This window comes from Asticcacaulis sp. EMRT-3, from assembly GCF_030027245.1.
In the GTDB taxonomy this organism is placed as follows: Bacteria; Pseudomonadota; Alphaproteobacteria; order Caulobacterales; family Caulobacteraceae; genus Asticcacaulis.
In genome coordinates, this window is sequence record NZ_JASERT010000001.1 from 2,802,439 (window position 1) to 2,855,210 (window position 52,772).

The window sequence follows — 52,772 nt, forward strand, 5'->3', positions numbered from 1 at the left end:
ATTTATCTCCCCCTTTCATTTTTCGCCTCCCCGCCTATGTTGTGTTCATGACCCGTTCTGCTGACATTCCCGGCGTTTCCGACAATTCAGGCGCCTTCGTGGCCGATTTCACGGTCGATTCGCCGGCCTTGTGGGTGCCGCACCGGCCCAAGCGACCGGAAAAGTCCGAAGGCGGCCGCCGCTTCCGCCTCGCCGCGCCCTATGAACCGGCCGGCGACCAGCCGACGGCCATTGCCGACCTGCTGGCCGGGATCGAAGCGCGCGAACACGATCAGGTGCTGCTCGGCGTCACCGGTTCGGGCAAGACCTTCACGATGGCCAAGATCATCGAGCAGACCCAGCGCCCGGCCCTGATCCTGGCGCATAACAAGACCCTGGCCGCCCAGCTCTATTCCGAGTTCAAGGCCTTTTTTCCCGACAATGCGGTCGAATATTTCGTCTCCTATTACGACTATTACCAGCCCGAAGCCTATGTGCCGCGCACCGACACCTTCATCGAGAAGGATTCTTCGATCAATGAGCAGATCGACCGGATGCGCCATTCGGCGACGCGCGCCGTGCTGGAACGTGACGATGTGATCATCGTTGCCTCGGTATCGTGCATCTACGGCATCGGCTCGGTTGAAACCTATACGGCCATGACCTTCGAGCTGAAGGTGGGCCAGACGATCGATGAGGGCCAGTTGCGCGCCGATCTGGTGGCCCTGCAATATAAGCGTAATGATCAGGCCTTTGAGCGCGGCACCTTTCGGCGGCGCGGCGATGTCATCGAAATCTTCCCGGCCCACTATGAAGACCGCGCCTGGCGCATCCATATGTTCGGCGACGAGATCGAGGCCATTCAGGAATTTGATCCGCTGACCGGCAAGAAGACCGCCGATTTGCAGGATCTGAAAGTCTATGCCGCCAGCCACTATGTGACGCCGCGCCCGACGCTCAATCAGGCGGTCAGCCGCATCAAGGTCGAGCTGAAACAGAGATTAGCCCAGCTTCACGCCGAGGGGAAACTTTTGGAGGCGCAGAGGCTGGACCAGCGCACCACCTTCGATCTGGAAATGATGGAGGCCACCGGCGCCTGCGCTGGCATCGAGAACTACTCGCGCTATCTGACCGGGCGCGGGCCGGGCGAGCCGCCGCCGACCTTTTTTGAATATCTGCCGGAAAACGCCCTCCTGTTCGTCGATGAAAGCCATGTCTCGGTGTCGCAGATCGGCGGCATGTATCGCGGCGACTTTGCGCGCAAATCGGTGCTGGCCGAATATGGCTTCCGCCTGCCGTCATGCCTCGATAACCGCCCGCTCAAATTCGAGGAATGGGACGCCATGCGCCCGCAATCCATCTATGTGTCGGCCACGCCCGGCAAGTGGGAGATGGAACGCACCCAGGGCGTCTTTGCCGAACAGGTGATCCGCCCCACCGGCCTGATCGATCCGCCGGTTGAGATCCGCCCGGTGCACAAGGACGGCTTCAGCCAGGTCGATGATGTCATCGCCGAGGTGCGCCAGGTGGCGAAGATGGGCTATCGCTCGCTCGTCACCGTGCTGACCAAGAAGATGGCCGAGAACCTGACCGACTATATGCACGAGCAGGGGGTGCGGGTACGTTATATGCACTCCGACATCGATACGCTGGAGCGCATCGAGATCATCCGCGACCTGCGGCTGGGCGCTTTCGACGTGCTGATCGGCATCAATCTGCTGCGCGAAGGCCTCGATATTCCCGAATGCGCCTTCGTGGCCATACTCGACGCCGACAAGGAAGGCTTCCTGCGTTCGGAAACCTCGCTGATCCAGACCATCGGCCGCGCCGCGCGTAATGTCGATGGCCGGGTCATCCTCTATGCCGACCGTATGACCGGTTCGATGGAGCGCGCCCTGGCCGAAACGGGCCGCCGCCGCGACAAGCAGATGGCCTATAATGCCGAACACGGCATCACGCCGGAATCGGTCAAGCGCGGCATCAGCGACATTCTCGACAGTCCGTACGAAAAGGGCGACCGGGTGCAGGTGCCGATGGGTGTGGCCGAAAAAGACGCCAGGCCCTTCCTCGGCTCCAATTTCCAGACGACGCTCAAGGACTTGCAGGCGCGGATGCGTGAGGCCGCCAGCAATCTCGAATTTGAAGAAGCGGCGCGCCTGCGTGACGAGGTCAAACGGCTGAAAACGCTCGATCTCGAATTCGCCCGTGACATGCTCGATTCACAAACCTGACCGGGCAGAAACGCTTATCAGGCGAAAAGTGTTATATCGGTCACACACTTGTGGGCAAAAGAGGGTATCTTGACGCAATCCCGCCACATTCCCACTGGATTTTTATCAAAAAACACGACACCCTATAGGTGCTATATGGCGCTTGCCAATGGATTGGCGAGTCTGAATAGGCTTATTTAACGCTTGTTAACCGAACGCGAGGACAATTTCCACGATAGTGGGTGTTGCGCGTGTGCACTTGGCAAACTGGGGTGTTGAAGATGCGTAGGACAAGGCTGAATGTGGTGCCGCCGTCGACCAAGAAGGTCGCGCTCGGGCAGGTGATCGGTGGCGACAAGGTGATGAGCCTGCCCACCCAGGTCGCTCATCAGCCGTCTTATGAAGACGCCGCGCCGCTCGTCGCCTCGCCCGTGCGCGAAAGCCGTACCCAGCGTGTGCGCCGTTTGCAGGAAGAAGCCCGTGCCTTGGCGCGCGAACAGATCACCGAGTTTGAAGTTCTGCTCGACGCCACCGCCAATATGGCGCTGGAAATCGCCGATGGTGGCGAGGTCTATTCGATTGGCGCGCGTGAAATCTGCCGCCGTCTGGCCGAAGAATTGCCGCGCACCCTGCAAACCCTGCAAATTATTTCCAAAAAGACCTGAACCGCGCGTTTGTGACCGGAACATCCTGAAAAGCCGATATTAACATCATAAGGCTGGACATAGGATAGTTTTGCCTTAGCCTGCCTTCCAAAATCCGCTGATCGTCTTGACGGGTACGGCCCGGCAAGGCTTTGGTAGCTGGAGCGGGAAGGGACGGCATGTCTGCTATAGCTTACCGATGGGGCATTGCGTGGCTGCTGGTCTGCGCGTCTGGCCTGTCGGGCTGCCACAAGGCGCCCGAAGCCCCGCCGCCTGCCGTGGTGGCGCCGCCGCCACCGCCACCGCTGAAACCCCTGCCGCCGCACCAGCCCGGCCTGTGGGAAACCACCCTGACCGAAACGGGCAGCGCCGACCCGCCGCAAAAGCTGCAAATCTGCATCGATGTCCGCACCGACAGGCATCTGGGCGTGCTGGGCAATGATCTGTCGGGCGATAGCTGTTCGCAGAAGGGCTACAGGCCGCAGGGCGACGGGAGCCTTGGCTTTCTGGCCGAATGCAGCGCTGCGCCGGGCGTGGTGACCGAATATTCGGGTTCGATCGACGGTGACTATACGAAAGACTATACGATGAAGGTGCGCCTGCAAACGACGGGCCCCAACCTTAATCGTGTCGCCAATTATGATATTGTCTCGCGCCGTATCGGGCCTTGCGCTGCGGATCAGAAGCCCGGTGACCTGATCAGCGACGGCGTCAAGGTCAATCTGTTCGATATTGCCGGCATGGGATCGGGCGGCAAGGCGTCATCATCGGCTGCCACGCAGGCCTCGGAGGACGGGGATTAGACCAGCCAGGCCTTCGGATTGGGGATCGGCCGGCCATAGAGCAGGTGATTGAAACCCATAATGGCGCGCCCCACCGTATAGCCCAGACAGACCAGAACCAGACCCATCATGACATAGCCGACCGTCGGGTTGGCGACATGGTGCTTTTGCACGAAGGTGTAGATGACGGCGCTTAGGATCACTGGCACGATGCTGAACCAGAAGGTGCGGATCTGGAACTGGTAATGGGTTTTGAGCCAGTCGGCGGCCTTTTCCTCGGCGACATTGGCGATCAGCAGGGCCAGGACGCCGGTGAGGCCGAAGGTCAGGACGATAAAGAACAGCAGCAGATAGTTCAGAAAGGCGGCCTGACGCGGATCGCGGGCGAAGGCTTTGAAGCTGTCGAAAAAACCTGTCTTGGCGGTCATGGCTGATTTCCGGTGGCTGGACTTTGGGGCAGCCTAGTACGGGCGCGCCATGCTGCATAGCAAAAAAAATATCGAGCTCAGGCTTCGGGCACCAGGGCGATCAGGTCGGTGACGCCGATGTCGAGATGCGCCTTGAAAGACAGCATGGCTCACTCCCGTACATAAACAACGCATACCCCGGCCTGATCGGCATCCGACAGGGCTTCGGGCTTGGCGATGGAGATTTCGACGCGCTGCACATGCGGCAGGGCCAGCAATGCGCCCGCCATATCCTCAGCCAGGGTTTCGACCAGCTTGATATGGCCGCGCGCGATGAAATCACGGGCGATTTCACCGACCTTTTCGTAATTGAGTGTGTCTTTCAGGCCGCCGATGGCGTGCAGGCTGAGATCGAAGACGGCGTCGATGACCAGCGGCTGCTGGCGGCCGTGTTCGTGATCATAAATGCCGATGGCGGCCATGACCTTCAGCCCTCTGACGAAGACGCGGCGCGTGGTGATCATAAGGTTTCCCACGCTTCGGGCGGCAACAGGTCATTGAGGCTCATATCGGCGCGGTGGCACCAGTCGCCAAGCCGGATCGGGCAGGCTTTGATGTCGGCGGGGCTTAAGATGACGCTGTTGGTCGGGGTTTCCTCGATCTCGAAACGCACGCATTCGAAATCGGGCATGTGGGCGGCCAGAATGGCGTTTAGCTTCATGTAAAGCGCGGTGGCCACGGCCTCGGTAGTCGGGTCGCCGGTGATGACCAGCAGGCGCGGCAAAAGATCGGGTTCGTGATCGCGGAAATAGCCGATCATCGGATCATCGTGGCCAAGCTGGAAGGCGTGGTCGAGGCTGTCGTCGATAAAGCGGTGCCAGTGCGCTTTCAGGCGCGCGAAGCTTTCCGCATAGTTGGCGGCGCCCCAGTCGCACGCCTTGCCCGGCCGGGCTTGCAGATCAATGCAGACAAATTCGTTATGGCCATGCGGCGTCGCGCACTTCGAGGAGCGGTCGAAGCGCAGGCGGTGGGCCATCGAAAAGCGGCGTTTGAACTGGATCAGCATGGTTGAAAACCTTTGTGGGCCTTCAACAGCAAAGCGTCGTCAAAGTCAATGTTGGAGGGCAGGCGGGTAGCATTGGAGGCGTGACTATATTCTAAAACCCCAAATGCCTTCCCCTCTCCCCTCGATGAGGGGAGAGGACGGGAGCCAAGCGTAGCGAAGGCGACCGGGTGAGGGGCATTTATGTCATGCCGACCAGCCCTCATCCGGCAAAGGTCATCCTGCTAGAAGAACGCCGCGATACACTATCAGGGCGGCGATGTTGACGCGGGTTTCACCGCGCACCTTGGCAAGTCCAGATCGACCCGCGCCGCCTCGATGCGGTCAGTATAATCAACATAGCGCACATTGGGCGTCGTCTGAGCCGTCAGGGCGGAGGCATCCCGTGCGGGTGTCTCAGGTGTGGACGTGTCTTCAGGCGCGGGCTTTGGGGCAGGCTTGGCGGCCTCGGTTTTGGCGCGGGCGGCTTCCCACCACGGCCCCAGTTGGCGGCGGCGTTTATCGCCCCATTCCAGCATATTGGCCAATTCGACGCGCGCCTTGATGGCGTCGCCCTCATGGCGGGCGCGCTCGGCGGCGAGTTTACGCGGATCGGGCGCGTGGGCTTCGGCGCGGTCGCAGCGGCTATAGAGGCGCTCGATGACGGCGGCCACGCGCACACCGCGCTCGACGCCCGGCATGTCTTCGGGATCGTCCATGGCGGTGATCTTGAGCAGCATCCGGTCGGCAAAGGCGCGCAACATTTCACGCCGCGTTTCCGGGGTCAGTGTCGCCTGCACTGTGCGGTCATCCAAAGCCATCGCCATAGGATGCACCGGGAAAGTGGGGAGGAGGATAGAATTAAGACACGGGCGGCCATTGCCGCCATGTGCTGATCAGGGCGAGCTCCCGGATTTCCTCGCTCTGGATTTCGTAAATCAGGCGGTAGTGTTCGTGGGGAATAAGTTCCCGTGTGCCCGCGATGCTGCCGGGGCGGCCTTGCTGCGGGAAGTCGAGCAGCCCCTCAGCGGCGCGCCGAAACAGGTCGTCCATGCCCAAGGCGGCGCGCGGATTATCGGCGGCGATAAATTCAAGAATATTGAGACGATCCGCCAGCGCTTTTGGCGCCCAGACCAGTTTCACCGCTCACCCAGAAGCTGGCGTCTCGCTGCCATAGCCGCTTCCACGTCTTCGTGCGCAATGCCCTGACCCGCCGCCAGCGATCCCCTTGCGGCCTCGACCTTGTGCTGGACAAACGCTTCATAGTCGCGGGCTTCGCGCTGCTGCTTGATGAAGTCGCGCATCATGTCGCGGACGACCTGCGACGCCGAGCGATGCGCCGCTTCGGCCTCGGCCTTAAACGCCGTGTGCAGGTCGGATTCGAGTTTCATGGTGAACAGGGCTTGCTTGGACATAAGGGCACTCCGGTATATAATACGTATATACGGAATGGGGCGCTCAGGCAATCAAATCGCCACGAGACATTTCAAACTTGAGGAGATGTACCAAATGCGTCTGCCATTCTGGGGCGGTCATAGTCCAGAAGCCATGTGTCAAATTGCTGATACAGTTCAGAAATCGCTTCCTTAGTGATGGAAATGATGTCCATTCCGCGATCATCATAGGCGTTCACCAGTATGCCGTTCTTTAAATCGACAAGTTTAGTTAGCACTGGCGCTTGAGGCATGACGCCGATCTCATGGGCAATCTGGTTCCAAAGGAGTATATCAGCTTGATCCCAGGTGAGGTTAACTGCACGATGGGGCCGGGTCGTGGCCTCATTATCGAATTTGTCTTCGGGCCAAATATAGTCGTTCCAAGCTAATAGATTGGGCTCAGTAGGCACGGCCATGTCCTCTATTTTTTCAAAAGCGGTCTCTTTCGTCCACCTGCTCACTTCTCTTTGCGAATCGGGATAGGCGGCAATTACCCCAACCAATTGCTCGGTTCGTAGAGCTGCGCGAGCTAGGGTGCGGGCTCGATCATAACTACTTTTGAACATTGTCACGTAGGGGCCGCCTTGGTTCAACTCGAACCTTAGCCGATACGGCGATGCCCAAAAATCGTTTTGCCATTCAGATCCTAAATATATGGTCATTATTACCTATAGGCATCAACGTTCAAAGCCTGCAACCAAAGATCGGGTCAATGAATTTAGCAAAAAAGCGCTATGCTACGGGCTTTTTTTGCGCAGATCGACGCCGATATTTCCGTCTCACAACTGTTTGAGGATTTGCTTGGCTCGTCGGTGATGGCGCAATCGGAACGCAGGCTGGTGGCCAGTCGCAACAATGGCGCAAAAGGCGGTCGGCCCAAATCGGGTGAGCGCAAATCGGCATAACAAGGGGCTCGGCTGACAGTATGCCCCTCCCACCGCTTCGCGGTCCCCCCTCCCCGTAAACGGGGCGGGAGAGGGGGGCTAACCTTGCGCAAAGAGGCTCAAAAAAAGGGGGCGCATGGGGGAAACCTGTTTCCCCCATGATTACAGATAAAACTGCGTCATGGCCTGCAAGCTGACCGGCTTGATCTTCGGCGCCATGCCCGCCGCGCCGAACTGTTCGAAGCGGTCTTCGCAGACCTGTTGCATCAGGGCATAGGCCGGCTTGAAATAGGTGCGCGGGTCGAAGACCGACGGGCTCTCCACAAAGGTCTTGCGGATACCGGCGGTGATGGCCAGACGCAGATCGGTATCAATATTGATTTTGCGCACGCCCATCTTGATCGCCTTTTGCAATTCCTCGACCGGAACGCCCCAGGTTTGCGGGATTTCGCCGCCGTTTTCGTTGATAATGTCCTGCAAATCCTGCGGCACCGAGGACGAGCCGTGCATGACCAGGTGGGTATTGGGCAGGCGCTTGTGGATCTCGGCGATGACGTGCATGGCCAGCACTTCGCCATCGGGTTTGCGCGTGAATTTGTAAGCGCCGTGCGAGGTGCCCATCGCAATGGCCAGGGCATCGACGTGGGTTTTGGCGACGAACTCAACCGCCTGTTCGGGGTCGGTCAGGAGCTGGTCGTGCGACAGAACGCCTTCGGCGCCGTGGCCGTCCTCCGCCTCGCCCATGCCGGTTTCGAGTGAGCCCAGCACGCCCAGCTCGCCTTCGACCGACACGCCGCAGGCATGGGCCATCTCGACCACCTTGCGCGTGACATCGACATTATAGTCGAAATCGGCGGGGGTCTTGGCGTCGGCCATCAACGAACCATCCATCATCACCGAGGTGAAGCCGTGCTGGATGGCCGAGGCGCAGGTGCCCAAGGAATTGCCGTGATCCTGGTGCATACAGAGCGGAATTTCGGGGTAGATTTCGGCCAGGGCATTGATGATGCGTTTCAGCATCAGGTCATTGGCATAGGCGCGCGCGCCACGCGAGGCTTGCAGGATCACAGGCGACTGCGTTTTGCGCGCCGCCTCCATGATCGCGGTGCCCTGCTCCATATTGTTGATATTGAAGGCGGGCATACCGTAGCCGTTCTCGGCGGCGTGGTCGAGCAATTGTCGTAAGCTGATACGAGCCATCGTGTTCCTCTTTCATGGTGGCCCTGTGGCGGGGCCTCAAAATCGCCGGGCGGCGTGGTCTTTTGACCTGTTGTGCCGCCGCCCGTTGTAAAATTCAATTATGTTTCCGTAACCTGTTTCAGGCTTCGAGCGCGGCGACGCCCGGCAGCACCTTGCCTTCCATCCATTCGAGGAAGGCCCCGCCAGCGGTCGAAACAAAGGTCATGTCGGCCATGACGCCGGCATGGTTGAGCGCCGCCACGGTGTCGCCACCGCCCGCAACCGCTACCAGTTTACCGGCTTTGGTTTGTGACGCAGCAAATTTCGCTGCCGCCACGGTTGCTGCATCAAAGGGTGGCAATTCGAACACACCCAAGGGGCCGTTCCAGATCAGGGTTTTGGCACCGGCCATCACCTTGCACAGTTCATCGACCGTTTTCGGGCCTGCATCGAAGATCTTGTCGGCGTCCGAAAGCGCTGCGCCAATATCCTCGGTACGGTTGGCGGCGTGGGCCTTGAAATCCTGTGCCACCACGATGTCGAGCGGCAGCAGGATGCGGCAATCGGCTTGCGCCGCCGCGGCCATGATCTCAAGGGCGGTGGCTTTCAGGTCTTTTTCGCACAAGCTCCCGCCGACATCATAACCTTGCGCATAAAGGAAGGTATTGGCCATGCCGCCGCCAATCGACAGGTAATCGAGCTTGCTGACCAGGTTTTTCAGCAGGTCGAGCTTGGTCGAAACCTTCGAGCCGCCGACAATGCCAAGCGTCGGGCGTTCAGGATTGCCCAGCGCCTTATCGAGCGCCAGAAGTTCGCGCTTCATGCTTTCGCCCGCATAGGACGGCAGCAGATGGGCGACGCCTTCGGTGGAGGCGTGGGCGCGGTGGGCGGCGGAAAAGGCGTCATTGACGTAGAGATCGCCGAGCGCGGCCAGTTGCGCGGCAAAGTCAGGATCGTTCTTTTCTTCGCCGGCATGGAAGCGGACATTTTCGAGCAGGGCCACGCCGCCCGCAGGCAGCAGTTTCAGCACATCGGCGGCGTCGGGGCCAACGCAATCGGCGGCGAAGGCGACCGTGGTGCCGAGCAGGGCCGACAGGGCGGGCGCGACGAATTTCAGGCTCATCTCCGGCACGACCTTGCCTTTCGGGCGGTCGAAATGGGCCAGTAGGGCGATTTTCGCGCCCAGAGATTGCAGCTTTTTGATCGTCGGCAGGGCCACCTTCAGGCGGGTGTCGTCGGTGATGCGACCATCCTCGACCGGCACGTTGAAATCGACGCGCACCAAAGCGGTCTTGCCGTGGAGATCGGACAGGTCGTCGAGGGTTTTGAAGGTCATGGAAGGCTCCGGCGAAGGAAAAGGACAGTCAGAAACCCCACCACCATTCGCTACGCTCATGGTCCCCCTCCCCAAACGCTTCGCGTTCAGGGAGGTATAGGGGGCTTTATGAAAAACCCCGCCAGGCATACCCGGCGGGGTCTGTTTATCAGAGGAATTTGCCAAACGCGACGGCGGTGTCGGCCATGCGGGTCGAGAAGCCCCACTCATTGTCGTACCATGACAGGATGCGCACCAGACGGCTGCCGATGACCTGGGTTTGCGGCAGGGCGAAGGTCGAGGACGCCGGTTCATGGTTGAAATCGCGCGATACCAAAGGCTCGTCCGTATAGGCCAGCACGCCCTTCATGGCGCCATCGGCGGCGGCCTTGATGGCGGCGTTGATCTCGTCCTTGGTCACGTCGCGGCCCGCATTGAAGACCAGATCGACGCAGGAGACGTTCGGCGTCGGCACGCGCACCGACGAGCCATCGAACTTGCCCTTCAGCTCCGGGATGACCAGACCGATGGCCTTGGCCGCACCGGTCGAGGTCGGGATGATGGAAAGGGCGGCGGCGCGGGCGCGATACAGATCCTTGTGCATCTGGTCGAGCGAGGGCTGGTCATTGGTATAGGAGTGGATCGTCGTCATATAGCCCGACTCGATGCCGCACAGATCGTTCAGCACCTTGGCGACAGGGGCCAGACAGTTGGTGGTGCACGAGGCGTTGGAGATGACCATATCCTGCGCGGTCAGGCTGTCGGTATTGACGCCGTACACGATGGTCTTGTCGGCGCCGTCCGAAGGGGCAGAGACGAGGACGCGCTTGGCGCCCGCTTCGAGATGGGCGGCGGCCTTGTCGCGCGCCGTGAAGATGCCCGTGCATTCAAAGGCGATGTCCACGTTCAGCGCCTTGTGCGGCAGCTCGGCAGGATTGCGGATCGCCGTCACCTTGATCGGCGCATAGGTCTTGCCATTGGCCTCGATGATCAGGCTGTCGCCGTCCACCGTCACCTTGGCGGGGAAGCGGCCGTGGATCGAATCGTAGCGCAGCAGGTGTGCATTGGTTTCCACCGGGCCCAGATCGTTGATCGCAACCACTTCGATGTCGGTACGGTTGTATTCGATGATCGAACGCAGGATGTTACGACCGATACGGCCAAAGCCGTTGATGGCGACACGTAAAGCCATGATGGACATTCCTTTTTATAAGACGCAAAGCTCAAGGACAGGCGCGCGTGGTTCTTCAAACCGAAGGCCCGTCAAGTCAAGCCCTATTTCGCGCTGCACTCCATATGATAACGCTATCATCGCAATTCCAGAGCGGGGCCTTATTTCGATGCGCTTATCTACCCCTCGCGCCACAGCGGCAGGGTAAGGCGCGCCTCCAGTCCGGCGATCTCAGAACCGGCATAGCGGTTGTGCAGGGTGAGCGCCCCGCCCTGCGCCTCGGCCAGGGCGCGGGCCACGCTGAGGCCCAGACCCGTGCCGCCCGTATCGCGGTTGCGCGAGGCTTCCAGCCGGTAAAACGGCTCGAACACGGCCTCCAGCGTCTCCGGCGGCAGGCCGGGGCCCTCATCGAGGATGTGCAGTTCGGCCATGTTGCCGCGCGTCGAAAGCGCGATGCGGCAACCGCCGGCATAACGCCCGGCATTCTCGATCAGATTGGTGAGGATGCGGCTAAGCGCAATCTGGTCGCCGCGCACCGTGACATGCGCCTCGATCAGCGGCGTTTCGATCTCGCAGATCGCGCTTAAGTCTTCGGCCAGGCTTTCGACAAGTGAAGACAAATCGAGCGGACGTAAGCTTTCGCCCAGCTTGTGGGCGCTGGTGAAACTCATGGCCGAGCGGATCAGGCCGTCCATATGGGCAATGTCCTGAGACAGCTTATCACGAATGGGCGTCGGCAGATCCTCGATCCGCAGACGCATCCGCGCCAGCGGCGTTTTCAGGTCATGGGCGATGGCCCCCATCAGCATGGTGCGGCTTTCCACCTGCTTACGGATGCGCATTTGCATGGCGTTGAGCACGAGCGCGGCCTGGCGCACTTCGCGCGGCCCCACGGCCAGAACGGGCGGCGCGTCGTCCTCGACGCTGAGCTTGGCGGCGGCTTCCGAAAAGGCGATGATCGGCCGCGACAGGCGCTGCGACAACAGATAGGCCAGCGGCAGGATGATCAGCGCCCCCAGGCCGAAACCGAACAGCAGGCGTTCCTGCCACGGCTCGATCAGGGTCTTCGGCTCGGTGATGACGCGGTAACGGCCATTGGGCAGTTTCCAGGCGGCACTGAAGGCCGGAAAGATGATATTGGCGCGCGTATCGGCGGTTATGCTCGGCCCGCCGAAATCATGCGGACGCAGACCGAAAGGCGGCAAAGGGTGATGGCCGGGGCCGTTTTGCACGGGCGGCACAGCTTGATTCAGCGGGCCTTGTTGCGGCGGGCCCTGATCCGGGCCAAACAGGCGGTCGGCAGAGCGGTGATGCTCGAAATCGCGGCGGGGCGTGAAATGCACCCAGATCGTATCGACCGGCACGGCCAGTTCCTCGGCGAGGCGCGCGCTGACAAGGGCCTGAAACGCCCAAATGCCGGTTTGATGGCCGGGATCGCGCACCACATAGTCGGGCGGAACGTCGCGGGTTTCGGCGCGCAACAGATGGCCGTTATGCAGGCGCGCCTGACCGGTTTTCAGGGCGGCGGCGGCCTCGGCCAGCGTATAGCCCGAAGGCGGCGGGGCCGGAGCCTTCAGCACCAGCAGGGTATTGATGATCAGGGCCAGGGCCAGCACGATCAGCGACAGGCCCAGCACCTGCCAGAAGATGGGCAGGGCGTTCAGGGTGTCGCGCCGAACCGGAGCGGGGGACGCAGGCGTGGTTTCGGGCATGTGCGGCGCTATTTCAGCGGCTTGAACATATAGCCGATGCCGCGGATCGTGCGGATAATGTCCTCGGCATGGTCGTCGCTCAGCTTGCGGCGCAGGCGCGAAATCTGCACATCGATGGCGCGGTCGAACGATTCGGCATTGGGGCCATGCAGGTAATCGAGGATCTGGTCGCGTGACAGGGCGCGGCCGGGGCGATCCAGAAAGACGCGCAGCAGCTCGAATTCGGCATTGGACAGGGCCACCTGCATCCCGTCGGGCCGGATCAGGGTGCGCTTGATATTGTCGAGCTGCCAGCCGAAGAAATGGCTGAGCGGCGATGTGCCGTCCTGACCGGCGTGCGCTTCGCGGCGGCGCAGCACGGCGCGGATGCGGGCCAGCAGTTCGCGCGGATGAAACGGCTTGGCCATATAGTCGTCGGCCCCCAGTTCGAGCCCGACAATGCGGTCAATCTCCTCACCGCGCGCCGACAGCATGATGACCGGCGGGCCGCCGCCTTCATTGAGGCGCTTGCACACCGACAGGCCATCCTCGCCCGGCATCATATAGTCGAGCACTACCAGTTCGATGTCGCCACGCGCCAGGATCTTGTCCATGTCGCGCGCCTGAGCGGCGGTGTGGACGGCATAGCCGTTGTTCGACAGGAACTGGCTGATCAGTTCGCGCAGGTCGGGGTCGTCATCGACGATCAGGACGCGCGGCGGACTGGCTGGGGCGGGCGTGGGGCTGGACATGAGCATGAAAGGTTCCAAGAAGGCGCAAAAGGACGCGGGCAAGGTGGCGAAACCTTACGGCCTTCTGATTGCCGGTTTGTAACATGAAAACGCAATCGCGCCCAAATGCGCTGTTTTCTGACATTGCCGGGCAACAGGCGGGCGGCAGGATGGGGGTTCCCGGCGGCGGCGGACGCCTGCAACCCCAGATGAGGAAAAACATCATGTTGAAACCTAGCCTCGCCCTTGGCAGCCTGCTGGGCAGCGCAGCGGTTCTGCTGGCCGCGCCCGCCCTGGCGCAAGACGCCGCACCCCCGCCTCCGCCTGCCGATGGCTGTCATATGCATCGTCCCAGTTTCGCCGAACTTGACACCAATCACGATGGCAAGCTCGACAAGGCCGAACTGGCCGCGCCGATGCAGAAGATGGCCGATAAGATGGCCGACAAGATGGCCGGGCGGATGTTCGACCGGCTCGACACCAATCACGACGGCAGTATCAGCGAGGCCGAATTCAATGCCGCCCGCCCGCCGCATGGGCCCAAAGGCAGGATGGGCGGCTGGCAGCACGGCTGGCGTCACCACGGCATGAAACATCAGGGTGGATGGCGGCGTGATCATGATGGCCCGCTGCCGATGGCCACGGGACATATGGGCCACGGTATGGGGCCGATGGCTTTGAAGGCACTCGATACGAATGGCGATGGCAAGATCAGCTTTGCCGAGTTTTCCGCTCGCATGAAGGCGCGCTTCGACAAGCTCGACACCAATCATGATGGCGTGCTGGAGGCCAGCGAATGGCCGCAACCGCCCGCGGATGCACCCGCTGGCCCGCCGGAAAACGGCGCTGCGCCTGCGCAAAAATAATCTGAAAAGAGGCGACGGATCGGGTCGGTAGCGGCGTTTGAAATCCCGAACGTTCTGCACGACGGCTAAGCCGTCCAGAACGGCCTGGTCTGTTGCCGACCGGTATCTCCCCGGAGCCGGTTGTAAGCAGATGAACCGTGACAGCCGCCGCTGTCACGGTTCTTTTTTGTTTAGAGCAACGAGCGTTTAATTTGACTTACAAATTGAATGCGAGATGCGGAAAAATGTAAAATGTAGAGTGGGTTGCATTCCTTTGACCGATTCAATCAGAATGCAGACCACTCTAGAGCGCCGCCTTGGCTTTCGCGGCGACGTTTTCGGCGGTGATGCCGAATTCCTTGAACAGGCGTTCCGCCGGGGCCGAGGCGCCGAAACCGGTCATGCCGACAAAGATGCCATCCTCGCCGATGAAGCGTTCCCAGCCTTCCTTGACCGCCGCTTCGACCGCGACGCGCACAGGGGCATTACCGATCACCCCGGCCTGATAGGCTGCGCTTTGCGCTGCGAACAGATCCCATGAGGGGACGGACACAACGCGGGTGGCGATGCCCTCGGCTTCGAGCAGGGTTTGCGCCGCCACGGCCACCGAAACCTCGGTGCCGGTGGCGAAGATCGTCACCTTGGCTTCCGCCGAGGCAGGCTTGATCTCATAGGCCCCTTTGGCGGCCAGGTCGCCGCCTTGCGTGCGCAGAGCGGGCACCTTCTGGCGCGACAGGACGAGCATGGACGGGCCCTTGGCTTTCAGGGCCAGCTTCCAGCATTCGGCGGCCTCGACCATATCGGCGGGGCGGAAAACGTGCAGGCCCGGCATGGCGCGATACGAGGCCAGATGCTCGACCGGCTGGTGGGTGGGGCCGTCTTCACCGACACCGATCGAATCGTGCGTCATGACGTGCACGACCTTGGCCCCCATCAGGGCCCCCAGACGGATGGCCGGACGTGAATAGTCGGAAAACACAAAGAAGGTGCCGGCGTAAGGGATCACGCCGCCGTGCAGGGCCATCCCGTTCATCGCCGCCGCCATGCCGAATTCGCGCACGCCGTAACGGACATAGCGGCCACCGTAATTTTCGATGTCGAAATCCGTCATGTCCTTCACCAGCGTATTGACCGAGCCGGTCAGGTCGGCCGAGCCGCCGATCATGGTGTCGATGGCGGGCACCAGCGTGGCCAGCGCCTTGCCGGAGCACGAGCGCGTGGCGTCGGCGGGCATGGTGGCGATGGCGTCGTTGATATGGGCGTCGAGCGCGGCAAAGGCATTGGCGGGCAGTTGGCCGCTGAGTGTGGCGGTCAGTTCCGCGCCCTGCGGATGGGCCCTGGCGGTGGCTTCCCAGGTTTTGCGCACCCGCGTGCCCTTACGGCCAGCGGCCTCCCAGGCTTTCTTGATGTCGGCAGGCACGGTGAAGGGTTCGGCGGTCCAGTTCATGGCCGCGCGCGCCGCCTTGATCTGATCGTCCATCAGATTATAGCCGTGGCCGTGCTTGTCGCCTTCCAGCGGGCCCGCGCCCTTGGACACCTTGGTCTTGCAGGCGATCATCACCGGCCTGTCCTGATTTTGCGCCCAGCGCATCGCGGCGGCGATTTTCGCATGGTCATGGCCATCGACCGCCTTGACCGCCCAGCCCGCCGCCTTGAAGCGCGCCTGCTGGTCGCCGGTTTCAGCCACCGTGGCCCAGCCGTCGATGGTGACATTGTTGTCGTCGAACAAAACGATCAGGTTGTTCAGCCTGTAGCGTCCGGCCAGAGAAATCGCCTCGTGCGATACGCCCTCCATCAGGCAGCCGTCACCGGCGATCACCCAGGTCTTGTGGTTGACGAGGGCGTCGCCGAAGCGGGCATTGAGGTGGCGTTCGGCCATCGCCATGCCGACCGCCGTGGCCAGACCCTGACCGAGCGGGCCGGTCGTGCATTCAACGCCCGCCGTGTGGCCATATTCGGGGTGGCCGGGGGTGGCGGCGCCCCACTGGCGGAAGTTTTTGATGTCGTCCATGCTGACCGATTTAAAGCCGGTCAGGTGCAACAGCGCATAGAGCAGCATCGAGCCGTGGCCTGCCGACAGCACGAAGCGGTCGCGGTCGGCCCAGTCGGGGCGCGACGGATCGTATTTGAGAAACTTCGTCCACAAGACAGTGGCGACATCGGCCATGCCCATCGGCATCCCCTGATGGCCCGATTTGGCGCGGTGGACGGCTTCCATCGACAGCACGCGAATGGCGTCGGCCATCACGGTCAGTGACGGCTTCGTTGAGGTGGCGCTTGTGGTCATGGGCGAGTCTCTATTAAAGTAAGCATATGAGAGGTGAAGTTGCCGCAGGCTTTAGCGGAACTTGCCGCACAAGTGTAGGTTTTTTCACGCCACGGGCATTCGAAATGCGGCTGGCGGGTATCGGAGGTCGATATGGAGCAGACACCCCAGGGGCATATGAACCCATCGGCAGGTGGCGGTAATCTGGCCGTGGCGGTCAATCGCCTTGACCGGGCGTTGGCGGCGCTGGAGGCGCGGGTGCGCGCCCTGCAAAGCGGGCAACCCATTCCCGAATATGAGAAAAACCACGATGACATCCGGCAGGAAGATTACCAGCGCCTGCTCGTAGAACTGGATGTGGCGCGCGCGCAAAACGCCGAAATGGCCGCCGCCGCCGAAGAGGCCTATGCGGCGCTGGGCTCTGCGGCCAGCGAAATTCGGCAACTGATGGACGAGGAGGCAGCCTGATGGGCGAGGTCACGGTCAGGGTCAATAACAAGCCTTACGTCGTCGGGTGCGCCGACGGTCAGGAAGCGCGCGTCACCGAACTGGCGCGGGTGTTCAATGAGCATGTCGAGATGGTGGTGTCCGATGTCGGGGCCATCGGCGAGGTGCGTCTGTTCCTGATGGGGGCGCTTCTGATGATCGACGAGATGCAGGAACTGCGCACCCAGTTGGCCGAGGCGCATTCGGCCACGGCGCGCATGAATGCCGGGGCGCACGAAATGGAGCGTAAGGCGGCCTTCGCCATCGCCGACGCCGCCGAGCGGCTGGAAAAGCTGCTGGCGACGTGAGGGGTTGTGTTTAAGGGTAAAGCGAGGTGAGGGCCATCTTCAGAGCCCGTTTTTCGTTATATCTAGAGCGGTTTGCATTCTGATTGAATCGGTCAAAGGCATGCAACCCGCTCTACATTTTACGTTTTTCCGCATCTCGCATTCAATTTGTAAGTCAAATTAAACGCTCGTTGCTCTAGCCTCCCCTGATTTCAGGGGAGGGTGCCCCCGAACGGGGGCGGGTGGGGTTAAATTCCGCCCGGCGGATCGACGGGAATTAACCCCCTCCGGCGCGATGCGCCACCTCCCCCTGAAATCAGGGGGAGTTTTCTAAAATCTAACCATAGAGACTGATTAAGGCTTTGCCAGCGCCGCTGCGATGGCCTGTTCGGCGAGGGGGGCCATGACCGCATAGGCTTGGTCGGTCGGGTGGATGCCGTCGCTGGTATAGTCGGCGCGCATCAGACCCTTATCGTCGCGCAAAACCGGGCCGTAATCGATCAGTTGATCATGGTGGGCGGCGCAATAGGCGGCGAGCCACGCATTGATCCGCGCCAGTTCGTCCGGGTGGCGATCCTGCAAGACCGTGGCGGCATTGGGTGTGTAATTATTGACCGGCATGATCTCGGTAAAGATCGGTTTGATGCCGTGAGCTTGCGCCAGTTCGGCCATCGCTTCATAATTGGTTTCGATCTGCTGTTCGGTTTCGACCTGAAACACGCCCTGCACATCATTGATACCGGCCAGAATCACCACCGCCGCCGGATGCAGGGCCACCACATCGGCATGGAAGCGCACCAGCATCTGTGTGGTCACCTGACCGCCAATGCCGCGATTGACATAGGGTTTGCCGGGAAAGAACTTGGCCAGATTCCAGCGGTCGGTGATCGAATCGCCCAGGAAAACCACGCGCTGTTCGTCAGGCGCAGGCGCGGGCAGGGCGGCATTTTGCGGCGCATAAAGATATTGCTCGCCGAAATCCTCCAGCATCCTGGCGGTGACCTTGGCGCGGTAAGGGCCGAGATATGGGCCGAAATCGCGCGGGGTGGCGTCCTGTCGCGGCGGCGAGGACTGGTAATCTTGCGCGTGGACAGTGGGCGCGAGCGTGGCGATGAGCAGGGACAGGATGAGGATTAACTGGCGGATCATGGTGTCTCGAAATCATTTCCCTCTCCCCTCCATGAGGGGAGAGGACGAGAGCCTGAGCGTAGCGAAGGCGATCGGGTGAGGGGCCTTAGCGCAACCGGCGGCCAGCCCCTCACCCGAGGATCGGCGGCTGCGCCTTGCGCCTCGTCCTCTCCCCATTTTCATGGGGAGAGGGGAAGGTTTTTTGATCCGTTCTATTGGCCCTTCACGTCCAGGGTTTGCTGGTCGAGATGGACGGTGACGGTCTGGGCGATGTCGGTGGCCGAGGTGGCCAGCATCACCTTGTAGTCACCGGCCTTCACCGTCCAGGTCTTGCTGGCCGAATCATAGGTGGCCAGCAGGCGCGGATCGACGCTCGCCGTCAGGGTTTGGCTTTCGCCGGGCTTCAGATCGGCCTTGGTGAAGCCGCCGAGGCGCTTGGGCGCTTCCCAGCCGGCATCGCCAACGGGCGACACATAGATCTGCGCCACTTCCTTGCCTTCGACCGCGCCGGTGTTTTTCACCGTGAAGCTGGCCTTCAGCCCCTTGCCATCGGCGGCGGCGGACAGGCCGCCGAGCGAGAAGCTGGTATAGCTGAGGCCGTGGCCGAACGGAAACAGCGGCGTCAGGCCCTTCTTGTCGAACCATTTATAGCCAACCGCCGCGCCTTCGATGTTGTAATCGGTATGGGGATGCGAATTGTCGTCGAGCTTGACATCGCCGTCCAGCACCGGGCGCGGCAATTGCGCCACGCTGGCCGGGAAGGTGGCGGGCAGATGGCCCGACGGATTGACCTCGCCGGTCAGGACGCGGGCAATCGCTTCGCCGCCGCTGGTGCCCGGATACCAGGCCTCGACCACGGCGCCAACGCTGGCGAGCCACGGCATGACGACGGGGCCGCCGGTTTCCAGCACCACGGCGGTTTTCTTATTGGCCTTGGCGACGGCGGAAATCAGCGCATCCTGACCATTGGGCAGGTTGAGATCGGGCACGTCCATGCTTTCGCCGGTCCACTGGTTGGCGAAGACGATGACCAGATCGGCACCGCGCGCCGCCTTGGCCGCCGCCTTGACATCCTTGCCGTCGAGATAGGTGACGGATGCCTGGGTGCGCGCCTCGATGCCCTTCATCGGCGAAGAGGCATAATAGGTCATCGGCCCGGGGAAGCCATCGGGGCCTTCGCCGTCAAAGCGCTTGGCGCCGACAGCATAGACCTGTGACGAGCCGCCGCCCGACAGGACGCCGAAATCGGCATGGCTGCCGATGATGACGATCTTTTTGGCGGTCTTGGCGATGGGCAGCAGGCCTTTCGTGTTCTTCAGCAGAACGATACCGGCTTCGGAATCGGCCTGGCTGATCTTGTTATCGGCGACATAGTCGATGGTGGCCGACTGGTCGCCCTTGACCGGATCATCGACCAGACCATTGGCGAACATGGCGTAGAGGATGCGTTGCGCCATGTTGTCGAGGCGGGCCTGCGGCACATAGCCGGCATTGACGGCTTCCTGCAAAGCGCCTTCGAAATAGGCCGAGCGGTCGAAGGCCCAGCCCGATTCCTGATCGAGGCCATTATTGGCGGCGGCGACGGTGGAATGGGTGGCACCCCAGTCCGACATGACATAGCCCTTGAAGCCCCAGTCGGTCTTCAGCACCTGATTGAGCAGCCAGTCGTTTTCGCAGGCATAGGCGCCGTTGACGCGATTGTAAGAGCACATGACCGCGCCGGGCTTGCCGATTTCATCGGCGATCTGGAAGGCGAGCAGGTCGGATTCGCGGGCCGCCTTGTCATCGATCTTGACATCAATGGTGAAGCGGTTGGTTTCCTGATCGTTGAAGGCGTAGTGCTTGAGTGTCGAGATGATGTGGTTCGACTGGATACCCTTGATTTCATTGCCGTCGATCACGCCGGCCAGCAGCGGGTCTTCACCGGCATATTCGAAATTACGGCCATTGCGCGGCTCGCGCAGCAAATCGACGCCACCGGCCAGTTGCACATTAAAGCCCGACAGGCGCGCTTCGTGGCCGATCATGGCGCCACCGGCAAAGGCCATGCCCGGATCCCAGGTGGCGGCGGTGCTGATGCCCGAAGGCAGGGCGGTGCGCAGGCGCGGCGTGGGTGAACGCTGGGTGGCGACGCCGACACCCGCATCGGTTTCCCACTGGGCCGGAATGCCAAGGCGCGCAATACCGGGCACATAACCGGCCGAATCGGGCAGGCCGTCTTTCGGGAATTCAAAGCGCTTGGTGCCCGCCGTGAACCACGGCGCATTGGTTGAGAAATAGCCGAAGACCAGTTGCAGCTTTTCGGCCTGGGTCATGGCCTTGACGGCAGCGTCGGCACGCGCCGAAGGGTCGAGGCTGGTATTCATCCACGGCTGGTCGGCGGGGGCCGTTGCGGTGGCGGGCGTTGCGGTGGCCTGGGCCTGGGCGGCCAGAGGCGCCATCAGCAAGGCGGAGGACAGGGTCAGGGTCAGGGCTGTGGTGCTGACGAGCTGGAGGGTGTGACGAAGGTGGGTAGTCATGCTGGGATCTCCCGGTTCAAGCTTTGGTTCTTTTTATTATTCTTTTAGCACTGGCTTTAAGCCTTATAGCCGAATTCTGCGCGGCTATAAGGGGGAAAACGCGAAAAATACCGGGTGGAACCGCCCGTGGGAGCGGTTCCGTCGTGTTGCGTGGCCCCCAATGCGCGAGGATGTCTATTTCTTCTTTTTCGTCGTATCGGCGCGCGCTGCCTGCGGATCATTGACCGGCAGATAGCTCAGATTATAGCCGGGGCCGTAATCGAGCAGGAAGACGGGGCCGAGCGCCACACTCTGCGCCGCCGAGGCTACCTGCACGCTGCCTTGCAAGGCCTGCGGCAGATAATCTTTTTGTGCGGTGCCGGTGACATAATAGAGCTTCCAGTCGGGCGTGATGGTCAGGTTTTCCGTGCCGAGGCGGGTATAGGGGGCGCTGGCCTCCTGAATCACCGCCGGGGCCGAGATGCTGGTCGCGCCCGCAGGCGGGGTGACGGCGCGCGCCCAGAAGGCCAGCAGCAGCACATCGCCGGATTTGACGGCCTGGGTGGTGGTGATGCCTGCCTGAACGTCCCACGGGTTCTGACCGGGCTGGGCGGCGCTGACCGTATAGGCCCAGCCGCCGCGCACCGTATCGTCCGGGGCGAGCTTGTGGCTTTCGCCCGTGCCAAACGAACTCCACTGATCGGCGGCGGGTTTGTTGAGGGCGTGCGCCATCAGATCCTGCGCCTGAACGACCGCCGGGGCCAGTGTCAGCGGGGCCAGAGTCAGGACGGCGGCGAGGATCAGGCTGAGTGGACGTGACATGTGACGCTCCCATTGCTTTTTGATGGTCTGTTCTGCCCAAGAATGGACGGTTGCGTCAAGTGTTAGCGGTATAGGCGCGCTTTTCGCCATCAACTTGCTAAAAAACCGGACTTCGCCCACCTTGCTGCAAAATCACGAAAGCCCGCGAATCATGAATGCTCCGTCTTCCGCCAGCGCGCCGCCTCTGGATCCTAAGGATGTGCGTTCGATCATCATCGGCCTGATGGTGGTGCTGCTGCTGGCGGCGCTGGATCAGACCATCGTATCGACCGCCCTGCCGACCATTGGCCGAGCGCTCAATGATGTGCAGCATCTGCCGTGGATGGTGACGGCCTATCTGTTGTCTTCCACCGTGGTGACACCGCTATATGGCAAGCTGGCCGATATTATCGGGCGGCGCACTACGCTTCTGATGGCGATCGGCATGTTTCTGCTGGGCTCGCTTTTGTGCAGCCTGTCGCCCAATATGTTGTTTCTGATTGCGGCGCGCGCCATTCAGGGCTTAGGCGGCGGCGGGCTGATGTCGCTGGTGCAGACGGTGATTTCGGACGTGGTGACGATCAAGGAGCGCGGCCGTATTCAGGGCATGTTCGCCGCCGTTTTTACCTCATCGAGCCTCGGCGGGCCGATCCTGGGCGGCGTACTGGCCGAGCATTTCGGCTGGCAGTCGATCTTCTGGGTCAATCTGCCGGTGGGGGTGCTGGCCCTGTGGATCGTCTATCGCGGCCTGATGAAGCTGCCGCGCTATGAACGCGCCCACAGGATCGACTGGGCGGGCGCGGGCCTGATGGCGGTGGCGGCGGTGGTGCTGATGCTGGCCATCAATACGCGCGGCGCGGCGATTATGGGCGTGCCGGTCTGGGCGGCCTATATCGTGTCGGGCGTCTTCTGGCTGCTGTTTGCCTTGCGCCTGCGCCTGGCCGCCGAGCCGCTGATCCCGACCGATATATTGAAAAACGGCATTGTGGTGCGCGCCATACTGGTGGCCACATTGAGCATGGGCACATTGATGTCGGTCGGGGCCTAGAACCCGCTTTATCTGCAACTGATTTTTCACTTAAGCGCCACCGAGGCCGGCATGGCCATGACGCCGCTGGCTCTGGGCGTGGTGGGCGGCGCCATCCTGTCGGGCCAGATGATGGCGCGCAGCAAGAGCGGAAAATACAAGGCCCTGCCGCTGGCGGGACTGGGGATTGGCGCGCTGCTCTATACGGTGCTGATCTTCATTTCCGATCACCTGACTCTGTGGAGCTATCTGGGCTGTCTGGTGGTGGCCAATGCGGCGGTCGGTTCGACCTTCCCGGTGACGACCGTGGTGGTGCAGAATATCGTCGAGCGTCACCAGATGGGCACGGCCACCGGCGTGATGAACTTCTTCCGCTCGCTGGGCGGGGCGATCCTGGTGGCGATTTTCGGGGCCATCCTGTTTGGTGAGATTTACGCCCTCCTCGGCAACAGTTTCAACGGGGCGCTGTCGGCGGATACCCTAAGCCACGTCGCCGATCCGGCGCGCATCTACAGGCCGATCTTCATCGGCGCGGCCATCGCTATGGGGGCGGCATTTCTGCTGTTGTGGTCGATGGAGGAGCGGCCTCTGGGGGCGCGCGATTTGCCGGTGGCCAAGGCGGCGGAAGAGGCGACCGATACGCTGAGCGGGGCCGATTTTCATTGAGTTTGAGGGTGGGGCAAGGAAAAAAGAATTCACCACGGAAAACACGGATCATGATCCGCTTTGCGGGTCATGACACGGATAGACAGCATCCTCGCTTTTCTTATCCGTTACATGGCCGCAGGCCATGATCCGTGTTTTCCGGGGTTGAAAAACCTGTACGCCCCAAATTTAGAAGGGCGCGCAGCCTGATGACATACCGGTCAAAACTCCGGGGTTTGCATGGCTTAACTTTCCTTTCTCTCTTGGTGAAGGGGTTTGACGGCAACAAAGCGCATGTCGTTTTGGCCAGACCCCTCCGTCACCTTCGTTGCGCTCGCTGCCACCTCCCCATGCCCAAGGAAGATTGGGGCGCAGGGAGGAGGGTGCAGGCGCTGATTTTCATTGAGTTTGAGGGTGGGGCAAGGAAAAAAGAATTCACCACGGAAAACACGGATCATGATCCGCTTTGCGGGTCATGACACGGATAGACGGCATCCTCGCTTTTCTTATCCGTGACATGGCCGCAGGCCATGATCCGTGTTTTCCGTGGTGAATTCTTTTATTTTTTCTTTCAGGAAGTTGCCGGTTTAGCTCTGCTCTTCTTGGCGGGCTTTTGGGCATTGAGGGCCACGGCCGCGAGAATCAGCGCCTTGAAGGCGGCCTCGTCGATCTCGACGCCTTCGGGCCCCAAGCCTTCAGGAATGTCGATGGCGCGGCGCACATGGCCGTCAAGGCTGGAATTGAACAGGTGGGCGGGGTCATCGAGCGCAGCGCCCTTGGCGAAGGTCAGCTTGACCACCTTTTTGTAGGATTCGCCGGTACACAGGATGCCATTATGCGACCAGACCGGCGTGCCCATCCATTTCCATTCCTCGACCACATCAGGCACGGCCTCATGAATGAGGGCGCGCATCCGGGCCAGCGCCGCGCCGCGCCAGTCATTCAGTTCGGCAATGCGCCCGGAGATGAGGTCGGAGGCTGTCGGGTCTGACATGGTCTGATCCTTAAGAGGGGTTGGTGCGCCTGAGGGTGATGGCTTTTTCCGGACAGGCCTGCACGCACAGGCCGCAGGCGCGGCAGGCTTCGGCGCGCACGGCGAAGCTCTGTTTCCAGCCATGCAGGAAGCCTTTCACCTTGGCCATCACCGGCAAGCCTGTGCGGTCTTCCGGTGGCAGGATGCCGAGGTCGAAGACATCATACGGGCAGATGACGACGCAATCGGCCTTGCCTTCGCAAGTCGTGCGATCAATCACGGGCTGAAAGGCGCCGGGGGCCTGTTTGCAGTCGGGCGTGTCCATAAGGGATGATTAACCCGCCAGCGGCAGAAAGACCAGCCACAGGGCGAAGACGCCGTAAAGCGCGGCGATGCCGGTCAGGGCGCGCGCATCGACGCGGCCACGCCGGAACATCAAAAACAGCACGATAATCGCCGCTGCCGTAATGATGCCCGCAGCCAGCAGGGCGTGATCGAAGCGCCACGGCGTAAAAAAGATGCCGAGCGCCGAAGGAATGGTGGCCTGAATCATCATCGCGCCGGAAATATTGGCCAGGGCCAGCCTTTCCTTGCCCTGACGCACCCAGATGATGGCGTTCATGGTTTCGGGCAGTTCGGTGGCCACCGGCGACAGCAGCAGCGCCACCAGATGCGGGGCCATGTGCAGGGCTTCGCCGATCTGTTCGAGCTGGGCCACAAACAGATGCGAGGCGAAGGCGATGACGAGCAGGGACAGACCGGCTTGCAGGCTGGCCCACAACAGGCTGGGGTGGCCGGGGCGGAGTTTCAGCGGTTCGAGTTCATCATCGCCTTCATCTGACTCGTCGGGGGCGGTGATCTCGCGCCAGACATAGAGGGCATAGGCGGCGAGAAACAGTACGCCCAGCCACGGCTTGAAGGCGAAGGCGACGAGGCCCAGACCCACCTTGACGACGAAAATGGCCAGAAAGGCCAGTTGATCGCGGCTGAGGCGACCATGTTCGACCTGCACCATCGCATCGCGGCGGCCCAGTTTGCGCCGGTTAAGCCATAAAGCGAGGCCGACCACGCCGTAAGCAATGGTGGCCAGCACCAGTGGCCCGCCCATCGCCGCGCCGACGCCGATGTCCTTGGCGCGGGCGGTGTGGCCGAAGACGACGGCGGTGAAGGTGACGGCGCTTTCGGGCAGGGCCGTGCCGAAGGCGGCCAGCACCGAACCCACCGCCGTCGCGCCAAAATTGAGGTGCTTGCCGCACCATTCGATGCTGTTGGTGAAATATTCGCACGCCAGATAGATGACGACGGCCGAGCCGATGAACAGAATAAGGGTCAGGAGCATATCAAAGCAGGGGCCGGGCAAGCAGATGAACCAGTGGCGCGTGCCAGCGTCTTGCCCGGCCGGGCAACCGCTACACGGCCAAAGGTCTTGCCGATTATGATCACACCAAGGCGCGTGTGGCGCCTATTATGTTGATGTGAACCCTCTGACAGCGCAGAGGCGGCTACTCCCCAATGACAATAGCGGCCTTATGGCGTGTTTTTTCGTGCAGGAAAAGGGCCATTTTTCAAAAAGCGGCGTCTTTTATGCGCTGCGGCGTTACGGTGCCTTGAGTTCGCTCCTGTGCGGGCCTATTATAGGTTCGTGGCGGGTCTTGCTGTGGCTTCCGTGGCGATCACTATTCCTTCTGACCTTAATCACTTAGAACGGGGGCTGGCTCTGATCTGGACCGTGGTCCTAGTCACCTGGCTCCCACCTGAATAGTCAGGTCTGAGAGGATTTAACCGCATCGACACGATTCTTCATGGCGCCGCCACACCCTACGATCAATCGGCATTTCGGTATTTTGATGAGCATGTCCGGCTCATACTGAGCCGGTATGTTTGTCTTCAGGAAGTAAGAACCCCACCACCACGAGCCATTCTTCATGCGGCCCAGGACGGAACGACATTCAGAAACCCCTCCGTCATCTTCGCCCTGACGGGCTCGTTGCCACCTCCCCATGCCTTTGGCACAGGGAGGAGGGATGTGCCGCCTGTCACCCTCCTCCCCATTCATGGGGAGGTGTCGAGCAAGCAAAGCGCGTCGAGACGGAGGGGCCGCTTTCTTCAGCAAGGGGCTGAATGTCGATTCGTTATGGTGAGAGGGGGGCGGGATGTGGTGTTGGGCGTCTTGAAAAACAGGATAAGAGCCGCATGAGCGATAGTGACGCCAAAAAGCTGCTTCTGCGCCATGAAATGAAACGCCGCCGCGCCGCTCTGGCCCAGGCCGATGGTCTGGCGGGTGACCGGATGGCCGAAACAGTCAGCTCAGCGCTTGAGGCATGGCCGCGCCGCGGCAGCCTGATCGCCGGCTATTATCCGATCCAGTCCGAAATCAATCCGTTTCCGCTGTTGCAGATCTTCGAGGATAAGGGTTATCGCCTGTGCCTGCCGTGCCTTGTGGCCGGGGCGGAGGGCTATGAGATGCGCTTTCGCGCCTTCCGGCTGGGTGACGATCTGGAGCAGGGCCCGTTCGACATCCACCAGCCGCACGCTGCCGCTGGCGAGGTGACGCCCGATGTGGTGCTGGTGCCGTTGCTGGCCTTTACGCGCGATGGCCACCGGCTCGGCTATGGCGGCGGTTATTACGACCGGGCGCTGGCGGCCTTGCGGGCGCAGGGCGATGTGCGTGTGTGCGGAATCGCTTTTTCGGGTCAGGAACTTGCCGATCTCCCGTTTGAAGTGCATGATCAGAAACTGGATGATATATGGACCGAACAGGGCGTGATCGAGGCGCGCGCCCAGGCCTGAGCCCCGCCGTAAGCGGGCTATAGATTTGGATGTTGAATGCGCTTTGCTTTTTTTGGTGACGTTGTGGGCCGCCCCGGCAGGGATGCGCTTGCAGAACACCTGCCGGGTTTACGCCGCCGTCTTGACCTCGAATTTGTCATTATCAACGCCGAAAACGCTTCGGCGGGCTTTGGCCTGTCGGAAAATTCGGCGCGGCAGCTCTTTGACGCCGGGGCCGATTGCCTGACCCTGGGCAACCATTCGTGGGATCAGAAAGAGGCGCTGACCTATATTGTGCGTGAGCCGCGCCTGATCCGCCCGATCAATTATCCGCCTCTGGCCGATGCGCCGGGGCGCGGGGCCAATCTGTTTGAAACCCAGTCGGGCAAGCGTATTCTGGTGATGAATGTGCTGGGTCTGGTGCATATGGCGTCGATGGATGATCCGTTCGGCGCGGTCGATCGCCAGTTGGAATCGTGTCCGCTGGGCATGATGGCCGACGCGATTGTGGTCGATATGCACGCCGAAGCCACCTCGGAAAAGATGGCGATGGGCCATTTCTGCGATGGCCGCGCCACTTTGGTAGTCGGCACCCACACCCACGTGCCGACGGGCGACGCGCAGATCCTGCCCAATGGCACGGCCTATCAGACCGATGCCGGGGCGTGTGCCGATTATGACAGCGTGATCGGCATGGACAAGGAAGAACCGCTGCGCCGTTTCACCACGCGCATCGGCAAGGAACGCTACCGTCCGGCTTCCGGGCCGGGCACGGTGTGCGGCGTCTATGTCGAAAGCGATGACCGCACGGGGCTGGCCCTGCGCATCGAGCCGATCCGCATCGGTGGCCGCCTGAAGGAAACCGTGCCGGAGGTGAGCGCGCTGGCCGCCGTCTGATAAAGGCTGAGGGGGCGTGACAAACCGGGTTTCACACGCTAGAAACCGCCATCATTTGAAGTACACGGGCGCACCAAACCGGGCGCGCTGCGTTAAGAGGATTTCATGGCCGGCCACAGTAAATTCAAGAACATCATGCACAAGAAGGGGCGCGCCGATTCGGTGCGTTCCAAGCTTTTCTCCAAGCTGTCGCGCGACATCACCGTGGCCGCCAAGATGGGCCTGCCCGATCCGGCGATGAATTCGCGCCTGCGTCTGGCCGTTTCGATGGCCAAGGCCGAATCGATGCCCAAGGACAATATTGAGCGCGCCATCAAAAAGGGCGCTTCGGGCGAGGCCGACAATATGGAAGAGATCCGCTATGAGGGCCGCGGCCCCGGCGGCGTTGGCCTGATCGTTGAAACCCTGACCGATAACCGCAACCGCACGGCGGGCGCTGTGCGCAGCTATTTCACCAAGTTCGGCGGCCAGTTGGCCGATACCGGCTCGGTCAGTTTCATGTTCGACCGGCTGGGCGAGATCAAATATCCGCTCTCGGTGGGTGACGCCGATACGGTGATGGAAGCGGCCATCGAGGCCGGGGCCGCCGATGTGGAAACCGATAACGACGAAGAAGACGGCGGCCACACCATCTATACCGCCTTTGAGGACTTCAACGAGGTCACCGACGCGCTGTCGAAGGCGCTGGGCGATCCGAAATCGACCGGCCTGATCTGGAAGGCGCAAAGCGGCACGCCGCTGACCGGCGATCCGGTGCGCACCCTGATGAAACTGCTCGATGCGCTCAACGATGACGATGATGTGCAAAACGTCTATGGCAATTACGAGATCGCCGACGAGGAACTGGAAAGCCTGGGCGGCTAGAGCAACGAGCGTTTAATTTGACTTACAAATTGAATGCGAGATGCGGAAAAATGTAAAATGTAGAGCGGATTGCATTCCTTTGACCGATTCAATCAGAATGCAGACCGCTCTAGGCTGCGATTCCGGGCTTTGTTTGCTTTCTGAAATATGCGATGATGCGGCGTTAACCATGTTTTCGCGGGGGAATATATGAAAGCGTCCATCCTGATACTGGCCGGGCTTGGGGCGGGGCTCACCCTCGGCATGAGCGGTTGCGTGGCCTATCACAGATACCCCATCGCCTATGAAGACCCGCGCAGCCCCGCTGAACGCGCGCAGGCATGCGTATCGACGTTCGAGCCGGACGGCAAGGCTGCGCAGGTCATGACCTATGACAGCGCCACCGGCACCGAAACCCACATGAACAGCGATGGCCGCCAGGTGGCCGTCACCGCCCAGAATGCGCGCGACAATACGGCGCTGGGCATGGGCGGCAAGGTAGGCGGCGGTATTCCCGTGGCCTGCACCGATGCTGATCCGCGCGTCCTGCCCGCCTATCCGGCGCCGCCTGCGCACCACAAGGATGGCTATAACGGTTATCATTGAGGCAGCATCGTTCATGGCTATTGAAGTAAGAAACCCCACCACCATCTTCGCTTCGCTCGATGGTTCCCCTCCCCAGTAAACTGGGGAGGTATAAGAAAGAGCGCCCCTTATACCTCTCCAACTTTTTGGAGTTTGGCGTCGGCGAAGGCATGTCCTTCGCCAGCCAAGGAACCGCACGAAGACGCGAAGCGGCTAGAGCAACGAGCGTTTAATTTGACTTACAAATTGAATGCGAGATGCGGAAAAACGTAAAATGTAGAGTGGGTTGCATTCCTTTGACCGATTCAATCAGAATGCAAACCGCTCTAAGATGTGGTGGTGGCGGTTCTTGCTTCATGGCGCAAAGCTTCATATTTCAGGTGAATCTTATGATGGGGGTGGTATCAGGGCCGGTTGACGTCCGGCTTGGCCAGTTGATCGGGTGAGGCATTGTAGGTATCGGCGCTCATATGCGGCCAGAACTGGTCGAACATCACCTGATCGGCGGCATCGCCCGGCACATCGAAGGCCGAGCCCTTGAACCACGGTCGGCAAGTGCGCTCCGCCGGATCGATATTCCCCCAACGCAGGGTGGGGCAGCCTTCGCCATTCGGATCGATGGCATTATCGACGGCGCGGATCTCGCCATTGGACTGGGCCAGAATGCCGGCGGTGCGCACATTGGCGATCTGGTTGCGGCCGACATCGGCGGTGCCCGCTTCGACATCAATGCCGATCTCATTGGCGATGAGGGTGTTTTCGATGATGCGCACCCGGCTGACCGACGAGGTGACGGCGTGATCGCTGCGCGCCACCAGACTGTGCGACAACAAAGCTTCGCCCGCCCCGTCGAGATGAATGCCCTCGGCGAAATACTGCACCTTCATATCGTTCATGGTCAGGATGGAATCGGCGCTGTCGAGCTTGAGGTCGAGGCCGATGGCGTTGTCGCCGCGCTCAAAACCATGCCAGTCGGCCAGTTGCTGCACGCTGACGCCGAGGATCTGTGAATCGCCGGTCAGCACGGCGTAGATGCCGCCCGCCGTTGAGGCAATCTCGGAATTTTCGGCATAAAGCTCGCCTTCGCTGACCGCCAGGGCGACGGCGCGCGTCTTGGCGATGATGTGTGAGGAATCGGTCAGGTTGAGCCGCCCGCCCGCCACATGGACAGCGGCATTATCACCCTGATAACGGATTTCCGAATTCTGGATGGTCAGTTCCTTGCCCGCCGCCTCGATGCACGGCGCATTCCCGCCGCGCGGGCTGGAGACATAGACGTTTTTCAGGATCACCTTGTCGGCATTGGGTGAGATGCGCAGGCAGTTTTGCCCGTCGGGCGCCACCAGCACCGGGATCGTATTGGGGCCGAAGCCCTGACCGACGATGGTGATCGAATGGTCGATGTCGAGGCTGGCCACGCACGAGCGGTTATGTGCCTTGAGATAGAGCACACCATAAGGGCGGATATTGCGCGCCACGGCCTCGACATAGCCCTGGCTGGCGCGGTCGCAATCGACCGTAGCGTCGGCGCGGCCATGACCGTAATAGCCATAGCGGCCGCCGTCATAGCGATAGTGACGCTGCGGGCCGCAGGTGCGGAGCTGGGCGTCGAGCAACATGCCAAAGCACGGCCGGATGGTGGCATCGACGCGGGCGGCATTATTGCCGCGCCATGCGTCGGCACGGGCGGAAGGTGCCATCATGGCCAGCAAAACGACAAGAGCCATCAGCATGGCCGCCGGAGTGATCCGGGCCTCTGGTCTGATTTCACGGTCTTTGCACATCGTCCTGTCCATTCGTTTCATGTCCGACCTTATGGCTGTGCCGTTTGCGACACCTGCGCCAGCACGTCCTGCAAGCGATTGGCCGATGGTTTGAAGCCTTCGAGCGCGGCGTCGAGCTGCATCACCACGGCCTCGGCCTTGTCCTGATCGGCCACGCCTTTGAGGCCGAGATCGAAATAGGTGGACATGGCGTAGCGCGCTTCGGGCGAGCCCTGTTTTTCGGCCTGCTGATACCAATGGAAGGCGCGGGCATAATCGACACCGACGCCGACGCCTTCGGAATACATGACCGCCAGCACCAGTTGCGAACGCGAATCGCCATTGACCGCCGCCATCTGGATGGCGCGCACCTCATCGAGGGCGGTCAGACGCTCAGGTTCCTGCGGCAGGCCGATCATGCCGCGCAGGCCGTCCACCGTCTCCTTGGGCACGTCCTTGGCATCGAAACAGGCTTCGTGCAGCAGGTTCAGATAGTCGAGCGCGCGCATCACATGGATAAAGGGCAGTTCGTCCATGCGCGTCAGGGCGTAGCTTTGGGCGTCGCTCAGGCGGCTTTCATCGGAATGGGGCACGCCGCCCTGCGGCGCTTCGGGCGGATAGAATTCGTAAGGCGCCACCCAGCGCCGTGCCTTGGTTTCGACGAAGGAGGCATATTGGGCGCGATCCGGGGCCGATTTCTCGAAATCTTTCAGCAGCACATAGGCGCTGACATCGCCGGTTTCGGAAGCCTTGTAATTATAGAGATAGGCATCGACATCGGAGCGTTCGAACAGCGTGCGCACATTCGACATGCCGTAGTTTGCACCGCGCATCATGGCGCGGATGGCCTGCGGATTATCGGCCGGTTCGCCCATCGGGCCGTACTGATCGTCATACAGGCGCGCCAAGGTGCGGAAGCCATCGGCGCCTAAGGTGGACTGCACATAGATCACCCGGTCGCGCACCTTGTCGCGTTCGCCGGAATCCATCCTTGACAATTCCTGGTCGAGCATCCGGTAAGCGCGCTCGCGCTCAAAGGCGCGGCACTTGTCATAACGCGAAGCCATCGTGTTGCCGTGCGGATCAAAGGCGCGGTTCATCGGCGCATAGCCCTGCGAATTGGCCAGCGCCATGACCAGCCAGACCGACGATTCGATCGGGTCTTCGAGGTTTTTATCGGCAGCATTGATCGCTGCGTAGCGATTGGCCAGTTCGAGCTGGGCGAAGAAATCATTGCCGAAGGCGAGGTGACGGTAATAGCGGATTTCGCGTTCCTGGCCGTTGAAGCCGTCGGTCTGGAACGGATCGGGCGGACGCGGGCAGGCATATTGGCCATCGATACGCGGATGGGGATCGAAAATATGGCTGATGTCGTCGATCAGGCGCTGGCAGCCGGTCAGGCTGAGCGCCGCGAACAGGCCGAAGCCGAGGGCGATCAGCGGGCGCATCTGTGCCTTGCGCGAATGGCCTGTCGCGCGCACCGCCCATCGTAACGGGCGCAGAATGGCTCCGGTCAGGTTACGCATGGACATCGCACATCTCTCCGACGGAGTCGGCAGACTTATGGTTAATAAAGCCTTTGTTAAGGATTTTGAAGACTGTCAAGTTCTGCCCCCCGTGGCTTTCGTAATCCCGCCGAAACTTGCCAGATGACCGCTTATCCGTGCGGCCAGGCCCCTCATCAATCCCATGTCCGCCCTGACGCAACTTAAGGCGACCCCGAACGGCGTTATCATGCTTCAAAAGCCACGCCTTGACCAGAAAAAAGTGTTAACGCGATCCGGCGTGCGGCGAATTTTCCCCAGAGGTGACTGAGGTGACCCAGATGGCGCAGGGCCTTTTTACGGCTTAAGCCTTGAGGTTTTGCGCGCCAGCCGCTAAGACCACGGCCATTCCCGAAATCCGCATTCATCAAAGGGCGCAACCTCCTCATGGCGCAACAATATATCTTCCAGATGCAAGGCCTGACCAAGCATTACCCCGGTGGTAAGAAGGTCTTTGAGAACGTCTGGCTCTCCTTCTATTCCGACGCCAAGATCGGCGTGGTCGGGGTCAATGGGTCGGGTAAATCGACCCTGCTCAAGGTGATGGCCGGGATCGACAAGGAATTTTCCGGTGAAGCCAAGGCCGCCGAAGGCACCAAGATGGGCTATCTGGAGCAGGAGCCGCACCTTGATGACAGCCTGACCGTCTGGGAAAATGTCATCGCCTGGTGCGAGGAAAAGAAGATCTTCGACCGCTTCAACAAGGTGGCCGAGCTGATGGGTGAGGAATATACCGACGAGCTGATGGAGGAGATGAACGCCCTTCAGGAAAAGATCGACGCCGGTGACCTGTGGGACATCGATTCGCGCATCGAAATGGCGATGGACGCCCTGCGCTGCCCGCCCAATGATTCGCCTGTCACCAAGCTGTCGGGCGGTGAAAAGCGCCGCGTCGCTTTGGCCCGCCTGCTGCTCTCCAAGCCCGACATGCTGCTGCTCGATGAACCGACCAACCACCTCGACGCCGAATCGGTGGCGTGGCTTCAGCACCATCTGGAAAACTTCCCCGGCTGCGTCATTCTGGTCACCCACGACCGTTACTTCCTCGATCAGGTGACCAAGTGGACGCTGGAACTCGACCGCGGCAAGGGCGTGCCCTATGAGGGCAACTATTCCGGCTGGCTGGAGCAGAAGCAAAAGCGCGTGGTGCAGGAGCAATCGGAATCCGAAGCCCGCCAGCGCGCCCTGACCAAGGAACTGGAATGGGTGCGTTCCGGCGCCAAGGCGCGTCAGGCGAAGTCGAAAGCGCGTCTGGCCGCCTATGACGACATGGTGCGCGAACAGGAAAATTCACGTCAGGCGCAAAACTTCGCCACCATCCAGATTCCGCCCGGCCCGCGCCTTGGCAATCTGGTGCTGGAAGTGACCGGTCTGGAAAAGGAATATGGCGACAAGCTGCTCTTCAAGGATCTGAGCTTCCGCCTGCCGCCCAACGGCATTGTCGGCGTGATCGGCCCGAATGGCGCCGGTAAATCGACCCTGTTCAAGCTGATCACCGGCGTGGAACAACCCGATGCCGGCACGCTGAAGCTCGGCGAAACGGTCAAGCTGGCCTATGTCGATCAGTCGCGCGACGACCTCGACCCCAACCACACCGTCTGGCAGGCCATTTCCGGCGGCACCGACATCATGGTGGTGGGCAAGAAGGAAATCAACAGCCGCGCCTATGTCGGCGGTTTCAATTTCAAGGGCGGCGACCAGCAGAAGAAGGTCGGGCTTTTGTCCGGCGGTGAGCGCAACCGCGTCCACCTGGCCAAGACGCTGGCGGCGGGCGGCAATGTCATCCTGCTCGACGAACCGACCAACGATCTGGACATCGAAACCTTGCAGGCCCTCGAAGAGGCGCTGGAAGACTTCGCCGGTTGCGCCGTGGTCATCTCCCACGACCGCTGGTTCCTCGACCGTCTCGCCACGCATATTCTGGCCTTCGAAGGTGACAGCCATGTCGAATGGTTCGAGGGCAATTTCGAAATGTACGAAGAAGACAAGAAGCGCCGTCTGGGGATTGATTCGATTATCCCCAAGCGCATCAAGTTCCAGAAATTCGGTCGCTAGCAGGGGCACGGCCCCTGCACCCGATTGTTTTTAAGAGCGCTGGCCGAAGGGCTGGCGCTTTTTTAATATTGCGATCTATGAGATAAGTGGCTTAACTCTGATTGAGATCGCTCAGACTCTAAGTTGCGGGCCTGAAGTCGTCTCTACGAACTAAGCAGAACAATAATAGATACGAACAAGGGGGGGCTATGGCTAGTTTGCAATCTGTTTTGAAGGTGCATGTTGAAAATGCCAATGCTGCCTTGGTAAGGCAGCAGCTTTTAGAGGCGTATTCCTCTGATGATCAGGAAGACGATCTGAGTGATCACGAAATCGATGATCATGATGAGGTAACCCCGATAGCCTTTAATATGCAATATCGCGGCGCGAGCGGCGGGCTTACGGGCAGAACTGTGAGATTGCTTAAAATCACTCCAGACAGTGGGGACTATAAACTTTCGGCGTGGTGTTATCATCGAGACGCCTATCGTTTGTTTTTGCTGTCTCGGATAGTCGAAATTACAGATATTGTGACAGGCGAGGTTTTTGACGACGCCTATGCTTTCTTTGCTGATTGCGGCGTGTTTCAACCTGAAACGCCAGAGGCGCACGCGGTTCGACTATGTAGGGATGAGATCGTATTGCTATCTATTGTTGGGGCATGTGATGGGCTTTTTCGGCCATCTGAACGTGATGAAGTCGTCAAGCATGTGTTTGATCGTGTTTGTGAACCCTTGAATGAAGGCGAGGTTCATCGGTTGATCCGATCCATCGCTCCAGATGAGAAAGCCTTCGAGCGCGCACTGAAAAACTTAAAGTTTAGTACGGCTGACATTAAGAGAGCCGTTTGGAGAAGCGTTCGTCGTGTCATTGATGCCGATGGAAGTGTGCATTTAGCGGAAGCTGAAATGGCAACCCATATTCAAAAAGCCTTGGCGATTGCCTGATTTTTTCCGGCTGTACTCATGCCATCAAAACCCATTCCGCTTTAAATCGACCATCCGAACCGCCATGCTGCGCTGCGGATCAAAGGGCAGGTCTTCGAAGCCGAAATGGCGGTAAAAGCCACGCACGCCCTCATCGAGCGGATGAGTCAGGACGCAGAAACAGCCCATATCTTCGGACAGGCGAACCGCCGTGGTCAGGGCATAGAACATCAGGGAGCGCGCCAGTCCATGCCCCTGATAACGGACATCGACCGCCAGTTGGCCCAGCAAAATCGCGGGCAGGGGATCGGGACGGTTGCGCTGTTGGGATTTTGGCAGGTAGGCGCGTTGCACTTGCGCCGCGCTCAAGGACACATAACCGGCAATGTTGCCGGTTTCGGCATCGCAGACCACGCTGGTGCGCGAGATGTCGGCTTGCTGATTGGTGAGGGAGCGTTTGTGAAACCATTGGTTCAGCGACGGGCGGCCGCAGTCGAACCCACCGCGGAGGTGATCGCTGATCAGCGGATGTGGCGGCGTCAGTCGTGCCATACGGGGCGCGTGGCGGCCAGTCTGGCCAGCGCCGGAATGTCTCTGGCGGGGGCTGAGGCCCAGGCCTCGAATTTTTCCCAGTCGGCGGCGGCTATGGTGACTGTGCGATGTTCGGTGACGTCCATTTCCGCCGCTTCCAACGCCTTGCGGCGCACAAAATCACTCAGATTGGTGCGGGCGTGCCCGGCGGCGGCTTCGAGCAGGGCGCGCTCATCGGGCGTGACGCGAACGCTGAGGATGGCGGGTGAAGTCTGAGGCATGTGTATGACATTAGCATACATGGGCAGCTTGGGCAAGGAGGGTATGGGCAAGGCGACCAGCCCTGTTACTCATCACTCTGGTCGACCGTGCCGGAGCCGATGACCGTCTTGTCGAGGCTGGCCGGTTTGCCGTGCAGACTGACATCGCCGGAGCCGACAATCTTGACCCTGACCTTGCCGCTGGCATGGAGGGCGGCGTCGCCCGAACCGGCGATGTTAATGTCGCTGTCGGTGGTGGTCAGCCCGCCCAGATCGGCGTCGCCGCTGCCCGCCATATTGAGGTGCAGGGTCTGGGTGCTGCCGGTGGCCTTGACGCCGCCGCTGCCGGCCAGATGGACATCGAGCGAGGGCTGGTTATAGGCCTCTATCTGCAAATCGCCGCTGCCATTGAGGGCGAAAGCCCTGACATCGGGGGCGGTGATGGCGATCTGCACCTGGCCTTGATCAGCCTGCACATCGAAGCCGTGCCGGTTCCACGCAAAATGCACGACGCCGTCCTGATCTTCGTCGTCGGCCCAGTCCAGACGGCCATCGGTCAGCCGCACCTGATCGATCAGGGATTGCGGGCCGCTGACGGTGACCGAGGCCACCGGGCCTTGCGTAAAGGTGACATCGGCGGGCAGATCGACGGCCAGATGGTCGCCGCCCGTCCAGGTGAGGGTTTTGCTGCCGGGAGCATCCGAAATGCTGTTTGTCGCGGCATCAGACGGGTTGTGATAGCCCTTGCGAAAGCCGAAATGATGGCCTTCGTGGAACATGTCCCAGTTCCAGCCGGTAGTGCCGACTTGTTGCGAGACGAGGGCGGCACCGCCGCCGAGGCAGGCCAGTGACAAGACGCCAGCGACACCTGAGAAGATAAGCAGTTTGCGGATCATGGTCTTATCCTCAGTCTTGCGCCAGGGCGGGTTTGAGTATGCGGTAGTGCAGGCGGGCGAACCAGACGAGGCCATTGACCAGCCAGATGGTCAGGGCCAGCATGATGGCGGCGACCGCAGCGGCGCCGAGCATCAGGCCGCAGCCGCCGAGGAGCGCCGCCACGGGGCCACCGGGCAGGCCGAGAAAGGGGCCTGCGGCAAACAAAAATCCGCCGCCGATAAAGGTGCCGATGGCGGCGGTGAAGATGCCGACCAGCGTGCCGACCACGCCGCCCAGTATCGGCAGAAGCACCAGTATATCGAGGGCGCCCAGCCCCAATATGCCGATAATGGCGGTGGTGGCGTTGGACGGCGTCTTGGCCGCCTCCCAGCTTTTGGCATTGGCCTCGGCCTTCAGTTCGCGGGCGAGGCGTTCGGGATCACCCAGCGCTGCCGCCACTTCGGCCTCGGCGCGGCCATCAGCGGCGGCGTCGGCGAAATGGCTTTCATAATCAGCCATGATGTCATTGATCGTGGCGGGGGGCAGGCCCATGAGGCCGGTGCGCAGCCTGTCGAGAAATTCGCTACGGGTCATGGTGATCAGGCCTTTATCAAGGGGGTGGAGGTGGCGTCGGCGGGCGTGAGCAGGGCATTGACGGCGCTGGCAAAGCCCCGCCACTCGTCGCTTTGGGCGCTGAGCGCGGCGTGGCCCGCTTCGGTCAGTTTGTAATATTTGCGCGAAGGGCCGGACGGTGATTCGACCAGATAGGTGGTGACCAGCCCATCGCTCTGCATCCGGCGCATCAGCGGATAGATGGTGCCTTCGCCCATGCCGATGGCTTCGGACAGGTGGCTGGCGATCTCATAGGCATAGCTTTCACCACGCGCCAGAACGGCCAGAACGCACAGCACCAGAACGCCTTTTTTCAGTTGAATATCAATGGTTTCAGGCATCGATACGCGAAGCCTCCATAGGTTCGGGCACGGCAAATGGTGCATCTGAACGCTATATATAGCAAGCTATCTGTTTATGCAAGGTACATATTTATGTTCAGTAGTCGGCCCGCTGGATCAGGTATCAGCCGCGATAAAAAACGAAGCCGGCGCCGCAGGCGATCAGGCCAAAGCCGACGGCGGTTTGCCAGCGCAGGGCTTCGCCGAGATAGAGCCAGGAAAAAATAACGAAAACAGACAGGGTGATCACTTCCTGAATCGTCTTGAGCTGGGCCGCCGACAGTGCGCCATAGCCGATGCGGTTGGCGGGCACCTGAAAGCAGTATTCAAAAAAGGCGATGCCCCAACTGACGAGGATCACGATCCATAACTTCTCAAACTTGAATTTGAGATGGCCATACCAGGCGATGGTCATGAAGATGTTGGAGCAGATCAAAAGACCGATCGTGGCGAAGACGGGGGGTATTTTCGGCATCATATCACCTTAGGCTTACCGCCCGCGATTAAGCCAGATTCCATAAAAAAGGAATACAGAATTAACTCGCCGTCTGGAAACGCTGAGCGTCGCGCAGGGCATTTTCGGCCATAGCGCGTAAGCCCGGATGTTCGGGCTTCATGGCCGAAAGATCGGCGAAAACCTGATGGGCTTTCTTGTACAGCGGCCCGGCCTGATCATAGTCACCCTGCATTTCGCGCGTCTGGGCCAGCCGCGCCACCGTGATGGCGTGGGCCGAGCGCGCCGCCACATCATCGGGCCTGAGATAGGCGGTGGTTTCGTGCAGGCGGCTCAGTTCTTCGAGCGCATCGCCACCCGCTTTCACATCGCCGGATTTCAGCATCAGGTCGGCATAGGGAGCCAGCAGTTCGGCGCGCGTCACCGGATCGCTGATGACGCCGAGCGCGCGGGCGATAGCCACAGGCTGTTTGGCGGTGTCGCCCGCCATCTGATAGCGGCGCGCCAGATAGAGGTGGATATTGGCGTCGGACGGATCGAGCGCCGAGACATGCTCATAGGCGTTCATGGCACGCGCATCATCGCGGCCCATATGCAGGGCGCCGACAATGCGCCACAGCTCGGCCGCCTGAGCGGTCAGGCCAGCGGCGGCCAGGCTGGCGGCGTGGCTTTGCAGGCTGCTTGACGCGCCCGACAGATCGCCACCGGCAATGGCCTGAAACGCCTGTGTGCTTTGCGGTGACGGATCATAATAGAGGTGGGCGATGCGCACGCTCAGTTCATCGGCGGCGATGGCGCGGGTGGCATCGGGCCACACCGACAGGGCGGTTTGCACGGCCTGACGGATCTCGGCCTCGTCATCAACCGCGGCGGGGCCGACCGTTGCAGGCTCGGCCAAGGGCGCTGCCTCTGATGTTTCCGCTGATGTCGCCTCAGGCGCAGCGTCGTGCGCCGTCTCCGTCAGTCCGGCTTTCGGTATCATGTCTTGCGCCACCTCTTCCGGTGTTTCGACCGGCATGGTGACAAAGGCGGGCGCGCTGTCCTCAGGCGTTTGCGGGGCAAAGCGCAGGGTGGAATTGATGACCGCATTCATATCGCCTGCCGGGGCATGAACCACCGGATCGGGGGCCTCGGCTAGCAGGGCGGCTGCGAGCGGATCATGTGCCGAGTCTGGCGCGACTTCTGGTGGCGTCATCTCGGCGGCGGCCAGATCGGGATGGGGGCCATCGGGGCGGATGGGGATGATCTGGGCTGACGGTGAATGCACATGCAGGCCGTGCGTGGTGTTCAGCGCTGCCGTCGCGTCGAAGGTGGCGGTTTCAACCAGCGGCACCTGACTCATAAAGCTGTCGGAGGCATTATCATGGAAGATCGGATCGTGAAAAATCGCCGGTTCGAGCGAGTCAACGCCCAGGGCTGGCGTCATCCGGGCGGGCGCGGTCATGGCCGGGCCAGTGCTTTCGGGGGGGGCGGGTTCGGTGAGGGCGCTCTCGACTGGGGCGCTCTCCAGCGGTTCGGACGGCGGACTGACGATGCGGCTGGCGTCGAATTTCAGATTGCCGCGCGGCGGGCGCGGTTCGCTTTGCGCTGCCGGAGCCGCTGATACAGCGTCCTCGGCGAAGGCGGCGGGCGCTGCCGTTTCACTGGTGAAGGCGCTGGATGGCATTGTATGGCGGCGGGGCTGGCGAACCGGCAGAAGTGTGCGCGCTGTGCCGATCACGCCGATGACGAGCAGAACCACACCGACGGCAAACACACCCGACCAGGTGAGGGTGGTGCGCGCCCAGCCGATCCAGTCTTCGGGATAGGGGCTGAGCAGCGGGGCGCGGCCCGCATAGAGGGCCACCGCGCAGATGGCGAGCGCCAGCAGGGCGAGGGCGATAAAGGCCGCCGGACCGCTTTTGCGCGGTGTGTGCGCGCCAGCTTCAGCCCTAACCGTGGCGTCCAGACTCATATCCGTACTGTTCATGCCAGCCCCCGCGCTGTTCTTCATAAAACATTAACCTCAGCTTCGGCCTTATGGCAACGTAATCTTGTTATGCTGTGCCAGATGGAGCCGTTTGCTCGTCCTGCGCGTTGAATGTGCAACTTTCCGGCCATTTTCGGATGACGCCCCGTCACAGGTCGCTTGCATGGCGCGTCACTTGCGGATAGAACCGAACATATGAAGAACATGACTCGGATTCTCGGACTCGATCCCGGCCTGCGCAAGCTGGGCTGGGGCCTTATCGATGTCGAGGGGGCGCGCCTGTCATGGGTGGCGCACGGGGTCATCGAGCCGCCGGTGGAGGCCGATCTGGCCGTGCGCCTGCTGCACCTGTTTGACGGGGTGGGCGCCGTGATCGCCGAATGGTCGCCCGATGAGGCGGCGATTGAGGAAACCTTCGTCAATATGAATCCGTCATCGACGCTTAAGCTCGGCCATGCCCGCGCCGCCGCCATGCTGGCTCCGGCGAAAGCGGGGATTATGGTGGCCGAATATGCCGCGCTCGACATCAAGAAATCGGTGGTGGGAGCCGGACGCGCCGAAAAGGATCAGGTGATGTTCATGGTCAGGCGGCTCCTGCCCAAGGCCGCCGAGATGAAGTCTGACGCCGCCGATGCTCTGGCCTGCGCCATCACCCATGCCCATAAGCGCAAGATGCAAAACCTGAAGAGGTTACTCGCATGATCGGGCGGTTACGCGGTTTGCTGCTCGAACGCGGCGATGAAGAGGCGCTCGTTGAATGCGCGGGCGTCGGCTATATTGTGCGTTGTGGTATTCGCACGCTGTCCAGCCTGCCCGAACTGGGCTCTGAGGTGATTGTGCATATCGAAAGCCAGACGCGTGAAGACGGCACGCGGCTGTACGGCTTTCTCGACAAGGACGAGCGCAAGACCTTCGAGGCGCTGCTGGGTGTGCAGGGCGTGGGCCCCAAGGCGGCTTTGTCGGTGCTCGACGTGCTGACGCCGGGCCAGTTGGCGCAGGCGGTGGCGCAGGAAGATAAGACCAGTGTCGGTCGCGCCAATGGGGTGGGGCCGAAGCTGGCCCAGCGCATCGTGATCGAACTGAAGGGCAAGGTGCTGATGAATGGCGATTTTTCAGCCCTGACCCTGACGCCCGCCCGGCCTGCGCCGCCATCTGTGCAGGGCGAGAGCGTGGCGGCCCTGATCGGGCTGGGCATTGCCGAACAGCAGGCGCGCGTGGCGGTCGATACGGCGGCCAGAACCCTTGGCGATGAGGCCGAATTACCGGCCCTGATCCGCGCTGCACTGAAGGCGCTCGGCAAATGAGTTCGGCCCGCATCCTGTCCGGCGACGCCAGCGAAGATTTTGAGGAACGCGCGCAGGACCGCGCCCTGCGTCCGCAATCGTTTGAGGATTTCGTCGGTCAGGCCCCGCTCAAGGCCAATCTGAAAGTGTTCGTTTCTGCCGCCGCCTCGCGCCGCGAAGCCCTCGATCATGTGCTTTTCTATGGCCCGCCGGGGCTGGGCAAGACGACTTTGGCGCAGATTGTGGCGCGCGAACTGGGGGTGGGGTTTCGCGCCACATCGGGGCCGGTTCTGGCCAAGGCGGGCGATCTGGCGGCCATATTGTCCAATCTCGAAGCCAATGATGTCCTGTTCATCGACGAAATCCACCGCCTCAGTCCGGCGGTTGAGGAAATCCTCTATCCGGCGATGGAAGACTATGTGCTGGATCTGATCATCGGTGATGGCCCGGCGGCGCGCACGGTGCGCATCGATCTGGCGCCGTTTACGCTGGTCGGGGCCACGACGCGGGCGGGGCTGTTGTCAACGCCTTTGCGCGACCGGTTTGGCATACCTTTGCGGCTCGAATTCTATACGCCCGAAGAACTGGTGCGCGTGGTGATGGGCACGGCGCGCAAGATGGGCGCGCCGATTTCGGAAGACGGGGCGCTCGAAATCGCCTCACGGTCACGCGGCACGCCGCGCGTGGCGGGCCGGCTGCTGCGCCGGGTGCGCGATTTTGCCGCCGCCGATGGGGATGAAACCATTGATAAAAAGGCAGCGGCGAAGGCGCTGGCGCGGCTGGAGGTCGATCCGTCGGGCCTTGATCATTCCGACCGGCGCTATCTGAAGGCGCTGATCGAGAATTATGGCGGCGGGCCTGTGGGCCTGGAAACCCTGTCGGCAGCTATCGCCGAGGCGCGCGATGCGGTAGAGGATATGATCGAACCCTATCTGTTGCAGCAGGGCTTTATTCAGCGCACCCAGCGCGGCCGCATGGCCTGCGCCCGCGCCTGGATGCACCTTGGTCTGACGCCACCCGCCCAGCCGCCCGCCAGCGGCGATCTCTTTGATAGTTGATTTTTCAACGCTGACATGTAACCCCGACCCCCATGCCCACGTATAATTCCGAGGACTGGCAGAACTGGATGCGCGCGGCGCAGGGCGGCGACGCGGCTGCCTATCGCAAACTGCTGACGGCCCTGCATCCCTGGCTGTTGGCCTATTTCCGGCGGCGCTTAAGGGGTAGCGACGGCGAAGACCTGGTACAGATGACGCTTTTGAGTTTGCATGAAAAACGCCACACCTATGATTCCGACGCGCCCTTCCTGCCGTGGATCGCGGCGGTGGCGCGCCACAAGCTGATCGACTATGTGCGTAAAAACAGCCGCCATGTCCATGTGGAACTGACCGAGGCGCTGGGCCTCGATGACGGGATGCAGCCCGATATGGCGGCGCGCGACGTGGCCGTTTTGCTGCGTCAGCTACCCAAGGATCAGGCGCGCATCATTACCCTGCAAAAGATCGACGGCTTAAGCGTCGATGAGGTGTCGCGCCTGACCGGTAAAAGTGCGGCCTCGGTCAAGGTGATCGTGCATCGCGGCCTGAAGCGGCTGCGCGGTTTCGTAGGCACACGCGCAGAGGAGGCGGGCGATGAATAATGACAGGATCGAACGCCTGACCGAAACTCTGGCGCAGGATCTGAAGCCGGTGCGGCCCATGCGCAATGGCCGCCTGTGGATCGGCGCTCTGGTCGGGCTGGCCGTGGCCGTGGCCTATATTCTCATCTTCTATCATGCGCGTCTGCCCGTGGCGGCCCTGATGCGCGGCCAATGGCTGGGCAATCCGATGGCGGTGCTCAAGCCTTTGATGTTCCTCGTTCTGGGCCTCGCTGCCCTGTGGGCTGTCAGCGATTTGTCGCGCCCGGAAGGACGGCTGAAATTTCGTTTTTTTGTGCCGCTGCTGATCATCGGCGGGCTGGTGCTGGGCGGTTTCGGGCTGGAATGGCTGGCCTATGGCGGCCACGATTTCAAAGACTGGCTGAGTGGCGGCGTCGTGGTCTGCTACACCACCATCCTGTGCGGCGGCATGGTGGGCCTGATCGTGATGTGGCGCTTCTGGCTGCGCCGCTCGGCCACCAGCCAGCCTCTGGCCCTGGGTGCGATGAGCGGACTGGCCACGGCCTCGCTAATGGCGGCGGCCTATGCCCTGCATTGCGACGGCGATGCGCCGGTCTATCTGCTGGTCGTCTATGGTGGCGCGGTGGCGATTTTTACCGGAATCGCCACCCTGCTGGGACGGCGTTTCCTGCGCTGGTAAGCTTAAGCCTGACCCGTCTTCATCCTTTTTAGTTTCTTGACGGATTTATCAACCCGTCTTCATCAAGGCCGCTCGGATCGGCAGGAAGCGGTCATTGAACGGCAATATGCCCGCGCCGCGCGCCGCCGCATCGACGGCCAGTTCGGCGCGTTTGACCGGGGCGATGCGCTTGATGCGGTCGCCATAGCCTGCAAGCCGCGTATTGAGGCGCGTACATAGCTTTTCGATAAAGGCGGCAGGCAGGCGACCGCCGATGAAATGGGCTTCGGGATCGATGGCGCAGTTCATGACCAGACACGGCATGGCCAGATGGTCGGCGGCACGGTCGAGCCAGGCGTCGATACGCGCCTTGCCTGCTTCGCTGAGATTTTCCAGATCGTCTGGCGTGCTGACATCAAAGCCGCCCTTGCGCAAATCATCGTAAAGCGCATAGAGCGACACCATGTCTTCGAGGGTTTTTTCCTGACCGGCTTCGTTTTTGACGGGCAGAAAACCGATCTCGCCCGAACGGCCTTCGGCACCGCGATAATAGTGGCCGTCAATGACCAGTCCGCCGCCCAGACCTGCGCTGATGATGGTGTAGATAAAGCTGCGATGTTGCAGGCCGTGGCCGAACTGCATCTCGCCGATCGAGGCCGCCGCCGCATCGTTTTCGACATAGACGGGCACGGGCAGGATCTCGGCAAACAGAGCCGCCACATCGATTTCCGACCAGATCTGGTAGGCGTCGGGGCGATTGGCCACCGGCACGCGGCCCAGATCATCGGGAATGCCGATGCCGATGCCGATCAGCCGCTCGCTGTCGATGACCTTGTCGGCGATAATGGTTTCAACCTCGGCGCGGAAGAAGGCGATCACCTCCTGCGGCATGGCGAAATGGACTTCGCGGCAGACGCGGGCGCGCACATTGCCGATAAAATCCAGCGCCACAATGGCAATATGGTCGCGGTCGATATTGAGGCCAATCGAAAAGGCGGCGTCGGGATTGACCACCAGCTTGGTGGCGGGCTGGCCGCGTCCGCCCAGTTGGCGTCCGGCCTTCAAAATCATGCCGTCATCGAGCAGGCGCTTGGTGATATTGGCAATGGCCGGTGCGGTCAGGCCGGTCAGGTCGGCAATGTCGGCGCGGGTGATCGGGCCGCCCGCCGCCCGCACCGCTTGCAGAGTCACCCGCTGATTATGATCGCCGGCGCGTTCGAGATTGGTGCCCGACAGCGATTCGCCCAGAGCATGGACTCGTGGCCCGGAGCGGCTGCCGCCGCTTCTCTCATCAGCACCCATAATGGCCCTCCCCGGGGCAGTTCCAGCATAAAGTCAGGCCGCCCGTTTGTGCGATGTATCGCACCTGCGCGTCCACATCAACAAGGATAGCCAGACACAAGTCTATAGGCTCGAAGCTGAGGAATTGTAAGATATATTTTGCTGGCTCAACAGAGGTTGAGCCGCCGATCTTCGCAGGGACGGGATCAGGTTTTGAAGAAGGACAGTTCGACCGCCTCATCAACCAGATTGAGATTGGCCTGAACCAGATCGATGAATTCATGCAGGCCCGAAGCGATGATATGGCTGGCGCTGGAGGTTTCGATGGTGCGGATCAGGATGGCCATTTCGGCGCGGGCGCGGTTGGGCGTTGTGGCGGCGTGATCCAGCGCATCCAGATCGCGGGCGGCCTCGTGCAGGCAGAACAGCACCGAACGCGGAAAAGCGTGTGAAAACAGCAAGAAGGCGGTGACGTCGCGGTAATTGATCGAATGATATTGCTGGCGGTACATTTCGAGCGCGTGCACCGATTTGAGCACAGCCCCCCATTGCACGGCGTCATAGGCGGTGTCGGCGGCATGGTGGCGCGGTGACAGCAGGAAATATTTGACATCGAGCAGTCTTGCCGTCTTGTCGGCGCGTTCCAGCATCTGGCCGATATGGGCGAACTGCCAGCCCTGTTCGCGGCTCATCGTATTGTACATCAGGCCGGTGAGCAGGTGGCCGGACTGGCGCACCTCCTTGTAATAGTCCTGAAGATCGGCCACCGAACGCTTGCGGCTGTGCGCCTGGGTCAGGTGGTAGAGCGCATTGATCTTTTCCCACATCTCCACCGGGATCACTTCGCGCACCGTGCGGGCGTTTTCACGGGCGCGATAGATGGAGGACAGGATGGAATTGGGATTCTGGGCGTCGAAGGTCAGGAAGCGCACCACCGAGCGCTCATCGGCGGCCTTGTAGCGGCTGTAAAAATCCTCGTCATCGCCCGAAGCCGAGATCAGCGGGTGCCATTGCTGCGAATCATCGGGCAGGGCCAGGTCGAGCGTCAGGTGGCTGTTGACGTCGATGAAGCGGGCCACATTGTCGGCGCGTTCCAGATAGCGGGCCATCCAGTAGAGGGAGTTGGCGACACGGCTCAGCATGAGGTGGATTCCCACTCTTTTCTGTAAACGGGGCAGATGTCAGACAGCGCAAGGGGCAGACGCAGAGGATGCCCCGATGTCCGCGATCCCCCTTCCGGCGAGACAAGCTCGCCACCTTCCCCGTAAACGGGGAAGGATGTGAAGATTTTGGCCCCGTAAACGGGGAAGGATGTGAAGATTCTGGCCGTGTAACCGGAGGACGTAAAAACGGATTTCATTGGCCCGCCTCGTCTTCCAGTACCCCATCGTCTTCCAAGACCCATGTGTCTTTGGAGCCGCCGCCCTGGCTGGAATTGACGACCAGCGAGCCTTTTTTCAGCGCCACGCGCGTCAGGCCGCCGGGCAGGGTGAAGATGTTTTCGCCGTACAGCGAATAGGGGCGGAAATCGACGTGGCGGCCTTCGATGGCATTGCCGATCAGAGTGGGGCAGCGCGACAGGGACAGGGTGGGCTGGGCGATATAGTCGCGCGGTTTGGCGCGGATGAGATCGGCGAAAACCTGCTGTTCGGCCCTGGTCGATTTCGGCCCGATCAACATGCCGTAGCCGCCTGATAGATTGACCGCCTTGACCACCAGCTCATCGAGATGCTCCAGCACATAATCGCGGTCGGATTTTTCCTCGCAGATATAGGTCGGCACATTATTGGCCAGCGCCTCTTCGCCGAGGTAATATTTGATGATGCGCGGCACATAGGCGTAGATCGCCTTGTCGTCGGCAATGCCGGTGCCGGGGGCATTGGCCAAAGCCACATTGCCCTTGCGATAGGTACCCATCAGGCCGGGCACGCCGAGCAGGGATTCCGGTTTGAACACCAGCGGATCGAGGAACTCGTCGTCGATGCGGCGGTAAATGACATCGACGCGCTGCAAGCCTTCGGTGGTCTGCATATAGACGACATCGTCCTCGACCAGCAGGTCGGAGCCCTGGGCCAGTGGTACGCCCATCTGCTGGGCCAGATAGGCGTGCTCGAAATAGGCCGAATTATAGATGCCCGGCGTCAGCACGATGATATTGGGGCCGTGCGGTGCATCCTTAGCGGCTTCGGGGGCGATATAGTTCAGCATCCGGTACAGGTGATCGCCATAGTCGGAGACGGGCCGCACCTTCATGGTGTGGAAGGCGTCGGGCAGGATACTTTTCAAAACGGCGCGGTTTTCCAGCACATAGGAAATGCCCGATGGGCAGCGCAGATTATCTTCGAGCACGAAAAATTCGCCGCTGCCGTCGCGCACGAAATCGGTGCCGGAAATATGCGTCCAGATGCCCTTCGGCGGTTGCAGCCCTTCGCAAGGCTTGAGATAGCAGGCCGAGGAAAAGATCATTTCGGCGGGAATAATGCCGTCCCTGATGATCTTCTGGTCGTTGTAAATATCGTCGATGAACAGGTTGAGCGCCATGATGCGCTGGCGGATGCCGCGTTCCAGCCGCGTCCAGTCGGCGTGGGACACCATGCGCGGGATGATGTCGAACGGCAGGATTTTTTCCGCGCCCTTCTTGTCGCCATACACATTGAAGGTATTGCCCGACTGGTAAAGGATGTTTTCCGCCAGCTTCTGCCTGCGTTTCAGTTCGTTACGGCTGAGGGCGTTCAGCCGCTCGATCAGCGGGGAGGCGCTGGGGTGTGGCGCGCCGTCCTCCGCAAAGAGCTCGTCGTAGAATCCGTTCGTCTGGTAGGTTTCTAGAGTCAAAGCCTTAAATCCGTCGCTGGCAGCCCCGATCCGGCGATGGATGCGAGGCTTAAAGTTACATCAGTGGAAAACCTCGTTCATCGTGACCTGCACCCGCAAGGTTTCCTTGCCGCCGCCCCGGTAGATCGTGCCGGAGGTCGGGGTGGCGTCCAGATAATTGCGCCCGCAGGCGACGCGGACATGATCCTGCGCCACCAGGCAGCCATTGGTGGGGTCAAAGCCCCGCCAGCCTAAATAGGGGATATAGATTTCCACCCAGGCGTGGCTGGCGTCGGACTGTATCTTGTTCTCGTAATTGGCGCCGGTAAACACATAGCCCATCCGGTAGCGCGCCGGCACGCCGAGCAGGCGCGCCAGACAGATAAACAGGTTGGCGAAATCCTGGCAGACACCTTCGCGCGAGGCATAGACCTCGAAGGCCGTGGTGCGCAAAGAGGTGGTGCCCGGCACATAGCGGTAATCGCGGTAGATGGTCTGGTTGATGTCGTTCAGCGTGTCCATCAGGTGACGGCCATTGCGCTCGGCGAAGCTCATGGCGTAGGTCATGAGTTCGCTGATCTGCGTTTCCGGCAGTTCCGGCGGCAACAGATAGGGATCCATCATCTTGCGCTGCCACGGCATCATCGAAAGCGGCGCGGCCAGTTGCCGCCGGTCGGGCGACAGGTCATCGCGCATGACGGCGAAGATCTTGACCAGCGAGCGGCACGACACGGTCAGCTTCCTGTAGGGTTTGATGATGCTGTAATGCATGATCTGGTTGCCGAACACGTCCTCAAAGCCCATATCCTCGCCTTCCGACGACAGGCTTAAGGTCGAGTTGACGACCTCCTGCACCGCGTCCTCGACCGGCATCAGGCGGAAGATATGGGTCGAGTGATCGACCTCTTTTTCGTAGCTGTATTCGGTGGAATGCACCACATCATACAGGCGGTAGGTCAGGGGCGAGCCATCGGCGGCATGGGTTTGCGAGCGGATATTGAGGATATTGTGCTGAACGCTCTTTGATTGTTGCAGGCTGCTCAGGATCGATAATTGCTGGGCCTGCGCCTGCTGATCGGCAAAGGCCAGCAGGCCCTGCTGCGGCACGACGCCTTGCAGGCGGCCCTCGTGCTCATGATCGGCCTGCTGCGGCGGCGATGTCTTGCCGGCCTTCTTGTTCGTCCATTGCAGCGCACCGCGCCGGGCGATGATCAGTTGCCCCTTCTGCATCGGCGTCCAGTCGCCCTTATCGAATGGCGTCGAGGAAAAGACCAGCGAGGTGCGGAAGGTGTCGCGCGGATTATTGAGCGCGAAGGCGGCGAAATCGGCATGGTAGCCGCGCGCGGCGTGCGGCGGTTTCAGGCGGGCATAATAGAGCTGGGTGTCCGATTGCGAGCCATAAAAGGCGGCCACGGTCAGGCCGTCGGAAATGACCATATCGGCGGAGCCGAGATCATCGAGCTGCAAAAACCAGCTCAACAGCACCTGATGATCGACATCGGCCAGGCTGCGCGCGCCGTAATCCTGCACCTTGCCGAGCAGAAAGCAGAAGGCCAGTTCGGAATCGGTGCGGCCCATCGGTTCGAGGAAGATCGACTTGTTGAAATGCAGCTTGGCCAGCGCCGTCTTGTCGAGGTCGCCATTGTGCATGAACAGCCAGTCCTGACCGGCGAAGCTGCGCGAAAAGGGCTGGGTTTCGAGGTGGGTATAGCCGGACGCCGCGCCGCGCACCTTGCAGAAGAAGACGGTGGAACGAAACGAATCCCAGTCGTGCATCGCGCCTTTCAGCGAGGCGGTGTCGCGCGCGGCGGGATCCTTGGCGACGATGGCAGCCTTGGTGTCGCCCGGATACCAGCTTAAGCCCCAGCCGAGTGTATGGTCGCCGCGCTGCGGGCCCTGACTAAATTTGAGATCAATCGCCGGTGAACTCAGACCGTCGAAACTGAAAGCGAGAATGTCACTCGATATCGCGCTCAAGAAACTCTTCCTCATCCTGCCCCGCAAGGTAAAGTGATGTTACCTTGCAAGAACATGCTGCAATGCAACTAGACTTTTTTAATTTCAGGTTGTCTAGTCCTGTTTGGGACGAGCATGACACTTTTTTTTAGATTTCGTAACAGGATTGTTGCGGACGTGTCATGATCGGTCGTGAATTTCAGCTTGGATCGGGGTTCTGCTCTATGAGTATTTTGGCTGCGCTGCACCATGTGACCGACTATCATTACGACCGGCCCATCCAGTTGGGGATGCAGACGATCCGGCTGCGCCCAGCCCCCCATGCCCGCGCCCATATCCAGTCCTACGCGCTGAAGATCGAGCCGGAAAACCACTTCATCAACTGGCAGCAGGATCCGTTTGGCAACTGGCTGGCGCGCGTGGTCTTTCCCGAACGCACCACCCGATTCCGCGTCGAGGTCGATCTGGTCACCGAAATCCGGGTGTTTAATCCGTTCGACTTTTTCCTCGAACCCGAAGCCGAAAAAGCGCCCTTCGCCTATCAGGAGGGTTTGCGCGAAGAACTGGCCCCCTATCTGGAGATCAAGGAGTCCGATCCGCTGCTGATGGCTTATGTCAACGCCATCAGCGATGAACCGATCGGCACGGTCGATTATCTGGTGGCGCTCAATCAAAGGCTCAACGCCGATCTCGGCTATACGATCCGTCTGGAGCCGGGTGTCCAGACCTGTGAGCAGACCCTGTCGCTGAAAAGCGGTTCTTGCCGTGACATGGCCTGGCTGGCCTGCCAGATTTTGCGTCACAAGGGGCTGGCCACGCGCTTTGCCTCAGGCTACCTGATCCAGTTGAAGGCCGATGTGAAGTCGCTCGACGGCCCTTCCGGCACCGAGGTCGATTTCACCGACCTGCACGCCTGGTGCGAGGTCTATCTGCCGGGGGCGGGCTGGATCGGTATTGATCCGACGTCAGGGCTTTTCACCGGCGAAGGCCATATCCCTCTGTGCTGCACGCCCAATCCCGGTTCGGCCGCGCCGATTTCGGGCAAGCTGGAAAAGGCCGTCGCCGAACTGAATCACGAGATGAGCGTGACGCGCATCTTGGAGAGCCGCCGCGTCACCAAGCCCTATTCCGACGGCGAATGGCAGGCCATCGACAAGCTGGGTCACAAGGTCGATCAGCGCCTGACCGCGCAAGATGTGCGCCTGACTATGGGCGGTGAGCCGACCTTTGTGTCGCTTGATGACCGCACGGGCGACGAATGGCATTTCACGGCCCTGTCCGACAACAAGAAAAAGCTGGGCTTTGATCTGTTTCAGCGCCTGACGAAAAACTTTGCCAAGGGGGCGCTGGCGCAACACGCACAAGGCAAGTGGTATCCGGGCGAAATTCTGCCGCGCTGGGCGATGAACGCCTTCTGGCGCAACGACGGCCAGCCGATCTGGCTCAATCCTGACCTGCTGGCCGATCCGCAAGCTTCAGGCGCGTTACAGCCCGATGCGGCGGGCGATTTCCTGCGCCAACTGGCCGAGACTCTGGGGGTGGGCGAGGGCTATGTCCTGCCCGCCTATGAGGATATTCCTTACCTTTTGTGGAAGGAGCAGCGCATCCCGGTCGAGGACGAAATGCTCGAAGCCGATCTTTATGAGGCGACCGAGCGCAAGCGCCTGCAAGCGAAGCTGGATGACAATGTCGGCAAGCCAACCGGCTATGTGCTGCCGCTGATGTTTTCGGCGGTCAGCGATGGCTGGATGAGCCATAGGTGGACGTTCCGCACCGAGAAAATGCTGCTGATACCGGGCGATTCGCCGGTGGGCCTGCGCCTGCCGCTCGGCGCCCTGCCGGTGGTGGAACCGAAACTTTTGGCGGCGCACCTGTTTCCGGAACGCTCGCCCTTTGCGGCCACGGACACCTTGCCGGACGCAGCGCAGGCTGTGGCGCGGTATGGGGGAAAGGCCCCCTCCGGCGCGACGGCGCGCGCCACCTCCCCCGTACGCTTCGCTACAGGGGAGGAAGGGACGAACGGCCTTGTCCGCTCGGCCCTGTGCGCCGAGGTGCGCGGCGGCAAGCTGTGCCTGTTCCTGCCGCCGCTCTCCTATATCGAGCACTATCTCGACCTGATCCACGCCATCGAGGCCGTGGCGGCAAGGCTGGCCCTGCCGGTGGTGATCGAAGGCTATGCCCCGCCGCGCGATCACCGCGTCGAAAGCCTGTCGGTGACGCCCGATCCCGGCGTGATCGAGGTCAATATCCAGCCCGCCAAATCGTGGGACGAGCTGAAAACCATTATCACCACAGTCTATGACGAGGCGCGGCTGTCGCGGCTGGTGGCCGATA

The 52,772-nt window shown here is 61.1% G+C and carries 51 protein-coding genes, 1 pseudogene and 1 riboswitch; of the genes and pseudogenes, 20 read left to right on the top strand and 32 right to left on the bottom strand.

What is annotated here, in order from left to right; translation table 11 throughout:
* The first annotated feature begins 47 nt into the window (after window positions 1-47).
* From uvrB to QB905_RS13175, 3 genes are all read left to right on the top strand, one after another.
* Complete coding sequence (uvrB, locus tag QB905_RS13165; protein WP_282975482.1) at window positions 48-2,210, top strand: excinuclease ABC subunit UvrB; 2,163 nt, start codon at window positions 48-50, stop codon at window positions 2,208-2,210.
* 260 nt (window positions 2,211-2,470) lie between these two features.
* The gene (locus tag QB905_RS13170) at window positions 2,471-2,854 is read left to right on the top strand and encodes a hypothetical protein (RefSeq protein WP_282975483.1); all 384 of its coding nucleotides are present in this window, start codon (window positions 2,471-2,473) and stop codon (window positions 2,852-2,854) included.
* A 158-nt stretch (window positions 2,855-3,012) separates the two neighbouring features.
* A complete protein-coding gene (locus tag QB905_RS13175; protein WP_282975484.1) occupies window positions 3,013-3,636 on the top strand; it encodes a DUF3617 domain-containing protein in 624 nt (207 codons plus the stop codon).
* On the opposite strand, the gene QB905_RS13180 is transcribed toward QB905_RS13175, so the two are convergent.
* The 7 genes from QB905_RS13180 to QB905_RS13210 all read right to left on the bottom strand — a co-directional run bounded on the left by QB905_RS13180 (window position 3,633) and on the right by QB905_RS13210 (window position 7,162).
* Window positions 3,633-4,043 (bottom strand): hypothetical protein, encoded by a 411-nt coding sequence (locus tag QB905_RS13180; RefSeq protein WP_282975485.1) that lies wholly within the window; start codon window positions 4,041-4,043, stop codon window positions 3,633-3,635. The two genes, QB905_RS13175 and QB905_RS13180, sit on opposite strands and share 4 nt — an antisense overlap.
* Before the next feature lie 149 nt (window positions 4,044-4,192).
* Window positions 4,193-4,546, bottom strand: coding sequence for a dihydroneopterin aldolase (folB, locus tag QB905_RS13185; RefSeq protein ID WP_282975486.1), 354 nt, complete (start codon window positions 4,544-4,546; stop codon window positions 4,193-4,195).
* Window positions 4,543-5,088, bottom strand: coding sequence for a 6-pyruvoyl trahydropterin synthase family protein (locus QB905_RS13190; RefSeq protein ID WP_282975487.1), 546 nt, complete (start codon window positions 5,086-5,088; stop codon window positions 4,543-4,545). Before QB905_RS13190 ends, folB begins: the two co-directional genes overlap by 4 nt.
* A 245-nt stretch (window positions 5,089-5,333) precedes the next feature.
* Entirely contained in the window at window positions 5,334-5,891 is a 558-nt protein-coding gene (locus tag QB905_RS13195; protein WP_282975488.1) for a hypothetical protein, read from the bottom strand.
* Between the two features lie 34 nt (window positions 5,892-5,925).
* Window positions 5,926-6,207 (bottom strand): type II toxin-antitoxin system RelE/ParE family toxin, encoded by a 282-nt coding sequence (locus QB905_RS13200; RefSeq protein ID WP_282975489.1) that lies wholly within the window; start codon window positions 6,205-6,207, stop codon window positions 5,926-5,928.
* On the bottom strand, window positions 6,204-6,479 hold the full coding sequence (locus QB905_RS13205) for an antitoxin of toxin-antitoxin stability system (RefSeq protein ID WP_282975490.1): 276 nt from the start codon (window positions 6,477-6,479) through the stop codon (window positions 6,204-6,206). The genes QB905_RS13200 and QB905_RS13205 overlap by 4 nt, the downstream gene beginning before the upstream one ends.
* A 71-nt stretch (window positions 6,480-6,550) precedes the next feature.
* Complete coding sequence (locus tag QB905_RS13210) at window positions 6,551-7,162, bottom strand: DUF3885 domain-containing protein (protein WP_461781787.1); 612 nt, start codon at window positions 7,160-7,162, stop codon at window positions 6,551-6,553.
* A gap of 72 nt (window positions 7,163-7,234) precedes the next feature.
* Here QB905_RS13210 and QB905_RS13215 point away from each other — a divergent pair, with 72 nt between their 5' ends.
* Window positions 7,235-7,405, top strand: coding sequence for a hypothetical protein (locus QB905_RS13215; RefSeq protein WP_282975491.1), 171 nt, complete (start codon window positions 7,235-7,237; stop codon window positions 7,403-7,405).
* Window positions 7,406-7,546: 141 nt separating this feature from the next.
* Here QB905_RS13215 and fba read toward each other — a convergent pair whose 3' ends face one another.
* The 5 genes from fba to QB905_RS13240 form a co-directional block, all read right to left on the bottom strand.
* Entirely contained in the window at window positions 7,547-8,584 is a 1,038-nt protein-coding gene (gene fba / locus QB905_RS13220) for a class II fructose-bisphosphate aldolase (protein WP_282975492.1), read from the bottom strand.
* 118 nt (window positions 8,585-8,702) lie between these two features.
* Window positions 8,703-9,899, bottom strand: coding sequence for a phosphoglycerate kinase (locus QB905_RS13225; protein ID WP_282975494.1), 1,197 nt, complete (start codon window positions 9,897-9,899; stop codon window positions 8,703-8,705).
* A 148-nt stretch (window positions 9,900-10,047) separates the two neighbouring features.
* A complete protein-coding gene (gene gap, locus QB905_RS13230) occupies window positions 10,048-11,070 on the bottom strand; it encodes a type I glyceraldehyde-3-phosphate dehydrogenase (protein ID WP_282975495.1) in 1,023 nt (340 codons plus the stop codon).
* A 158-nt stretch (window positions 11,071-11,228) separates the two neighbouring features.
* Entirely contained in the window at window positions 11,229-12,761 is a 1,533-nt protein-coding gene (locus tag QB905_RS13235; protein ID WP_282975496.1) for a HAMP domain-containing sensor histidine kinase, read from the bottom strand.
* An 8-nt stretch (window positions 12,762-12,769) separates the two neighbouring features.
* Window positions 12,770-13,498, bottom strand: a complete 729-nt coding sequence (locus tag QB905_RS13240; protein WP_282975497.1) for a response regulator — start codon at window positions 13,496-13,498, stop codon at window positions 12,770-12,772.
* Between the two features lie 197 nt (window positions 13,499-13,695).
* On the opposite strand from QB905_RS13240, the gene QB905_RS13245 reads away from it, so the two are divergent.
* Complete coding sequence (locus QB905_RS13245) at window positions 13,696-14,337, top strand: EF-hand domain-containing protein (RefSeq protein ID WP_282975498.1); 642 nt, start codon at window positions 13,696-13,698, stop codon at window positions 14,335-14,337.
* A 283-nt stretch (window positions 14,338-14,620) separates the two neighbouring features.
* Here the strand turns inward: QB905_RS13245 and tkt are convergent, their stop codons facing one another.
* Entirely contained in the window at window positions 14,621-16,603 is a 1,983-nt protein-coding gene (tkt, locus tag QB905_RS13250) for a transketolase (protein WP_282975499.1), read from the bottom strand.
* 132 nt (window positions 16,604-16,735) lie between these two features.
* On the opposite strand from tkt, the gene QB905_RS13255 reads away from it, so the two are divergent.
* Together QB905_RS13255 and QB905_RS13260 are read left to right on the top strand one after the other, a co-directional pair.
* Window positions 16,736-17,050 carry a DUF4164 family protein gene (locus tag QB905_RS13255; RefSeq protein ID WP_282975500.1) on the top strand — a complete coding sequence of 105 codons (315 nt, stop codon included), beginning with the start codon at window positions 16,736-16,738 and terminating at the stop codon, window positions 17,048-17,050.
* A complete protein-coding gene (locus QB905_RS13260; RefSeq protein WP_282975501.1) occupies window positions 17,050-17,376 on the top strand; it encodes a cell division protein ZapA in 327 nt (108 codons plus the stop codon). Before QB905_RS13255 ends, QB905_RS13260 begins: the two co-directional genes overlap by 1 nt.
* A gap of 333 nt (window positions 17,377-17,709) precedes the next feature.
* Here the strand turns inward: QB905_RS13260 and QB905_RS13265 are convergent, their stop codons facing one another.
* The 3 genes from QB905_RS13265 to QB905_RS13275 all read right to left on the bottom strand — a co-directional run bounded on the left by QB905_RS13265 (window position 17,710) and on the right by QB905_RS13275 (window position 21,803).
* Window positions 17,710-18,504 (bottom strand): GDSL-type esterase/lipase family protein, encoded by a 795-nt coding sequence (locus tag QB905_RS13265; protein WP_282975502.1) that lies wholly within the window; start codon window positions 18,502-18,504, stop codon window positions 17,710-17,712.
* 191 nt (window positions 18,505-18,695) lie between these two features.
* Window positions 18,696-21,002 carry a glycoside hydrolase family 3 C-terminal domain-containing protein gene (locus QB905_RS13270; RefSeq protein WP_282975503.1) on the bottom strand — a complete coding sequence of 769 codons (2,307 nt, stop codon included), beginning with the start codon at window positions 21,000-21,002 and terminating at the stop codon, window positions 18,696-18,698.
* Window positions 21,003-21,176: 174 nt separating this feature from the next.
* Window positions 21,177-21,803, bottom strand: a complete 627-nt coding sequence (locus QB905_RS13275; protein WP_282975504.1) for a carbohydrate binding domain-containing protein — start codon at window positions 21,801-21,803, stop codon at window positions 21,177-21,179.
* 223 nt (window positions 21,804-22,026) lie between these two features.
* On the opposite strand from QB905_RS13275, the pseudogene QB905_RS13280 reads away from it, so the two are divergent.
* A pseudogene (locus QB905_RS13280) lies at window positions 22,027-23,475 on the top strand (MFS transporter).
* 550 nt (window positions 23,476-24,025) lie between these two features.
* On the opposite strand, the gene QB905_RS13285 reads toward QB905_RS13280, so the two are convergent.
* The 3 genes from QB905_RS13285 to QB905_RS13295 are packed head-to-tail and all read right to left on the bottom strand — an operon-like array spanning window position 24,026 to window position 25,766.
* Entirely contained in the window at window positions 24,026-24,448 is a 423-nt protein-coding gene (locus QB905_RS13285; RefSeq protein ID WP_282975505.1) for a DUF1801 domain-containing protein, read from the bottom strand.
* A 10-nt stretch (window positions 24,449-24,458) separates the two neighbouring features.
* On the bottom strand, window positions 24,459-24,752 hold the full coding sequence (locus QB905_RS13290; protein WP_282975506.1) for a 4Fe-4S dicluster domain-containing protein: 294 nt from the start codon (window positions 24,750-24,752) through the stop codon (window positions 24,459-24,461).
* 9 nt (window positions 24,753-24,761) lie between these two features.
* Entirely contained in the window at window positions 24,762-25,766 is a 1,005-nt protein-coding gene (locus QB905_RS13295) for a sodium:calcium antiporter (RefSeq protein WP_282975507.1), read from the bottom strand.
* Window positions 25,767-25,769: 3 nt separating this feature from the next.
* Window positions 25,770-25,952: riboswitch (yybP-ykoY riboswitch) on the bottom strand.
* Between the two features lie 668 nt (window positions 25,953-26,620).
* Between QB905_RS13295 and QB905_RS13300 the strand changes: the two genes are divergently transcribed.
* From QB905_RS13300 to QB905_RS13315, 4 genes are all read left to right on the top strand, one after another.
* A complete protein-coding gene (locus tag QB905_RS13300) occupies window positions 26,621-27,217 on the top strand; it encodes a 5-formyltetrahydrofolate cyclo-ligase (RefSeq protein WP_282975508.1) in 597 nt (198 codons plus the stop codon).
* Between the two features lie 36 nt (window positions 27,218-27,253).
* Window positions 27,254-28,093, top strand: coding sequence for a TIGR00282 family metallophosphoesterase (locus QB905_RS13305; RefSeq protein ID WP_282975509.1), 840 nt, complete (start codon window positions 27,254-27,256; stop codon window positions 28,091-28,093).
* Between the two features lie 105 nt (window positions 28,094-28,198).
* The gene (locus QB905_RS13310; protein WP_282975510.1) at window positions 28,199-28,957 is read left to right on the top strand and encodes a YebC/PmpR family DNA-binding transcriptional regulator; all 759 of its coding nucleotides are present in this window, start codon (window positions 28,199-28,201) and stop codon (window positions 28,955-28,957) included.
* Window positions 28,958-29,146: 189 nt separating this feature from the next.
* Window positions 29,147-29,542, top strand: a complete 396-nt coding sequence (locus tag QB905_RS13315) for a hypothetical protein (protein WP_282975511.1) — start codon at window positions 29,147-29,149, stop codon at window positions 29,540-29,542.
* A 383-nt stretch (window positions 29,543-29,925) separates the two neighbouring features.
* Here QB905_RS13315 and QB905_RS13320 read toward each other — a convergent pair whose 3' ends face one another.
* Complete coding sequence (locus QB905_RS13320; RefSeq protein WP_282975512.1) at window positions 29,926-31,305, bottom strand: right-handed parallel beta-helix repeat-containing protein; 1,380 nt, start codon at window positions 31,303-31,305, stop codon at window positions 29,926-29,928.
* Between the two features lie 29 nt (window positions 31,306-31,334).
* Entirely contained in the window at window positions 31,335-32,816 is a 1,482-nt protein-coding gene (locus QB905_RS13325; protein WP_461781788.1) for a tetratricopeptide repeat protein, read from the bottom strand.
* A 399-nt stretch (window positions 32,817-33,215) separates the two neighbouring features.
* On the opposite strand from QB905_RS13325, the gene ettA reads away from it, so the two are divergent.
* Together ettA and QB905_RS13335 are read left to right on the top strand one after the other, a co-directional pair.
* The gene (gene ettA, locus QB905_RS13330; RefSeq protein WP_282975513.1) at window positions 33,216-34,883 is read left to right on the top strand and encodes an energy-dependent translational throttle protein EttA; all 1,668 of its coding nucleotides are present in this window, start codon (window positions 33,216-33,218) and stop codon (window positions 34,881-34,883) included.
* Window positions 34,884-35,071: 188 nt separating this feature from the next.
* Window positions 35,072-35,809 carry a tellurite resistance TerB family protein gene (locus QB905_RS13335; RefSeq protein ID WP_282975514.1) on the top strand — a complete coding sequence of 246 codons (738 nt, stop codon included), beginning with the start codon at window positions 35,072-35,074 and terminating at the stop codon, window positions 35,807-35,809.
* Between the two features lie 24 nt (window positions 35,810-35,833).
* Here QB905_RS13335 and QB905_RS13340 read toward each other — a convergent pair whose 3' ends face one another.
* The 7 genes from QB905_RS13340 to QB905_RS13370 form a co-directional block, all read right to left on the bottom strand.
* Window positions 35,834-36,340, bottom strand: coding sequence for a GNAT family N-acetyltransferase (locus QB905_RS13340; RefSeq protein ID WP_282975515.1), 507 nt, complete (start codon window positions 36,338-36,340; stop codon window positions 35,834-35,836).
* Window positions 36,328-36,600 carry a type II toxin-antitoxin system TacA family antitoxin gene (locus QB905_RS13345; protein WP_282975516.1) on the bottom strand — a complete coding sequence of 91 codons (273 nt, stop codon included), beginning with the start codon at window positions 36,598-36,600 and terminating at the stop codon, window positions 36,328-36,330. Before QB905_RS13345 ends, QB905_RS13340 begins: the two co-directional genes overlap by 13 nt.
* Window positions 36,601-36,665: 65 nt before the next feature.
* On the bottom strand, window positions 36,666-37,475 hold the full coding sequence (locus QB905_RS13350; protein WP_282975517.1) for a GIN domain-containing protein: 810 nt from the start codon (window positions 37,473-37,475) through the stop codon (window positions 36,666-36,668).
* A 10-nt stretch (window positions 37,476-37,485) separates the two neighbouring features.
* Window positions 37,486-38,049, bottom strand: a complete 564-nt coding sequence (locus QB905_RS13355) for a DUF1700 domain-containing protein (RefSeq protein WP_282975518.1) — start codon at window positions 38,047-38,049, stop codon at window positions 37,486-37,488.
* A gap of 5 nt (window positions 38,050-38,054) precedes the next feature.
* Window positions 38,055-38,408: a PadR family transcriptional regulator gene (locus tag QB905_RS13360; RefSeq protein ID WP_282975519.1), complete on the bottom strand. Its 354-nt coding sequence runs from the start codon at window positions 38,406-38,408 to the stop codon at window positions 38,055-38,057.
* 124 nt (window positions 38,409-38,532) lie between these two features.
* Window positions 38,533-38,883: a DMT family protein gene (locus QB905_RS13365; protein WP_282975520.1), complete on the bottom strand. Its 351-nt coding sequence runs from the start codon at window positions 38,881-38,883 to the stop codon at window positions 38,533-38,535.
* Between the two features lie 61 nt (window positions 38,884-38,944).
* Complete coding sequence (locus QB905_RS13370) at window positions 38,945-40,831, bottom strand: tetratricopeptide repeat protein (protein ID WP_282975521.1); 1,887 nt, start codon at window positions 40,829-40,831, stop codon at window positions 38,945-38,947.
* 195 nt (window positions 40,832-41,026) lie between these two features.
* Between QB905_RS13370 and ruvC the strand changes: the two genes are divergently transcribed.
* From ruvC to QB905_RS13395, 5 genes are read left to right on the top strand one after another with little or no spacing between them, the layout of a single operon-like run.
* Entirely contained in the window at window positions 41,027-41,533 is a 507-nt protein-coding gene (gene ruvC / locus QB905_RS13375; RefSeq protein ID WP_282975522.1) for a crossover junction endodeoxyribonuclease RuvC, read from the top strand.
* Window positions 41,530-42,135, top strand: coding sequence for a Holliday junction branch migration protein RuvA (ruvA, locus tag QB905_RS13380; RefSeq protein ID WP_282975523.1), 606 nt, complete (start codon window positions 41,530-41,532; stop codon window positions 42,133-42,135). The genes ruvC and ruvA overlap by 4 nt, the downstream gene beginning before the upstream one ends.
* Window positions 42,132-43,172, top strand: coding sequence for a Holliday junction branch migration DNA helicase RuvB (gene ruvB, locus QB905_RS13385; RefSeq protein ID WP_282975524.1), 1,041 nt, complete (start codon window positions 42,132-42,134; stop codon window positions 43,170-43,172). Before ruvA ends, ruvB begins: the two co-directional genes overlap by 4 nt.
* 32 nt (window positions 43,173-43,204) lie before the next feature.
* Window positions 43,205-43,753 carry a sigma-70 family RNA polymerase sigma factor gene (locus tag QB905_RS13390; RefSeq protein WP_282975525.1) on the top strand — a complete coding sequence of 183 codons (549 nt, stop codon included), beginning with the start codon at window positions 43,205-43,207 and terminating at the stop codon, window positions 43,751-43,753.
* Window positions 43,746-44,411, top strand: a complete 666-nt coding sequence (locus tag QB905_RS13395; protein ID WP_282975527.1) for a DUF1109 domain-containing protein — start codon at window positions 43,746-43,748, stop codon at window positions 44,409-44,411. The genes QB905_RS13390 and QB905_RS13395 overlap by 8 nt, the downstream gene beginning before the upstream one ends.
* Window positions 44,412-44,459: 48 nt before the next feature.
* On the opposite strand, the gene QB905_RS13400 is transcribed toward QB905_RS13395, so the two are convergent.
* The 4 genes from QB905_RS13400 to QB905_RS13415 all read right to left on the bottom strand — a co-directional run bounded on the left by QB905_RS13400 (window position 44,460) and on the right by QB905_RS13415 (window position 50,459).
* On the bottom strand, window positions 44,460-45,692 hold the full coding sequence (locus tag QB905_RS13400; RefSeq protein WP_282975528.1) for an ROK family transcriptional regulator: 1,233 nt from the start codon (window positions 45,690-45,692) through the stop codon (window positions 44,460-44,462).
* Window positions 45,693-45,877: 185 nt separating this feature from the next.
* Window positions 45,878-46,813: an alpha-E domain-containing protein gene (locus QB905_RS13405; RefSeq protein ID WP_282975529.1), complete on the bottom strand. Its 936-nt coding sequence runs from the start codon at window positions 46,811-46,813 to the stop codon at window positions 45,878-45,880.
* A gap of 214 nt (window positions 46,814-47,027) precedes the next feature.
* Window positions 47,028-48,503: a circularly permuted type 2 ATP-grasp protein gene (locus QB905_RS13410; RefSeq protein WP_282975530.1), complete on the bottom strand. Its 1,476-nt coding sequence runs from the start codon at window positions 48,501-48,503 to the stop codon at window positions 47,028-47,030.
* 60 nt (window positions 48,504-48,563) lie between these two features.
* On the bottom strand, window positions 48,564-50,459 hold the full coding sequence (locus QB905_RS13415; RefSeq protein ID WP_282975531.1) for a class II glutamine amidotransferase: 1,896 nt from the start codon (window positions 50,457-50,459) through the stop codon (window positions 48,564-48,566).
* A 203-nt stretch (window positions 50,460-50,662) separates the two neighbouring features.
* Here QB905_RS13415 and QB905_RS13420 point away from each other — a divergent pair.
* On the top strand, window positions 50,663-52,772 hold a 2,110-nt coding region (locus QB905_RS13420), incomplete at its 3' end, for a transglutaminase family protein (RefSeq protein WP_282975532.1).

Coding starts and splice junctions, on each gene's coding strand:
- QB905_RS13195 (WP_282975488.1), bottom strand. CDS start 5,891: ATGGCGATGGCTTTGGATGACCGCACAGTGCAGGCGACACTGACCCCG.
- QB905_RS13395 (WP_282975527.1), top strand. CDS start 43,746: ATGAATAATGACAGGATCGAACGCCTGACCGAAACTCTGGCGCAGGAT.
- QB905_RS13175 (WP_282975484.1), top strand. CDS start 3,013: ATGTCTGCTATAGCTTACCGATGGGGCATTGCGTGGCTGCTGGTCTGC.
- QB905_RS13205 (WP_282975490.1), bottom strand. CDS start 6,479: ATGTCCAAGCAAGCCCTGTTCACCATGAAACTCGAATCCGACCTGCAC.
- QB905_RS13270 (WP_282975503.1), bottom strand. CDS start 21,002: ATGACTACCCACCTTCGTCACACCCTCCAGCTCGTCAGCACCACAGCC.
- QB905_RS13340 (WP_282975515.1), bottom strand. CDS start 36,340: ATGGCACGACTGACGCCGCCACATCCGCTGATCAGCGATCACCTCCGC.
- QB905_RS13300 (WP_282975508.1), top strand. CDS start 26,621: ATGAGCGATAGTGACGCCAAAAAGCTGCTTCTGCGCCATGAAATGAAA.
- fba (WP_282975492.1), bottom strand. CDS start 8,584: ATGGCTCGTATCAGCTTACGACAATTGCTCGACCACGCCGCCGAGAAC.
- ruvA (WP_282975523.1), top strand. CDS start 41,530: ATGATCGGGCGGTTACGCGGTTTGCTGCTCGAACGCGGCGATGAAGAG.
- QB905_RS13325 (WP_461781788.1), bottom strand. CDS start 32,816: ATGTCCATGCGTAACCTGACCGGAGCCATTCTGCGCCCGTTACGATGG.
- uvrB (WP_282975482.1), top strand. CDS start 48: ATGACCCGTTCTGCTGACATTCCCGGCGTTTCCGACAATTCAGGCGCC.
- QB905_RS13320 (WP_282975512.1), bottom strand. CDS start 31,305: ATGTGCAAAGACCGTGAAATCAGACCAGAGGCCCGGATCACTCCGGCG.
- QB905_RS13255 (WP_282975500.1), top strand. CDS start 16,736: ATGGAGCAGACACCCCAGGGGCATATGAACCCATCGGCAGGTGGCGGT.
- QB905_RS13370 (WP_282975521.1), bottom strand. CDS start 40,831: ATGAACAGTACGGATATGAGTCTGGACGCCACGGTTAGGGCTGAAGCT.
- QB905_RS13210 (WP_461781787.1), bottom strand. CDS start 7,162: ATGACCATATATTTAGGATCTGAATGGCAAAACGATTTTTGGGCATCG.
- QB905_RS13225 (WP_282975494.1), bottom strand. CDS start 9,899: ATGACCTTCAAAACCCTCGACGACCTGTCCGATCTCCACGGCAAGACC.
- QB905_RS13240 (WP_282975497.1), bottom strand. CDS start 13,498: ATGCTCATGTCCAGCCCCACGCCCGCCCCAGCCAGTCCGCCGCGCGTC.
- tkt (WP_282975499.1), bottom strand. CDS start 16,603: ATGACCACAAGCGCCACCTCAACGAAGCCGTCACTGACCGTGATGGCC.
- QB905_RS13305 (WP_282975509.1), top strand. CDS start 27,254: ATGCGCTTTGCTTTTTTTGGTGACGTTGTGGGCCGCCCCGGCAGGGAT.
- QB905_RS13390 (WP_282975525.1), top strand. CDS start 43,205: ATGCCCACGTATAATTCCGAGGACTGGCAGAACTGGATGCGCGCGGCG.
- ruvB (WP_282975524.1), top strand. CDS start 42,132: ATGAGTTCGGCCCGCATCCTGTCCGGCGACGCCAGCGAAGATTTTGAG.
- ruvC (WP_282975522.1), top strand. CDS start 41,027: ATGAAGAACATGACTCGGATTCTCGGACTCGATCCCGGCCTGCGCAAG.
- QB905_RS13345 (WP_282975516.1), bottom strand. CDS start 36,600: ATGCCTCAGACTTCACCCGCCATCCTCAGCGTTCGCGTCACGCCCGAT.
- QB905_RS13335 (WP_282975514.1), top strand. CDS start 35,072: ATGGCTAGTTTGCAATCTGTTTTGAAGGTGCATGTTGAAAATGCCAAT.
- gap (WP_282975495.1), bottom strand. CDS start 11,070: ATGGCTTTACGTGTCGCCATCAACGGCTTTGGCCGTATCGGTCGTAAC.
- QB905_RS13245 (WP_282975498.1), top strand. CDS start 13,696: ATGTTGAAACCTAGCCTCGCCCTTGGCAGCCTGCTGGGCAGCGCAGCG.
- QB905_RS13365 (WP_282975520.1), bottom strand. CDS start 38,883: ATGCCGAAAATACCCCCCGTCTTCGCCACGATCGGTCTTTTGATCTGC.
- QB905_RS13190 (WP_282975487.1), bottom strand. CDS start 5,088: ATGCTGATCCAGTTCAAACGCCGCTTTTCGATGGCCCACCGCCTGCGC.
- QB905_RS13215 (WP_282975491.1), top strand. CDS start 7,235: ATGCTACGGGCTTTTTTTGCGCAGATCGACGCCGATATTTCCGTCTCA.
- QB905_RS13170 (WP_282975483.1), top strand. CDS start 2,471: ATGCGTAGGACAAGGCTGAATGTGGTGCCGCCGTCGACCAAGAAGGTC.
- QB905_RS13295 (WP_282975507.1), bottom strand. CDS start 25,766: ATGCTCCTGACCCTTATTCTGTTCATCGGCTCGGCCGTCGTCATCTAT.
- QB905_RS13355 (WP_282975518.1), bottom strand. CDS start 38,049: ATGACCCGTAGCGAATTTCTCGACAGGCTGCGCACCGGCCTCATGGGC.
- QB905_RS13400 (WP_282975528.1), bottom strand. CDS start 45,692: ATGGGTGCTGATGAGAGAAGCGGCGGCAGCCGCTCCGGGCCACGAGTC.
- QB905_RS13310 (WP_282975510.1), top strand. CDS start 28,199: ATGGCCGGCCACAGTAAATTCAAGAACATCATGCACAAGAAGGGGCGC.
- QB905_RS13290 (WP_282975506.1), bottom strand. CDS start 24,752: ATGGACACGCCCGACTGCAAACAGGCCCCCGGCGCCTTTCAGCCCGTG.
- QB905_RS13405 (WP_282975529.1), bottom strand. CDS start 46,813: ATGCTGAGCCGTGTCGCCAACTCCCTCTACTGGATGGCCCGCTATCTG.
- QB905_RS13235 (WP_282975496.1), bottom strand. CDS start 12,761: ATGCCCGAAACCACGCCTGCGTCCCCCGCTCCGGTTCGGCGCGACACC.
- QB905_RS13180 (WP_282975485.1), bottom strand. CDS start 4,043: ATGACCGCCAAGACAGGTTTTTTCGACAGCTTCAAAGCCTTCGCCCGC.
- QB905_RS13350 (WP_282975517.1), bottom strand. CDS start 37,475: ATGATCCGCAAACTGCTTATCTTCTCAGGTGTCGCTGGCGTCTTGTCA.
- QB905_RS13315 (WP_282975511.1), top strand. CDS start 29,147: ATGAAAGCGTCCATCCTGATACTGGCCGGGCTTGGGGCGGGGCTCACC.
- ettA (WP_282975513.1), top strand. CDS start 33,216: ATGGCGCAACAATATATCTTCCAGATGCAAGGCCTGACCAAGCATTAC.
- folB (WP_282975486.1), bottom strand. CDS start 4,546: ATGATCACCACGCGCCGCGTCTTCGTCAGAGGGCTGAAGGTCATGGCC.
- QB905_RS13265 (WP_282975502.1), bottom strand. CDS start 18,504: ATGATCCGCCAGTTAATCCTCATCCTGTCCCTGCTCATCGCCACGCTC.
- QB905_RS13285 (WP_282975505.1), bottom strand. CDS start 24,448: ATGTCAGACCCGACAGCCTCCGACCTCATCTCCGGGCGCATTGCCGAA.
- QB905_RS13360 (WP_282975519.1), bottom strand. CDS start 38,408: ATGCCTGAAACCATTGATATTCAACTGAAAAAAGGCGTTCTGGTGCTG.
- QB905_RS13275 (WP_282975504.1), bottom strand. CDS start 21,803: ATGTCACGTCCACTCAGCCTGATCCTCGCCGCCGTCCTGACTCTGGCC.
- QB905_RS13260 (WP_282975501.1), top strand. CDS start 17,050: ATGGGCGAGGTCACGGTCAGGGTCAATAACAAGCCTTACGTCGTCGGG.